This is a genomic window from Romboutsia timonensis (genome assembly GCF_900106845.1).
Classification (GTDB): Bacteria; Bacillota; Clostridia; order Peptostreptococcales; family Peptostreptococcaceae; genus Romboutsia; species Romboutsia timonensis.
Map to the genome: position 1 here is coordinate 829,928 of NZ_LT629850.1, position 52,531 is coordinate 882,458.

A 52,531-nucleotide genomic window follows, 5' to 3' on the forward strand; every position below is an offset into this window, starting at 1 on the left:
ATTAATATAGATTTTCTAACATTTGAATTTTTTAAGAATATAAAAAATCCAAATGGAATAAATAATACTATATTACCAAACACTTGATGAATAAAATAAGAAAAATCATAGTTAAGATATATATTAATAGGAACTCTGAAAGGAATTAAATTGTATACTTCAAATCCATCAAAATTAGCATCTAATTCAATAGGAAAAAGTGTCTGAGAAATTATAAAAATAAATGACAAAAATAAAGATAGATCTATAAATCTATCTTTGTAGTTAAATTTATTATTCATAAAATAGTCATAAATTATAACCATACCTAAGTAAAAAAATGTTACACCCAAGAATATAGATTCAGAAAATTCTATCATCAAAATAACACCTCATAATTTTTATATAATATCATATTAAAATACACTTTCAAAAAAGTATAATATAAATAATCTATTGCGCTAGTTAAAATTATATTCAAAATAAAGTAAATTGTTTTATATAAAAAATAATATACGGCAAAGATTAGTATTTACAAATTTTACTAAATTACAATCTTTTAATTTTAGCTACATAATTATCGATTACAATCAAGTTATTTATTAGAAATGAAATATTATGAGATAAAACCTTTATTGAAGTTCTATTTATAAATACTATGTAGTATATATTAATAATTTCAAATGATGATAATGATAATATATTAAATGAGTGTTAGAAAAGCTATAAAATAGATTTTGGTGGAAGTTATATTTAAAGTAGCATCTTTAGAGTTATTATATATTATCCATAAGTATAATGGATAGGTGATTATATTATTGATATTATTATGTTACTAATATATTAAGTCAATATAAAGTAGTATGTAAATAATGATTTTACAAATTATATATTAAATATTAGGAGGGAGAACTATGAAAAAAGTATGGAATAAACCTAATATAAGTAATTTATCATTAGAAGATACAATGGCTAAAGGCGAAATAATGTCTAATTTTACTAGAGGTGATAAAAGATGGTTTGCATGGAGATGTTGTTGTGGAGTTACAAGTGACTTTATTTATCCAACTGCAACTGATGCAGATATAGCACTAAGTCAACATGAATCAACTTGCCAACATCCTTGCCTTATATCATAATAAAATAATGTATTTTTTATAAGTATATTAAACTTTATTAATAAAAGATATGTTCAGCATATTCAATATGTGTATATATTAACTAGTACGCAGATTAAATAACATTTATAATAAAGTAGGGAGAAAATGAAAAAAAATAAAATATTAATTATTACTTATATATTAGCATTAAGCATAATATCAAGTGGATGTAACTTTATAAAGGTTAATGAAGGTATATTATATGGAAATGAAGATTCACCTATAGAAATAATTAACTATACAAGTTTTCAATGCAGTGCATGTACTACATTGCATGAAGAACTTGGAGAAAGTATAAAAAAATATATAGACTCTGGACAAATAAAATATATAGAAAAACAAATTGATATAAAACGATTTGAATATGATGATGTAATCTATAAACATATGAATGAAGAACAAATCTCAGATTTTGAAAAACTATCGGAAATATATGAAAAACAAGATAAATGGATAGTATTAAAGTCACCAGAAGAAGTAATAGAATTTCTAAATCTAGAACAAGAAGAAAATAAAAAACATGTAAAAGATCTAAAAAAGATAAATAAAGAAAAAGATAAATTAGAAATAAAAGCAGTACCTACTATGTTTATAAATGGTGAAAGAATAGAAGGAAATATACCAAAAGAAGAGTTTGAAAATAAAATAGAATCATTATTAAATAAAAAATAATCTAGTTATATAGCTAGATTATTTTTTATTTAATAAGTATACTTTAGTGTAATTAAAATTAAATATAAAGATAATATAGTATATTATCCAAAAACAGTATAATGAAAAATATAATTATTATTGGAGGATAGAATGAGCTATTTTTATAGAGTATATGGATTAAATGTTAAATCAGAAATATTGATACCAGAACTAACTATTTTAGAAGAGGATAAAAGAGATAAAATAGATGTAAATATATGCTACAAAATGATGGATGCAGATATAAGATTAATGATGCTTCAAGGTAAAAAAGCAAACTATGAAAATAAAAAAATGTGGTTTCATATAGATAATTTAGCGACTTATTGTATAACTAATGGTAATAAAATAGATATACAATTATGTGAAAATCCTGATCACCAGTTAGTAAAAGTATATATACTAGGTAGCGTACTAGGGATGGTGCTTTTACAAAAAAATATAGTAGCAATTCATGGTGGAGGAGTAGTAATAAATGATAAGGGGTATGTATTTACAGGAGATAAAGGAGCTGGTAAATCAACACTTACTACAGCACTAAGACAATGTGGATACGGTTTTATAGCAGATGATGTTTGTTCTATAAAACAAGGAGAAATAAATAAAATATATCCAGGTTTTGGATATCAAAAATTATGTGATGATACAATGATTAAATTAGGATATACACCGAATGATTATGAGCCTTTTAGAAGTGATTTTAATATAAAGTACATAGTACCTGCGTTAGATGATTTTGTAAATTATGAAGTACCTTTTGAAGGTATATTTGAACTTACTGTTTCAGATGTTGAAAGTGTAGAGATTAAAGAAATTACTGGTATTGAAAAAATACAAAGCTTAATTAAGAATATTTTTAGAATTGAGATGTTACACTACTCTGGAGGGATAAATTCTCTATATTTTAAAAAGTGTGCAGACATAGCGAAGAGTATAAAATATTATAAATTAACTAGACCTAAAGATGTATTTTCTGTAAATGAGCAAATCGAAGTTATTGAAAATATAATTTATAAAGATGAAATAGATAAGTTAGAAAAGTTGGGATAATTTTTATGCCAACTTTTTTATGTATAAGAAAACTATTATAAATTAAAAAATTGATTTTAAACTTTATAAATACATATGATTTTAAACAATAGTGATGCAGTGAACTTAATAATACTATTACAGTAATAAATAATAGGCCTCTTAAGATGTTTAGGTATAAAACACCGTAAGAGGTCTTTAATGTAATATAAATATAAAGCATTGTACTTAATATGAAAACTCATAAATAAACATATTAATTGTATATAACACCATTAATATAGAGAATAAAGTAAAAATTAATGATTTTTCTATTTTAATTATAGAATTAATCATTTGGATATTATCTAAATAATTTCTCTTATATTTCTTATCTTTATAATACTTACAATAGTACTTTTGAAACTTTGAAATAAGATATACTATTATAAAAATATAAAATACAGTAACTAATAATACAGTAGCAAGTCCTGTTAAATAAACAAAAACACGAGCTATACAAAGTATAAGCTTATGACATAAAAACATTAAAAATAATACAAGAGATCCTAGAACTACAGATGTTAATAGTGCAAGCTTAGAATCGTTATTTTTATTCATCATAATATCTCCTTTAATATTTAATACTACATTATATTAAATAAATAATATTTGTTAGAACATTATAATAACTACAAATTTAATATGAAAAATATATTTAAATTAAATATAAAAATAAATAGTATAAATATAGTTGTTAAATAAATATTTATATAACTATTGAAAATAATTGTAAAATATATTAATATAAAAGCATAGAACATGTTCGATAAAAGAGAACATAAATGGAATTTGAATTTATACATATGGAGGATATAAAGAATGGAATCACAAAGGGGATATTTTAAAACTAATATACAAGTATTAAAATTTGATAATATAAAAGACACAGACAAAATAATATTTAACCATTACATAATGAAAAAAGTAAACTATAACAATATGAATGGCAATCTACCAAAAGGCCAATTCTACATAAGCAATGGCACAGTTTCCAAGGACTTAAACATATCAATAGGAAAAGCCAAAAGGCTTATAAAAAACTTTAAAGAACTAAACATAATACAATTAGTTCAATTAGGAAACACTGATAACACACCATCAGTATACGAATACAGCAATAATATTGATCTAGGTCATGACCTAGGACACAACCTAGGCAGAGGAGATACTAAAGTTAGTAATAGCAATAATTTATGTATATTGGACGAACATATATACGATATAGGTAAGGACATAGAGAACTGCCACTCTAAAAAAGATAATATAAATAATAATAAAATACATTCTTGTGTGGTTGATTATTTAAACAAGAAAACTAATAAAAGATTTAAGAAAACTTCAGTTAAAACAAAGAGCCTTATAAACGCAAGGCTTAATGAGGGATTTGATGAAGAAGACTTTTACAAGGTAATAAATATAAAATCAAAACAATGGTTACACACTGAAATGGAAAAATACTTAAGACCAGAAACCTTGTTTAGTAACAAGTTTGAAGGATACTTAAATGAAGAAGTTGATACAAATGAAGATATAGAGGATTTAGATGATATAAAGCCATTTGATATAGAATTTGATTTTTAAATAATTTTAATTAGGGGGATTATATGGCACCATTAGAAGCTATAAACATTGAAAACTCAATACTAGGGAGTATTATACTAGATAATACCCTAGCATATAAGCTAGATGAATTAAGTAAGGATATGTTTTCAGTATCTTACAACAAAGAAATCTTTGAAATAATGAAAAGCTTATATAAAAATAATTACACCTTAGATATACCAACAATAAAAACTAAGTTAGATGAAAGAAAAGTTGATGTAATGGTTTCATACATAAGTAATTTATCATCAATTGGTGAGACTTATGCAATAGATACACATATAAACATATTAAAGGACAAGTTTAAAAGAAAATGTATAAAAAATAGCTGTATGAATTTAATAACTGAAATATTTGAAAATAAAGATATAGATTCATCTCTTTTTAAATTTGAAAATGATATAAAAAGTACAGTAGATCAGGATATAGAAGATAAAGATGATATGAGTTCTATTTGTGAAAGAATACTAGATTTTCTTGAAAATGATAAAGAAACAGGTCTTAAATTTGGAGTACCTTTGTTAGATGATGTTATAGGTGGGCTTTTTAAGGGAGAGCTTACAACTATTGCTGCAAGAAGTGGAGTTGGTAAAACTGCATTAGCACTTCAAATAATGTTAAACTGTGCAAGTCAAGGTAAAAAGGTACTATTTATAAGTAGGGAAATGAGTAATGAGCAAATAGTTATGAGAAATATAAGCAAAAAAACTGGTATAAGTGCTAAAAGTTTAAAGTACAAAAACTTAAAAGAAATAGATAGGAAAAACATTATAGATGTAATGCATGAGTTTAGCAAGGATAACCTAATATACATAAATGACAGAATAAGCACAATATCTCAATTAAAAAGAAGAATAAGACAAGTTAAGCCTGATTTGGTAATAGTGGATTATTTACAGCTTTTAACTGTAGAACAAAACTTACAAAATAGGGAAAGGGAAGTTGCAACTTTATCAAGAGAACTTAAAAATATAACTTTAGATTTTCATATACCAGTTATACAGTTAAGTCAATTAAATGATGAAATGAAGGATTTAAGACCTTGGGGAGAGCGTCCAATGAGAGATAGTAAGGCAATATTTCATGATAGCAACAATGTTGTATATATACATGAGCCAGTACTTTCTGATTTTGAGGAAGCTGTTATAAAGATTAAAAGGGACAAGAAAAGTGTACTTAAAGCAAGGGAAGAGGGAATAAAAATAGTAGATTTAATAGTTGCTAAATGTAGAGATGGAGAAACAAAATTTAGACATTATTGTTACAATGGTCTAAGGCTACATTTTCAACATATAGATTATTAGGAGGATAATATGGATTATATAAAAATGGAAGATATTCCAGAGGAGTTTGTGGGACTTGCTAATTTTATGGGGATAGATAAGTTTATTGAATTTTGTAATGAATATGGTGGTATCGCTATTTATTTTCCAAGTAAGAAGACACTTCTTAGAAATGGAAGAAATAGAGAGATTATAAAAAGATATAATGGAAAAAATATAAAAGATCTTGCAAGGGCATTTGAAATAAGTGAGGTTCAAGTTAGAAATATAATTCGCACAAGTGGGAAGTGTATAAATTAATAAAAAGGATAGCAGCTGCTATCCTTTTTTCATGTTTAAAATATTTTTAGATAGTTCATTTATACTATCTGTTAAAATTGTAAGCTTTCCTTCAATTCTAATAAGTAAGTACATACTTATAGCAATTGGAAAGCCTACATTTGCAATCAGAACTTCTAAATTACCATCCATATATTATATTAAAATACTAAGTCGTAGTTAGTAGTATCAGTTTCAACAACTTTTGCAGAAACTAAAGATGCGAAATCAGCTCCACCAGGTGCAAATATGTTTTTCTCTTTTATAAGTTCCATAGTAGTTTTTACTTCTTCTTCTGTTAAGTCTTCTCTTGGGTTATCAACTGTTAATGATACCTTTTTATCATCTGTAGTTTTGAAAGTCATAACTAATTTTCTATTTAATTCCATAATAAAATCCTCCTAATAATATTAATTTTAATAATATAAAGTATTTCAAAATTTAAAACCTTAATTTATAGTTATTTAAAAATGATATTTTGAGCAACGGATGTATCAGAAATGCTTCGCCAACACGTTGCTCAAAGTGTGAGCGAGGATATATCATTTGCGAAATGAAATGTTTCGCCGACACGTCGCTCAAGCGAAGCGAATTTTATGCTAAAGTCGTGTTGTCTATTTTAGCTATTTCTAAAACTGGATATTGTTGAAGAGATTCTATAGCACTTGCTACTTCATATACATCTTCATTTGATGCACTGTGTTTTACATTTGAGAATGTTTTGCTTTTTACTTTAGTTTTGCCTGTTGAGTCATCTTTTCCTAAATCAAATTTTAATCTAAGTCCTGCTGGATTATTTAATACTGTAACTGCCATATAAGTTACCTCCTAAATTTTATTTAAGCCATTTGTAAAGCTTATATTTATATATTACTTAGAAAGGTGTAAGCAGGGTTTTAATGTATTTTTCTAAAGTATATTTAAAAGTATTTTCCTCGAAAGTTTTTATACTAAAAACTACAATTATATTAAAGAAAGTTTTTGTTAGGTTTTATTAATAAATTTATAAAAGATGATATGGTATATAATTTAAGTTTAAAATTTTAGGAGGTTAATATGAAAATAAGAAAAGAAGATGTATATGAACATTTAGAAATGTTATATGAAATTGTGGGAGATGAAAAGTATTTAGAGATAATTAGGATGTATGGAGGAAGCAATCTGTATATACCTACTTATAAAGCTACTATTAGAAATAGCAGAAATAGGGAAATTAGAAAAAGGTATAATGGGGTTAATTTAAGTTTGCTTGCTGCTGAGTATGGTATGAGCGTTAATAATTTAAGAAATATCGTTAAAGAAGATTAAAAAGTTATACTATAGTAGTAAAACAGTATATAAATATTATCTAAAGTAAGTTAAATTAGAATAAAAAATAAACGATAAGGTAAAAAAATTATCAAGTGGAGTAAAAACAAATGATAGCAATAGATAAAGCCTTATATACGCTAGAGTAATAACAAGAAACTTAAAGCTAACACTATTAGGTAATTATATATAAGGTAATAAGGTAATATATTTTTTTGCATAAAATCACTAATATATATTTATGAGATAAAATATATAAGTTTGACTATATATTGGAGGCTAAATGTATGAAAATATTGGTTGTATCAGAATCCTTTATAATAAGGGATTCATTAAATCATATCTTAAATGAAATATTGGATACAGATGATATAATAACAGTATCCAATTTAAATAATGTATTAGATAAAGAGCTTTTAGAAATTGATTTTTCATTTATAGATGTTAATAAAAATAACATTAGTATAGTGGAAAGATTAAGCAAAATAAGGAGGAAATTTAAAAGTTCTAAAATAATGATTTTAGATAGCAAAAAAGATATAGAGTTATTTATAAAATCAGTAGACTATGGTATTGATGGATATATATTAAATATAGATGATAAAGATGAATTTATTTATATAATAAATAAAGTATTAAATGGAAAGAAATTTTATGATTCGGAATTACTACAATATACTATACATAATGAAAAAACAAATAATGAAATTGACCTTACTAACAGAGAAAAATGTGTACTAAACTATGTATGTAAAGGTCTTAGCAACAAAGATATTGCAAAAGAATTAAAAGTAACGGATTATACTATAAAAAAGCATATAAGTAATATACTTAGTAAGTTAAACCTTAGAAACAGGCAGGATATAATACTATATGCACAGGAGAATCATATAATAGATGATACTATTTAAAATAGTTAAAGCGGTGATAGTAATGATGTTTTTTATTTTAATTTTTATGGGATATATTACTAAACAGTTTAGATATAAATTTAATAATATTAATTAAAAGCAAGTAAGTTTCTTATGAAATTTACTTGCTTTTTTAGCAATTGATGAAGTTGTTGGTCATATAAATATTGCCATATGTGGTTTAAAGTATTTCGATGAAAGTCCATAAAGAAAAGGGAATTTTTATACTAAAGTAGTATAAAAAATACACCTATATTAGAATTAATGATAGTAATAATACTAATAAAACACTAATATAATAAGTTATCAGAATAATAAACTTTAAAATAATAACATAAATAAAAGGAAGTATTTAGATGTGAGGAAGTATATAGAAAAAGTGGTTAAGTCATATAAATAACTTAATATTTTATGGGGGGATAAGTATGCAAGTTATTGTAATTTCAGAATCTTTAATAATAAGAAAGGGTATAGTTGAAATTTTATCAAAAGAAAGTTGTGTAGATACTGTTAAAGAAAGTCATAGATATACAGATATATATAACGGTGAATATGATTTATTAGTTATAGATTTAAACAAAAATAACAAACAGTATTTACATGATATTGAAAAACTAAAAAAAGAAAAAAATATAAAGGTTATGGTTTTAGATTTTTATGAAGACAGAGTATTGTTTTCAAAGTGTATGAAAGCTGGAATTGATGGATACATATTAGCTAATATAGACTCAGAAGATATTGGATATGCTGTTAAGCAGTTGAGCAAAGATAAAAAATATTATGATGCAGAGCTTATAGAAAGCTATATTTCTAAAGATGAAAATGAATGTATGGAAGATTTAACAAAAAGAGAAAGAGAAATATTAATTTGTATAGCCCAAGGAAAAAGTAATATAGAAATATCAAAAGAACTTTTTATAACAGAACATACTGTAAAAAAACATACAAGTAATATATTTTCAAAGCTTAATTTAAAAGATAGAATTCAAGCTGCATTATATGCTTATAATAATGGAATTATAGGATTTTAAGCTCTGCACTATTGTGTATAGCTTAATTTCTATAATTTAAAAACCTGAATTGTATAATTAAATCAGACAAATATATAAACAAAAAAAGACACTTATGATATACTTAGTTAACCTACTAAAATCAACAAAAGGAGTACCAAAAATGTCTTTTAATCATATTAACATAAATCAGCTAACAAATCTAGAAGCAAATTACTATTTAGGCGTGAAAGCAAGAGCTTGCGCTCAAAGAATGAAAATTGGAAAAGATAAAGTTTACAGATATTACAAGCTATTTATGCAAGGACTTACTGTTCAAGAAATATATAATCAATACCTAATAAATAAATCTAGATGTGGAAGAAAGCCCATTGTATTAAGCAAAGAAAAATTAGATGATATCAATAATAAGCTAGAAAATGATTGGTCTTTAGATGCTATCGCAGGAAGAGATAAAATAGATGGAAAAGATGAAAAAATATCAACAAAAACATTATACAAATTAGCAAAACAAGGTGTAATAGATATAAATAAGTTGAGACGTAAGGGTAAAAATAACCCGAAGGGTCATAACGAAACAAGAGGTAAAATTAATACATGTAAAACAATTCATGAAAGAGATGAAAAGTATCCTAATGCTAAAACTAGTATAGAATATGGCCATTTTGAGGGAGATACTATTGTAGGAAAAGCTAGAAAATCAGCTATAGTTACTTTAGTAGAAAAGTATTCAAAATATATTGTATTACTTAAAGCAAGTAGAAAGAGTGAGGATGTTAAAGAAGCAATTTGCAAATGGCTATCATCTTTACATAAGTCGTGTATATCTACTATTACATTTGATAGAGGTAAAGAGTTTTCAAAATGGTCAGACATAGAAAAAGATAGTTCAGTTAATATTGAAATCTACTTTGGAGACCCTGGATCACCAGGTCAAAGAGGGCTAAATGAGAATTCAAATGGAATAGTTAGAAAAGATTTACCTAAGTCTACAGATTTATCTGCATATTCTCAAGAAGAATTAAATATGATTGCGTATAAATGGAATTCTATACCTAGAAAATCACTAGACTATAAAACACCAAATGAGGTTATAAAAGAAGCAACTGGATTTGAAAGCTTACTTACATTTGCTTAGTGATTCATAAGTAATTTGTCTGATTTAAATTGACAATTCAGGAAATATAAAAATATACTAGGAAGTGACAATATGAATAATATAAAAAAAATTACAGTAGCATTAATTTCAATACTAATAATAATACCATTAATGGGAATTGGGTATGTATATTTTAAGTTAAACTCTATATATGATAAAGAAGAAGCAAAACAAATAAATACAACAATTGAAGAGTCAGAAAAAAATAAAAAAAATGGAATAACTAATATACTTTTAGTTGGTGTAGATGGCAACAACATGGAAAAAGGTAATAGATCAGATGCTATGATGATTGCTACAATAGATGAAAAGAATAATGATATAAGAATAACATCATTAGCTAGAGATACTTATGTTGATATAGAAGGATATAGTACTGAAAAGTTAACACATGCATATGCTTATGAAGGAGCAAGCTTACTAATAAATACAATAAAGAATAATTTTGGAATAGATGTAGACAAATATGTAGCCGTTAGCTTTGAATCCTTTGAAAAAATAATAGATATATTAGGTGGCGTTGAAATTAATGTATCTGAAAAAGAAGTTAGCCAAATAAATGGTGTAAGTAATTCGGGTATTCAAACTTTAAATGGTTCGCAAGCACTAGCATATAGTAGAATAAGATATATAGATAGTGCTTATGAAAGAGATAACAGACAAAGAACTGTTATAGAAGCTTTATATAATAAATTTGCAAATGGTTCTAGTGATAATATTATGGAGATAGCAAATGAAGTTCTTAGATACACTAAAACTAATATGGCTCCATTAGAAATAGTATCTATTGCAAATAAAGCTATAAAGATAAAAGATACTGACTTTGATCAAGTTGAATTTCCATTTGAAGAAGCGAGAAAAGATAACAATATAAGCGAAAAAGGTTGGGTAATTGAGTGGGATAAAGATTACAATAAAGATAAACTTAATAAGTTTATATATGATTATGCTAATTACAAAAAGTCATATAATAATTAAAAAGATGTGTAAATTATTTTGAAATCTGTTATGATAGATTTATATAAGAAAAGCTTAGTGCGGGAACACTAAGCTTACCTAGAACATTTATTTTGTTTTGGGACTATCAGATAAAAATTTAGAAAATATTTAAGAATTTAGCACTTATCTTGTGAGGATGGAGTGCTTTTTTCTTTACCTTATAATTTGAATACTGTTTATATTCTTAGCCTTTAAATTTTTTATAAAACACCATAAAAGCATAGACTAAAACTTGAGTAAGTAGTAAAATTTAACAGTAAAATAAAATTTGGGGAGATGTAAAATTGAAAGAATTAATGGATTTATTTTGGACATTTTGTAGGATAGGTGGACTTACATTTGGTGGAGGATATGCAATGTTACCTATGTTACAAAAAGAAGTTGTCGAAAATCGAAAATGGGCAACAGAACAGGAACTATTAGACTACTATGCAGTAGGTCAAGCAACACCTGGAATAATAGCAGTAAATACTGCAACTTTTGTAGGATACAAAGAAAAGGGAGTAATAGGAGCTATGTTTGCAACTTTTGGAGTTGTATTTCCTTCATTAGTTATAATAATGTCTATAGCAGGATTTATAGACAATTTTTCTGATTTAAAAGTCGTTCAACATGCTTTTTCTGGAATAAGAATAGCAGTTGGTGTACTTATACTTAACGCACTTATAAAACTTGTAAAAGGCTCTGTTAAGGATATACTTGGAATAATATTATTTGTAGCTACATTTATAGCATCATCATTTTTAGATATATCTGTAGTTTATATTGTTATAGCTGCAGCGTTAATAGGAATTATAAGTGATTTTGTAAATAGAAAAAGGGGTATTAAGCAATGATTTATATAGTATTATTTTTGGAGTTTTTTAAGGTTGGATTATTTACTATAGGAGGAGGTTTAGCTTCTCTTCCGTTTTTATATGAGTTAGCAGAAAAATATACTTGGATTAATAACTCTATGATTGCTGATATGATAGCAATATCTCAATCAACACCAGGACCTATTGGTATAAATATGGCTACATATGCAGGATTTAAGGCAGGAGGAATACTTGGAGGAATTGTCGCTACATTTGCTATAGTACTACCTTCATTTATTATAATTGTCATAGTTGCAAACTTTTTAAATAAATTTAAAAATAGTAAGTTAGTAGATAGTGCATTTAAAGGTTTAAGACCTGCTGTTACTGGACTTATTGCTGTTGCTTGGTTTGAGATTATAAAAATATCTATAATAAATGTCAGTAAGTTTTTACAAACTAATAATTTATTTGATGTAGTTATAAATTTCAAGGCTTTAATAATATTTTTAGTTATATTTTTCTTAACTAAAAAGTTTGATAAGCATCCTATAGTTTTTATAGGTATAGGTGCATTAGCAGGTATAGTATTTAAATTATAATTTTAGGCTATGTTTTAAATAAGTGTTGAAAAGGGCATTTTCTAATATATAGTATACCCTTATACTAAGATAAAGGATCTAAAATTAAGAGCTCCACAATTCTTATAATCTGTGATAAATATAGTTGATTGTGTATAATATATAAAATTAAACAATGAAAAGGGGGAATTAACTTGAGTAAAAAAATTATTATTGGAGGCTCTGTATTAATTGTAATTGCTGTGTGTTTAGGGGCTATATCTTACTCTTCTAAAATAGCTAATCCATTTGTTGGGCTAAAAGGATTAGTGCAAATATCTATCAGTGGAGAAAAAGTAGAAAAAATTTCAGATAAACCACTAAGATATATAAGTAAATCCTCTGAAGATTTTACAAATCATATGGAATCAGAAGGTTATACTGTTGAGCAATTCGGTAGAGGATTTCAATTACAAAAAGGTAATGAAAGTAAACTATTAGTATCCGAAGGTTTTATGGGGATGTACGAAATATTTAGCGAATAAAAGGTGGCATATAATGCCATCTTTTTATTACTCAAACAGTATTAAATTTCAACGTTGTATTAAAACATAACCTAATTTTAAAATTAATTTTTAGTTTACATAATTAAGTATTTATACTATTTAGGAATAATATTTGTATATTTAAATATTATTTGGTATATAAACTTTTAATAAATCTAAAAAGAAGTCAAAGAGTTTGAATAATTTTTTATTATCTTCTAAAAATAACTGTAGGCTAATGATAGTGAAGATTTTTGTTAGTCATGCTAAGATCGCCCGATCTATGATAAAAGTTATCGCTATCAGGTTATTTATAGGAGGTATAAAAATGGATTTTAAAAATGATGGAATGATAGGTAATTTACCTAAAAATATAAATAAAGAAGTACCAACTCAAAATGCTGATGCAAAGATAATAACAAAGCTTGTAAAGCATGATGGTGATGTCGTTGGGTATGAGTTATCAAATGGTCAAAGGGTAAGCAAGGATGAAGGAATACAAATGGCTAAAATGGGAGAAATAGCAGGGGTTGCTGTTGCTACTAGAAAAGGAAATGAGTATTTAAGAAGTTTACCAGATGAAAATGAAAATAACAATTTAGGTAATTTACCTAGTATAACTGATTAGTAAAAAAGGTCTAAGATATATTATTATCTTAGACCTTTTTTAAATGAAGTATTTTACAGGCACGTCACTTTAGAAAATGTAAATTGTTGGAGACAAGAGTAAAGCTAATTTTAATCATTTTTCATTTGCATCATTAAAAAATGAATCAATCCCCATGGAAAATTAGGTGAATTAGCTTGAGTTACACATTCAACATTAAGAATTAAAGAAGCATCTAACACTATATACTCAGGAGTTTTACCATCTCTTACTCTATAACCCTTAATATTATTATTTTTTCTATCTATTTCAGTAACTAAAAAAGGAAATGAAATTCTGTTTACACATTTACCATTTTCAAGTTTTGTACATTGAGTTATTCTAACTACGCCATTACAAGATTTTATCATATCAAATATTGTAGGCTTTTCTTCTGGTTTATTATCAGGTTTATTTGATTTTATACATTCTACTTTTAGTATTTGGTCAGCTTTTAATACTATATCTTCATATGGTTTATCATCTTTTAATATAGTTCCTTCTATAAAATCACAAGTTTTATATAATCTTTTTATTTGTATAACATTTGTCTTAGTATTCATACACTGTCCATCAATTCTTAAAGAGCAGTAAGTAATTTTTAATATTTTGCTATTACACTGTTCAATTGCTTGATAAATATCATAAGGATTTAATGTCTTTAAATTAAAGTCAGGTCTTACATAATAGCTCAAAATAATCCCTCCCCTTGATAAAAAGCTGTCTATATTATACTATGACAAAGATTTAGAATAGTTACTTTTATTATCTATATTGACATTGGAATATAAAGGAAGTAAAATGTAATTACAGGTGTATATACAGTAGAAGAAAAGGGGGATTTTATGAACAGTAAGTTAAACACAAAAGAAGTTATTATGGCAGCATTACTATGCGCTATAGGAATTATGATACCAATGATTTCACCAATAAAGATAGTGCTTGAACCAGCATCATTTACATTGGCAAGCCATGTTGCAATATTTATAGCTATGTTTATATCAACAAAAGTGGCACTACTTGTTACAGTAGGAACAACTATAGGATTTTTTATAGGAGGTTTTCCGATAGTTGTAGTGGCAAGAGCATTAAGTCATTTAGTTTTTGTAATTGTTGGAATGAGTTTAATTAAAAATAAGGAAAGTATTACTATTAAAGGATCTTTAGGAAGTTCATTTATTATAGGGGTGATACATGGTATTTGTGAAGTTTTAGTTGTTATACCATTTTATTTTAATTCATCTTTATCTCCAGCATATTATGATAAAGGCTTTTTACAGGGAGTTATATTATTAGTAGGAGTAGGAACGGTTATACATAGTATGTTAGATTTCTCTTTATCAGTATATATATGGAACTTACTTCCGAAAGGATTTGTAAATAAAATAGGTAAAGAAGAAAAATTAGGGAAAGTGCAAAAAGTCTAGGATATCCTAGACTTTTTTTAGTGTAAATAATCTATGATATAAATCTTTGATAATTATCACCTTAAATTTTAACTAAAACATATGTATAAATTGCACGCTATTGTCATATGGATATATTTAGAATATAAAAATTAATACTTTACATATAACATAGGAGTGATAATTTGAAGATATTAATTATACATGGAAGTCCAAGAAGGGGTAACACGTGGAAAATACTAAACAAAGTTAAAGAAAAAATAAATGAAGAAATTGATGCAGATTATGAAATAATAGAACTTAGTAAAATGAAAATACCAATGTGTACGGGATGCTTTAACTGTATATTAAAAAGTGAAGAAAAATGCCCACACTATGAAAGTATAAAGTATATAAATGATAAAATTACTTGGTGCGATGCAATGATAATAACATCTCCAGTATATTCACTTCAAATATCAGGTCAACTTAAAAATTTTATAGATCATATGTCATACAACTTTCATAGACCTAAATACTTTAATAAAAAAGCGCTTATAATAACTACAACAGGAGGAGTAGGGGCTAAAGAAATTGCTAATTATATAAAGGAAGTACTTACATTTTGGGGAATAAATACTACTTATAAATTACCAATAGTATATAGAGATAATAATTTAGAAAAATATGATAAGCAAATTGATAAGGTATTAAGTAAATTTATATATACCTTAAAAAATGAAAAAATTAAACCTCCTACTTTTAAAACTGTTGCAAGTTACAATTCATTCAGGGGTATGTCTACAACACTTTATACTAAAGGAAATCCAGACTATGATTATTGGAAAAACAGTGAACTTTATAAATATCCATATCATCCAGATATAAATATAGGTAAGGTAAAGAGCGTATTTGGAAATACACTTTACAAAGTTATTTCAAAACGAATGAAAAATAATAAGAAGATGAAATATAACGAAAGAAAAATTAAAATTATTAAACGACTGCCTAAAGAAGAAGGAGTTAACTAAATTTAGGTTACTGGATTAAGTAAAATAAAAATTAAAAATTTATAGTAAAAACAAACTTAGGAAATTTACAGCTGAATGTAGATGTCCTAAGTTTATTTTTTACGTATNTTTGTATTAGGTCCTCCTATAGGTAATAAAGATAATTTATTAAATGCCATAGATGAGTTTTATAATATGGCAGACTCTTATGGATATACACCGATATTTTGTGCAGTAGATAATAGCACAATTCCACATCTACATTCTATAGGTTATCATTTTATAAAAGTAGGTGAAGATTCATCTGTTGATTTAGAAAACTTCACACTAGAAGGAAGAAAAATGAAGAGTGTTAGAAATGCAATCTCAAGAGTTGAAAAGGAAGGTTATAGTTTTGAAATAGTAAATCCACCATTTAGTGATTCTTTCTTAGATGAACTAAAAAGTATATCAGACAAATGGTTAGGTAATAGAAAAGAACTTAATTTTACAGTTGGAAAGTTTGATAAAAAGTATTTAGAATATTCTCCTATTGCTATAATAAAAAATAAAGAAGGGGAAATAAAAGGATTTTCAAATCTAATGCCAATGTATGATAATAATGAAACATTATCTATAGATTTAATGAGATTTAATGATACATGTAATGGTATTATGGACTTTATATTTGTTAATTTATTTATATATGCAAAAGAAAATGGATACAAAAAGTTTAATATGGGATTAGCACCTCTTTCTAATGTTGGTGAATCAAAACATGCATTTTTAAATGAAAGAATAGCACAACAACTATATACACATAGTAAAAAAATATATTCATTTGAAGGTTTAAAACGCTTTAAGGAAAAGTATTGTACACTATGGGAACCAAGATATTTTGCATATAGAAAGAATTCTAATATATTAGGTATAATAATAAGCTTTTTATTAATGATTTATTTACCTAACAAAGATAAAAGTATAGATAGTAATATTAGTTCTTCTAAAGATGTTTAAATTTTAGATTAACTACATAAAAAGCTACTTCTAATAAAAGAAGTAGCTTTTTATTGTTAAGAATTATTTCTTATATTGAGAAGAAGTTTTGTAAAAACAATTCTTAAATTTAAAAAGATAGTTATAAATAAGTTATTTTATAAGCATTTTAAATTATACCTAATTATGGCTTTTTCCTTTAAATACTATATATAGTATTTAAGTATAAAAATATAAAATAAAAATACAATATATTGTGTCAGGATAAAATTTAAAAGAATATAATAATATAGGATAATTTGACAAAAATGATGATAAGAGGTGTGTTTATGATAAAACTTGAAAAAAGAGATGGCACTTATGAAGTTTTTGACAAAAACAAAATAATAAATGCCATTTACAAGTCAACTATAAACAGCAAATATGGAATAGACAAAAATTTAGGGAAAAAAATAGCTGATAATATAGAAAAAATGGTTAATGAAAATAAGATAAACCTTACAGTTGAAGATATACAAGACAATGTTGAGGTTTTACTTATGGAATCTAATAGAAAAGATGTAGCTAAAAATTACATTTTATATAGAGAAAAAAGATCAGACATAAGAAAATCTAAATGGCAAATGGATGAACTTCAAAAATCTATTTGGGCTAATAAATATCAATATAACAATGAAACCTTTAATGAATGGATAGAGAGAGTATCTGGAGGAAATAAAAAAATAGCAAAATTAATAAGAGAGAGAAAATTCTTGTTTGCAGGAAGAATACTTGCAAATAGAGGATTACCTAAAGACGGCATAAAAGTAACTTATTCAAACTGCTATGTATTAAGTCCTCCACAAGATAACTTAGAAAGTATATTTGATACAGCAAAATATTTGGCAAGAACATTTAGTTATGGTGGAGGGGTAGGTATTGATATATCAAATCTAAGACCAAGAGGAGCACTAGTTCACAACTCTGCAAAAACTACTACAGGTGCTGTATCATTTATGGATCTTTACTCTATGACAACAGGGCTTATAAGTCAAAGAGGAAGACGTGGAGCTTTAATGATATCTATGGATGTAAATCACCCTGATATAGAAGAGTTTATAGATGTAAAAACTGATTTAGAAAAAATAACTAAGGCAAATATATCAGTTAGAATAAATGATGAGTTTATGAAAGCAGTTTTAAATAAATCTATGTATGAATGTAAGTTTAAAGTAAAAGCTGACGGAGAAGAAATAGTAAAAGAAGTTGATGCATATAAGCTATTTATGAAGCTTATAACTAACAACTGGGACTTTGCAGAACCTGGAATACTATTTTGGGACAACATAGAAAAAAATCACTTATTAAGTGAAGATAAAAACTTTAAATATGCTGGAGTTAACCCTTGTGCAGAAGAACCACTTCCAGCAGGTGGAAGTTGCTTACTAGGATCTATAAATTTATCAGAGTTTGTAATTGCTCCATTTACAGAACATGCTATATTTGACAAAGCTAAATTTAAATCTNTGAATATAAGTAATATCAATAACTTTGCAAATGTAAAAAATGACATTTTGAGCAACGGATGTATCCGTAGCGGGAGCAAGGATATATCGTTGGCGAAATGAGCGAAGCGAATTTTTTATTATAGATATATTTTAATATTTAATATGCAAAATATATAAAATTTCATTGATGATTCTACAAAATACTACAAATTATTACAAAAATGTGATTAAATTTTGAAATTTTCGACAAAATAGTTTATTATATGAAGTAAGACAATAAATAAATCTTTTAAGGAGGGTGAATATGGTAAACTTTATAAAAAACAATAAAATACTAGATATAGCAAAAATAGTATTTTTTGTATTAATAGCAGGAATAGTAATAAAAGAATTTGGAAGTATACTAAAATCATTTGACGTGAATTTATTTCTTAAATATGCAAATGAATTATCCTTTGTAAATGTATTAATAATATTAGCACTAGGTATAATTTCATATATACCACTTAGTTTTTATGATTTTGTGTTAAAAAGTAGAGCTAATATAAATCTACCAAACAAAAAATTATATAAACTTTCATGGATAATAAGCTCTATCTCAAGTATAGCTGGATTTGGAGGTTCTACAGCAATATTTTTAAAATCTAATCTTTATAAAGATTACATAGAAGATAAAAATTTACTTATTAAAGAAAGCTCTAGAATATTTGCATTAAATTTTACTGGTTTTTCTATGGTATGTTTAATATATGCTATTTTTAATATTGGTGGAAATTTTAAATTTAATTTAATAAATGTTCTTATTTATGGAATTGCACTATATTTACCATGTTTAATAGGATACTTAACATTTAAATATATTAAAACTAAAGATAAGCAAAATACTATAGATTCTATTAAAATAATGTCAATATCAATCTTAGAATGGATAACAACAATAATTTTAATAGTTTCAATTTTCGCAATATTAAAAACAAATCTTTCTGTATTTAAAATTTTTCCAGTATTCGTATTAGCTATAACTGCATCAGTTTTAGGTATGACTCCAGGAGGAATAGGTACATTTGATGTAACTATGATAATAGGGTTAGAAGCACTTGGGGTTCCTTCAGAAAAAGTTCTTTTAGCATTATTTTTATACAGAATAAGTTACTACATTGTACCATTATTAATAGGTTTAGGACTTTATGCACATGAACTAAATAATTTTATAAGTACAGAAGCTAAGGAATTAATAAAAGTAATTAGTTCTAAATTTTCATATTATATACTAGTTATATCAATATTTATATGTGGTATTTTGGCTATAGCATTACCTACTTATAATTATTTAAATATTAATAATAAAATAGATGTTAGTAAGATGATGTATTTTGAAGAACTTTCTAATGATTTGAGTATAATACTAGGTATAATATTATTAATTTTATCAAAATTACTATGGAATAAAAATAAATCTATATATAAATTAACGTTAACAGCTCTTACACTTTTTATGTTAACTGCTATGTATTTAAATTTTAGATATACAGAAATACTATTTTTAGTGTTAGTAATAGCAATATTAATTGCAAGTAAAAAAGAGTTTTATAGAGTTAGTTATGTTATAAAACGTAGTCAAATACTTAGGCTTATATTAGTGATGATATCATCTTATTTTATGTATCAATTGTGTTTTAGTGGAGGCAAACTTGATGTATTTGAAATATTGTTGCCTTGTGTTTGTATTGCATTATTTATTGTAACTATTATGATGACAATTGCCTATTTCAGAAATAGAAAAAGTAAAATCAATAGAATTAAATTAGAAGATTGCGAAGACGATATTATAGATATAATTAAAAGATTTGGAGGAACACCTTATACACATTATGTTTATTTAAATGATAAAAAAATATATATAAATAAAGAAAAAGATGTATTTTTCCAATTTGAAATATATGAAGATAAATTATTTGTATTAGGTCCTCCTATAGGTAATAAAGATAATTTATTAAATGCCATAGATGAGTTTTATAATATGGCAGACTCTTATGGATATACACCGATATTTTGTGCAGTAGATAATAGCACAATTCCACATCTACATTCTATAGGTTATCATTTTATAAAAGTAGGTGAAGATTCATCTGTTGATTTAGAAAACTTCACACTAGAAGGAAGAAAAATGAAGAGTGTTAGAAATGCAATCTCAAGAGTTGAAAAGGAAGGTTATAGTTTTGAAATAGTAAATCCACCATTTAGTGATTCTTTCTTAGATGAACTAAAAAGTATATCAGACAAATGGTTAGGTAATAGAAAAGAACTTAATTTTACAGTTGGAAAGTTTGATAAAAAGTATTTAGAATATTCTCCTATTGCTATAATAAAAAATAAAGAAGGGGAAATAAAAGGATTTTCAAATCTAATGCCAATGTATGATAATAATGAAACATTATCTATAGATTTAATGAGATTTAATGATACATGTAATGGTATTATGGACTTTATATTTGTTAATTTATTTATATATGCAAAAGAAAATGGATACAAAAAGTTTAATATGGGATTAGCACCTCTTTCTAATGTTGGTGAATCAAAACATGCATTTTTAAATGAAAGAATAGCACAACAACTATATACACATAGTAAAAAAATATATTCATTTGAAGGTTTAAAACGCTTTAAGGAAAAGTATTGTACACTATGGGAACCAAGATATTTTGCATATAGAAAGAATTCTAATATATTAGGTATAATAATAAGCTTTTTATTAATGATTTATTTACCTAACAAAGATAAAAGTATAGATAGTAATATTAGTTCTTCTAAAGATGTTTAAATTTTAGATTAACTACATAAAAAGCTACTTCTAATAAAAGAAGTAGCTTTTTATTGTTAAGAATTATTTCTTATATTGAGAAGAAGTTTTGTAAAAACAATTCTTAAATTTAAAAAGATAGTTATAAATAAGTTATTTTATAAGCATTTTAAATTATACCTAATTATGGCTTTTTCCTTTAAATACTATATATAGTATTTAAGTATAAAAATATAAAATAAAAATACAATATATTGTGTCAGGATAAAATTTAAAAGAATATAATAATATAGGATAATTTGACAAAAATGATGATAAGAGGTGTGTTTATGATAAAACTTGAAAAAAGAGATGGCACTTATGAAGTTTTTGACAAAAACAAAATAATAAATGCCATTTACAAGTCAACTATAAACAGCAAATATGGAATAGACAAAAATTTAGGGAAAAAAATAGCTGATAATATAGAAAAAATGGTTAATGAAAATAAGATAAACCTTACAGTTGAAGATATACAAGACAATGTTGAGGTTTTACTTATGGAATCTAATAGAAAAGATGTAGCTAAAAATTACATTTTATATAGAGAAAAAAGATCAGACATAAGAAAATCTAAATGGCAAATGGATGAACTTCAAAAATCTATTTGGGCTAATAAATATCAATATAACAATGAAACCTTTAATGAATGGATAGAGAGAGTATCTGGAGGAAATAAAAAAATAGCAAAATTAATAAGAGAGAGAAAATTCTTGTTTGCAGGAAGAATACTTGCAAATAGAGGATTACCTAAAGACGGCATAAAAGTAACTTATTCAAACTGCTATGTATTAAGTCCTCCACAAGATAACTTAGAAAGTATATTTGATACAGCAAAATATTTGGCAAGAACATTTAGTTATGGTGGAGGGGTAGGTATTGATATATCAAATCTAAGACCAAGAGGAGCACTAGTTCACAACTCTGCAAAAACTACTACAGGTGCTGTATCATTTATGGATCTTTACTCTATGACAACAGGGCTTATAAGTCAAAGAGGAAGACGTGGAGCTTTAATGATATCTATGGATGTAAATCACCCTGATATAGAAGAGTTTATAGATGTAAAAACTGATTTAGAAAAAATAACTAAGGCAAATATATCAGTTAGAATAAATGATGAGTTTATGAAAGCAGTTTTAAATAAATCTATGTATGAATGTAAGTTTAAAGTAAAAGCTGACGGAGAAGAAATAGTAAAAGAAGTTGATGCATATAAGCTATTTATGAAGCTTATAACTAACAACTGGGACTTTGCAGAACCTGGAATACTATTTTGGGACAACATAGAAAAAAATCACTTATTAAGTGAAGATAAAAACTTTAAATATGCTGGAGTTAACCCTTGTGCAGAAGAACCACTTCCAGCAGGTGGAAGTTGCTTACTAGGATCTATAAATTTATCAGAGTTTGTAATTGCTCCATTTACAGAACATGCTATATTTGACAAAGCTAAATTTAAATCTTGTGTTAGAGATTGTGTAGTTGGACTAAATGAAGTATTAGAAGAAGGATTAGACCTTCACCCACTAAAAGAACAAAGAGAAAGTGTATCAAAATACAGACAAATAGGTCTTGGCGTTATGGGTATTGCAGATATGCTTATAAAGCTTAATATAAGATATGGGTCAGATGAAGCTATTAAATTATGTGAAGAACTATCAAATATAATGTTAAATGAAGCAGTAAAACAATCAGCACTTCTAGCTAAGGAATATGGACCTTATGAAAAATATAATGAAAAGGCTTTATTTAAATCAAGTTTCTTTATAAAGAATGTAAAAGAAGATGTAAAAGATTTAGTAAAAAAATATGGACTTAGAAATTCACAACTTCTTACAATACCACCAACAGGGTCAATATCAACAATGCTTGGGGTAAGTGGTGGAATCGAGCCGATGTTTAATTTATCTTACTTTAGAAAAACAGAAAGCTTACACAATGAAGATGTATACTATAAAGTATATACTCCTATAGTAAAAGAGTATATGGATATAAATGAAATAACTAATGAAGAAGATTTAGGCGATATATTTGTAACTGCTATGAACTTAAAACCAGAAGAAAGAATAAAAATGCAAAAGGCATGGCAAATAAATATAGATGCATCAATATCATCAACAATAAATCTTCCATATGAAGCAACCGTTGAAGATGTTTACAATATATATGTAAGTGCATGGAAAAATAATTTAAAAGGAATAACAATATATCGTGATGGATGCAAAAGAAGTGGAGTACTTTTAAATGAAAAACCTAAAGAAAATAAAAAAGATAATTCATATGAAGAAATAGAGAAAGAAGAAAAAATAAATGAAGAAGAAACAGAAAAATTTGTATGTCCAGAGTGTGGCAATGAATCTATAATACCTACTGGTGGATGTGGAATATGTCTACAATGTGGATATAGTAAATGTAATTAAAGGAAGGAATATATTTATTAAATTTACAAATACTATTGATGATAAACTTAAACAGGAGGAAAGCTATGAAAGCAAATAAAATGGTAGTTGCAGCATTATCATTAGCATTATCCTTATCAATGGTAGCTTGTAATAAAAAAGAAAATACACCAGCAAATGGTGCTAAAACAACAACAGAACAAAATACTGCAGATACTACAAATAATGCAAACAATGATTATGTAGAAAAATACTCAAGATTTTATGGAGATACTTTAGGTAATTTAGGTAATTACAGAATGTATGAAACACCAGAAGCTACAACTGAGTACTACAAAACTAATCAATACCCAGGAAATGAAAAATACGTAGAAGAATTAAAAGCAGCATACAAAGATTCAAGAGATAAAATACAAACATTTGTTGATGATTTAAAAAATGATGCAAAAACAGATGATAAAGAAATTTCAGATATGAATCAAAAGTTAATAGCTGAAGGTGAAAAAACTATATCAAATATAGATGCTAGATTAAAGAATTTAGACAACTTACCTAAGGATATATATAGTAAATCACAAGATGACTTTATAAGAGCAGTTGATGAAGCTACAAAAGTAAAAGATGATACAACAAATGACTTTAACAACTTATTAGATGAAATGAATAAAGCTTTAGGAATAAATCCAAATGCAATGCAAAATCCAGGTACAATGAGCAATACAAATAAAAATACAAATACAGATACTAAAAAATAAATATATATAAGCCTATAAAAATAATATTTTTGTAGGCTTTTTTACTAAATTTAAATAATAAAAAATTTTATGATTAATTAATAACTGCATTAAATAACCTTAATGCAAAATATAGAAAACTAAACTTTTAATAATATCATAATCATAAGATTTAATTCATATTAATACATTTATAGTATAATTTAAAAACATAAACTTGATAGGGGGAAAATCAATTTATGAAAAAATTAAAGATAACAGAAACATCATTAAGGGATGGACATCAGTCATTAATAGCAACAAGGCTAAAAACCAATGAGATAATACCAATACTTGAAACTATGGACCAAGTAGGATATTATGCAATGGAAGTTTGGGGTGGAGCTACATTTGATGCATGTATACGCTTTTTAAATGAAGACCCATGGGAAAGATTAAGACTTATAAGAAAGCATGTTAAAAATACTAAGCTTCAAATGCTTTTAAGAGGTCAAAACTTATTAGGGTATAGAAACTATGCAGATGATACTGTAGAAAAGTTTATTGAATTATCTATAAAAAATGGTATCGATATAATAAGAGTATTTGATGCATTAAATGATGTTAGAAATTTAGAAGCTTCAATTAAAGCTATAAAAAAATACAATGGTCACTGCCAATGTGCAATATCATATACTACAAGTCCAATACATACACCAGAGTATTACTTAGAATTAATAAAAACTATGGAATCTATGGGTGCAGACTCTATATGTATAAAAGATATGGCAGGGGTTTTAACTCCATATAAAGCTTATGATTTAGTAAAACGTATAAAAGAAATGACAGACATTCCTATAGACCTTCATACTCACTGTACAGGTGGAATTGCAGATATGATATATATGAAGGCTGTTGAAGCAGGTGTTGATATAATAGATACAGCAATATCACCATTTAGTGGTGGAACAAGTCAACCACCAACAGAATCACTTTCCTTAACATTTTCTGAAATGGAAAGAAATCCAGGTCTTGATATGGAAAAATTACTACAAGTCGCAGAATATTTCAAACCAATAAGAGATAAATATATGTCTGATAAAATATTAAATCCAAAAGTACTATTAACAGAACCACAAACCTTAAAATACCAAGTACCAGGAGGTATGCTATCTAATCTTTTATCACAATTAAAACAGCAAAATGCAGAAGATAAATATGAAGATGTTTTAAAAGAAGTTCCAAGAGTTAGAAAAGACTTAGGATATCCTCCACTTGTTACACCAATGAGTCAAATGGTTGGGACTCAAGCTTTATTTAATGTGTTAACAGGTGAAAGATATAAATTAGTTCCAAAAGAAATAAAAGACTATGTAAGAGGTAACTACGGTAAATCACCAGCTCCTATAAGTGATGAATTTAGAAAAAAAATAATAGGAGATGAAGAGGTAATAACTGTAAGACCTGCAGATTTAATAGAGCCTGAATTTGAAAAAATGAAAAAAGAAGCAGGGGGCTTAGCTAAAACTGATGAAGATGTATTAGCTGTTGCACTATTTCCACAAGTTGCTCCTAAGTTTTTAGAAAATAAATATAATAAAAAGCCTGTAGAAGAAGATAATAAGATTAAATTTATAAATGTAACTATGTAGAAAATAGGTGATAATATGGGTGAAAATTTAAATTTAATGCAAGCTTTATATGTAACAATATCAAGTATGGCAATGGTGTTTTTAATATTATTAGTAATTTCAGGGATACTTAGTTTATTTAAATATATATTTAAAAATGAAAATAATATAAAAAAATCTAATGCTAACAACACATGTAGAGATTTTGTTAATAACAATTCAGTAGAAGATAATTTTGAAATTGATGAAGAAGAAAAAATAGTAGTAGCATTAGCAGCATCTATAATGGCAGGAGATGGTATACCAAATCCTAATCTTCATATAAAAAGAATAACAAGAATATCATAGTGAATTTAAAATATATAAATAAAAACTAAGATAATAGATATCTTAAAAATTAAAATATAGGGGGATTTTAAAATGAGTTCTAAAACATATCATATAAAATTAAATGGAAAAGTATATGAAGTAGAAATAGAAGAAGTAAAAGAAGGCCAACATGTAGCAGCTACATCTACACCAAAAGAACAGCCACAACAAGAAGTTAAAAATTCACAACCAGTAAGTAATGGAGAGTCTATAACTGCTCCAATGCCTGGAACAATAACAAATATATTAGTAAAAGAGGGAGATAATGTTAAAAAAGGTCAAGTATTAGCTATACTTGAAGCTATGAAGATGGAAAATGAAATAGTAGCACCACATGATGGAGCAGTAAAAGCTATATCTGTAGATAAAGGTCAAAATGTAAATCCAGGTGAGACATTACTTAAAATGGCTTAGTCTATAGGTAAAGGGGGATTTTACTATGGGAGCGATGATAAATAGTTTCATATTAGAATCAGGTTTTGCTAATATGGGCATTAAAAGTATAATAATGATATTAATAGCTTGTGTATTTTTATACTTAGCTATAAAAAAAGGATACGAACCATATTTATTAATACCAATTTCAGTTGGTATGTTACTTGCAAATATGCCTGGAGCGGATTTAATGAAACCACCAACAGATGGTGAATTAGGAGGACTTTTCTATTATTTATATCAAGGTGTTAAGTTGAGTATTTTCCCACCATTAATATTTTTATGTATAGGTGCAAGTACAGACTTTGGTCCAATGATTGCAAATCCTAAAACAATGTTACTTGGAGCAGCTGCTCAATTTGGAATATTCTTTGCATTTTTAGGAGCGATATTACTTGGATTTAACGGACTTGAAGCTGCATCAACAGGTATAATAGGTGGTGCTGATGGTCCAACTGCAATACAACTTACATCAAAACTAGCACCACATATGTTAGGAACTATAGCACTTGCAGCTTATTCATATATGGCATTAGTTCCAGTTATACAACCACCAATAATAAAAGCTTTAACAACTAAAGAAGAAAGAGCTATAAAAATGGAACAATTAAGACCAGTTTCTAAAACTGAGAAAATAGTGTTCCCTATAGTTGCTATGATAATAGTAATAGGACTATTACCTACAGCAGCACCACTTATAGGAATGCTTATGTTTGGTAACCTATTAAAAGAAAGTGGAGTAGTTCCAAAATTAGTTGAAACAGCACAAAATTCATTAATGTATATAATAACAATACTATTAGGTCTTACAGTAGGTGCTACTGCTAATGCAGAAACTTTCTTAACAGTTGAAACACTAGGAGTTACAGCTATGGGACTTGTAGCATTTGCTGTAGGTACTGGTTCAGGAGTATTATTTGGAAAACTTATGTGTAAATTAACCGGTGGAAAGATAAATCCAATGATAGGAGCAGCTGGAGTTTCTGCAGTTCCTATGGCAGCAAGAGTTGTTCAAAAGGTTGGTCAAGAGGAAAATCCATCAAACTTTTTACTTATGCATGCAATGGGGCCTAATGTATCTGGTGTTATAGGTTCGGCTGTAGTTGCAGGAATACTTTTAAAATTCTTTATGTAGAAGATAAAAGCTATCCCATTAGGGTAGCTTTTTTTATGATATTTTAGGATATAATAAGATATATAGCATTTATTAGAGGTGATAATTTGGACAAGAATTTTTTTAAAAATGATGGACTTTATGTGGCTAAAAACATACTTGGAAAGTTTTTAATAAGAAAATATGATAATATGCAAGTTGTAACTAAAATAGTTGAAACAGAAGGGTATATGGGAATAAAAGATAAGGCAGCACATGTATATAATGAGAAAAAAACTGACAGAACAAAGCCGTTATACTTAGAAGGTGGTCATATATATGTATATTTAATATACGGTATGTATCATTGCTTAAATTTATCAGCCAATGTTGAAAATATACCAGAATGTGTATTAATAAGGGCAGTAGAGCCTATAATAGGACTTGATAAAATAGCATTTAATAGATATAAAAAAGATTATGATGAATTAACTAACTACCAAAAGAAGAATATAACAAATGGTCCTGGAAAGCTTTGTATGGCACTAGAAATAGATAGAAGTTTTAATAGTCAGTATATATTAGATAGTGATCTTTATATAAGTGATTTTTACATAGATGAAAATGGAGAAAAAGTATTTGCTGATAATGATTTTGAAGTAGTGGAATCTAAAAGGATAAATATAGATTATGCTGAGGAAGCTAAAGATTATTTGTGGAGATATTATATAAAAGGTAATAAATATGTGTCTGTAAAATAAATAAAAAGACTTTATATGTTACAGAACTTGTAAACTGATATATAGTATGATTATAAAAATATACATTTATAATTGATATATATTGGGAAAATTTAAATTAGAAGGCTAAGTATGGAGAATAATGTAGAAGGATTTACAAAGAGATTTGATAAAAAAGAGACATATTTTACTTTGTGGTAAATGATGATAAAGGAAGTTATTTAACAGTAAAAGGATTATTAGGATAAGAAACAGATAAAAAACTTGGGAAGATGCAGAAAGATACATACAATCTTTCAATGTAGATGAAATTACATATTGTAAGCTTATTACATTAGATGAGTTTGAAGAACATTTTAAGAAATTACGGGCTATATACTTACAAAGTCTTAAAAGTTTAAGTAAAGAAAGAGATGTTTTATGTGAAATAGAAAAATACATAGAAAATAATAAGATAGAATCATATCATAAGTTTGAAGAAGTAAATCAAGAATTTGAACAAATAGAGTTAGAAGTTAATAAATATGGATGCAAAAAATATATATAGATATAAAGGAAAGAGCAGTTAATAGAAGGTTTGAAAAAGAATTATTTAAGTAATTTGAATCAAATTTTAGAATAACTTTAATAATAGATGAGTTAACTCAAGAACAGAAAATAGGAATAGTAAATAAAAATGAAAGTTTTATATTGTCATATCAGGAATAGATAATATAGATTTTAAATAAGATACAATAGTATATAAAATATTATCCCTTATTTAATTATAACTATACTTAAAATTTAAGTATAGTTATAATTAAGATATACAGCTTATTCATCGTAATCAATTTCAAGTTGTTCCGGAATATTGAACGCTCTATTGAAAAGTATATTAAAGTCTTTCCAATCTTTTGATGCTTGCATCAAGGTTATTACTTTTAATAAATGATTTTTTAGGTGATCATTACCTATATCCTCTGTCAAAAACTGGTGATGCTTATGTTTTCTTTGACCGGGTTTTATAGTTGGATTGACTTTTTGAAGTTCTTCTTTTACTCCAGGAGGTAGTAAATCATAAACATACTTATTTGTATATGTACCTACAATACCTGGTCTTTTTGCATTTGGTCTAGGGTAGGTCCAATTTTTTAATCTAAACATTTGTTTATAAAATTCATCAGGGAATCTTTTAGTCCAAGGTAATAACTCTTTAGAAATATACATAGATAATATTTTTTGAAGTTCATCACGATCTCTATCATATTGATATCCTGTAGCTTCATCAACTAATGCTACAATACCTATTTTAGATAAACTTCTTACTAAAATTTCACTTGCTATAGCTAAACCTTGTTGCTGAGAAGTCAATTTATTATCAATTCTTGCTTGTAAATATACATCACATATAAGAGGAATTATTTCAGCTGGATAACCTTCTACAATTCTTCCATTTTTAGTCTTATATTTTATTGTATTTATAAGCATATCTTCTAATTCATTTGTAATATATTCAGATAGATTTTTGGCATCAATAAAACTTGGTAGATTAGGTTTAGATGGAACTCGTATCTCATCTTTTTTTCTACCACGCTTTGTACGTCCAAAAGCTTTAAACACAGTACTTTTATTTATTATTCTTGAACCATTTTCTAATACTGCACAATTCAGTTCTTTTTCACCTATTTTTATAATACCAAAATGTGTTGCTTTTAATATATTATTTTCATTTAATTCCAAGTTAACACCATCCTTTATTTTATTTTGATAAGTAAAATATTACTTAATATTTCTTCATTAGATGAATTAGATGTAATAAGACTCATTATTTCTATTTTGAAATTTATATATAAATAATTTAATTTTTTTATCATATTATACGCTGTATTTTTATTAACATTAAGAATACTAGATAAATATCTATAGCTAATATTTTCTTTAAATAGAAACAAATAAAGAGCAAGTAACCATTTTCTATAATCTAATCTTGTTTTATGCATAATTGTATTTGTTGTAATAGAGGACTTGTTATTACAAATATTGCAATGAAATAGATTTTTATAAGTACTTATTTTATTAGAATAACAATAAGGACATATTAATAAATTTTTAAATTTAAGATTATATAAAAAAGTTTTGTAAGAATCTTCTGTTGGAAATATTTCATAAATATTAAAATCTTTTATCATAAAATTATTATATCATATTAAAAAAATTAATAACTGTATTTAAATAGGTCAATTAGTATTAATATATAATATAAAATTAGGTTAAAATTATTTATTGATATAATATAAAAAATTTAATTGTGGATATGATTCTTGAGAATCGTCTCCACAATTGAAATCCACTAAAACCATATTGATAAAATAATCAATATGGTTTTTATTGTTTGTGTTAGATTTAATATTATGAAACTTTATTATTCATCTTGCAATTTATATTATATAAAAATTTATTTAATGAAAAGTTTATATATTGTACAATAACTTAAATTGATCAATTTTAAGTAAATAATTCTTTTACGATAATAGATAGTAAGTGATGTTACAATATAAAACAAAAATAGATATTAATATATAAATACTTTTATAAAGTGATATAATTAGATTAAGATAATATATATTTATATAAGGAGGATAATTTTGAATATAGGATTTTTATTTGGAGCAGGAGCTGAAATGGGTTATGGTTTACCTTCAGGGGGGAAGTTTGCATTAGAAATATTTAGACAAGATACGACTGAAATAAAGGCATTGTTTAAAGAACAAAGAGAACATATAGATGGATCTACGTACTATGCAGCTAATTGGTTACCAGATGATTATAAAACCAAGAGTGTAACTTCTTTTGGGAAAACTGTTTTTGAAACAATAATAAAAGATACTATTGAGCATAATAGAGGCAAAATAATAGCTAAAATGAACGATTTTGACTCTATAGCTAAATATGAAGAAGTTAAATTAAAGGAGAGTTATAGTAAGACATATTCTCAAATAGTAGAAGAAATATTAGGTACTAAATTAAAAAATTGTAATATGAAACAAGAAATATCATTTATTGAATATTTTAATGAGGGTAATAAAATATTTGAAAGTAATTATTTCTCTTCTTTATTAAAATTATATAAAAAGCCAGATATATTTGATAGTAATACAAAAAGTGAAATAAGAAAAATTATTTTAGCAATATTTCAATTGCAAATAGGAGCATTAAGTGAAAATTTAACTAGAAAAATAAATGATGGGATATTTAAAGATAAAGATGATGCAATAGACTTACTGGATGATATAGGAGATATTATTCAACTTAACTCACAATCTACTGGCCTATCTGGATTAGAGTATGTTATGGATAATAAAAAAATTGATTTAAAATCAGACTCAGATTTAATTTTAAATTTTGCTAGAAATGTAATTGAGTCCATATATGCATCTGTTTTAGATTATAAATCATTAATTGACTCTAATTGGCATTACTTATATTGTCCTAAAGATGAATGGGCAAAGTTTTGTAAAATTAATATATTTTTACTATCAGTGAGAAAATACATAGTTGAGCAGCTTGGTGATACTGATAATATAAAATCAGATGGATATTATCATGATTTAATTAAAGCAATTGACATGAAAAAATTAGAGACGACAACAATTGCGACAACAAATTATAATGTGTTCATTCATGACGTGATAAAAAGAGATATATGCTACTTAAATGGGTCAACAGGTATGTGGTACGATCCGTATCTTAATAGAATAGGTAGCAAAGAGGAGTTATCAGTTAAAGAAGAACATTTTCTTGTTCCTCTAATTTTTACACAAAGTGGAACAAAGCCAATGACTTCGATAGAGATGTCTAAACAGTATGTAAAAATGTATGATGACTTTAAAGATTCAGATAAAATATGCATTATTGGTTTTGGATTTAATCCAGATGATGAACATATTAATGGTATACTAAGAACTTTAATTGACATAGATAATAAAAAAGTTGTTGTAGTTGATATAAATAATGGAACAGATATTGGTGATTTTAAAGAAAGTATCGCAAATAAGCTGAAAATTTTTAACGAGGATAATTTGGAAGTTATTTTAGTAGATTATGATAGAAGTGTAAAAGGAACAAATTGGATTGATATATTAATAAGTGAATAATAAAAATATAAAAATGGTCTAATTTACTGAAGTTTATTAGGAACTATACTATAGTTTATATTTATTACTAGCATAACCTATAATATAATAGTGGGTATGATTTTAGTGAATCGTATCCACCATTAAAATCCACCAATACTCATATCCATTAGATATGAGTATTTTACTATATAAAATAAAAAAGTAATATTAGTAAACATATGATAAAATAAATAACATAACACACTACAGAAAACTATTTTAACTAGCACAATAGGCTAGCTAACGAATTTATATAAGACAAGAAGGGTGGAGAAAGATGTTAAATAAATATAAAAATAAAAAATACTGACTTAGTATTAAGCAATATAGGATTTGGAACAGTAAACGCTGGACTTGTATGGGATAATGAAGATGCATTTAAAATATTAGAAAGATATATTAACCTAGGTGGAAATGTTATAGACTGTGCAAGAATTTACTCTGATTGGGTTGAACCAGAAATAGGTCGTGCAGAAAGAGTTATAGGTGATTGGATAAAGCATAGAGGTAAAAGATATGATTTAGTTATAATGACTAAAGGTGGTCATCCTAAAATGGATACCATGAATATAAGTAGAATGAGTAAAGAGGATATGGAGTATGATTTAAACTTAAGCTTAAAAGCATTAAGAATAGATTATATAGACATATATTTTTATCATAGAGATGACTTGAGTCAACCTGTAAGTGACTTAATAGAGGTTATGGAATACTTTGTTAAACAAGGTAAAATAAGATATTATGGATGCTCAAATTGGACAACTGAAAGAATGATAGAAGCAGATAATTATTGCAAGGAAAAGGGATATAGAGGATTTGTGGCTAATCAAATGTTATTTAATATTGCATCTGACAATATGAAACCATTCCCTGATGAAACTATGGTAACTATGGATAAAGAAATGATGAAGTATCATAAAAATTCTAATAATTTAGCTATGCCATACTTCGGATTATGTAGCGGTTTTTTCCAAAAGCTTGAAACTAAAGGAAAAGAGGCTGTTATAGATAGCCCATACTTTACTGAAGGCAACATTAAAAGAGGAGTAAAGATAAAAGCTTTAGAAGAAAAATATAATTGCACAACATCTCAAATTCTTTTAGGATATATTCTAAATCAAGATTTTGAAACACTACCGTTAGCTGGTGCAAGTAAAATAGAACAATTAGAAGATTTTATGAAAACAATACATATTAATTTTAATAAAGGTGATTTTAAGTTTTAATTAACTTGCTGTTAAGATAAAATATTTTTTTTATAAAGCATTTATTTATAACTTTATTCAAGTTTAATATTTCTCTCCATCATTGAAATCTACAAAAGAAGGTATTAGTTAAATAAAATGGATCCTATATGGTGGACACGAGAAAAAGCGTGTCTGTCTATACGGGATCTTTTTTTGTACAATATTAACTAAGAGGTGATTATAAGATGAGTAAAAAAATATTTACAGAACAAGAAATATTAGAATTATCTAAAAATAAATATGTAAAAAATGTAACTGCTAAAGGTATAACTTATACTAATGAGTTTAAATTGCAGTTTATTGCTGAATATGAGAATGGGAAAACTTCAAGAGCTATTTTTGAAGATGCAGGATTTGATGTTAATATAATTGGAATTAAACGTATAGATTCTGCTAGTCTAAGATGGAGAAAAGCATATAACGATAAAGGTATTTTAGGTTTAGAAGATACTAGGACTTTAAATTCAGGAAGAACACTTAATAGAGAATTAACTATTGAAGAGATTATCGCTAAGAAAGATGCTGAAATAGAGTATCTTAAAGCGGAGCTTGAATTGATAAAAAAGTTAGAGCTGCAAGAAAGGCAGGTGATAAATAAGAAAATACCTGCATCTAAAATATTTAGACTAATACAAAATTTAATTCAAAGTTTCAATCTTAAAAACATGACGAGACATTTATGTAAAATTGCTAATGTCTCTACTTCAGGTTACTATAATTTTTTAAATAATTTTAAGACTAGAAGTATAAAGGAAAATAAAGATCTTATATCTAAAGAAATTATCTTAAAAGCATTTAACTATCGTGGATATAAGAAAGGATCTAGGTCTATAAAAATGGTATTAGAAAATAAATTCAATATTATAATGAATAGAAAGAAAATCCAAAGAATTATGAGAAAATATAATATTACTTGTCCTATACGTAAAGCTAATCCATATAAGCGTATTGCTAAGGCTACAAAGGAGCATAGAGTAGCTCCTAATAGACTAAATAGAGAATTTAAGCAAAACATACCTGGTAAGGTAATGTTAACTGATATTACATATATGCCGTACGGCAATAATAAGATGGCATATTTATCTACAATAAAAGATTCATCAACAAATGAAATATTAGCCTATAATCTTTCTAATAACTTAGCTATAGATATTGTAACTGAAACTATAAATAAATTAGTTAAACTAAAGTCATTTAAATTACATAAAGATGCATTTATTCATTCTGACCAAGGCTCTCATTATACAAGTCCAATCTTTCAAAAATTGCTTAAAAAATATAACTTGGGTCAATCTATGTCTCGTAGAGGCAATTGTTGGGATAATGCTCCGCAAGAATCATTCTTCGGACATATGAAGGATGAAATTGATTATAAAAGCTGTGAAACAATAGAAGAACTTAAAATATTGATAGATGATTACATGGATTATTACAATAATGAACGTTGCCAGTGGAATTTAAAAAAGCTGACTCCTGTGCAATACAGGAATCAGCTTTTAGTAACTTCTTAAGAACCCTTTTTTTCTAGTGTACTTGACAAAGGGTCCATTTTATGCCTAATCTCTTTTTTTAGATTTTAAAATACATTCTTAATATTCCTAATATAAGAAGGTGAACAGGATAAAACCAATAATTTATAATTTTATTTTGATTACCACGTTTTCCGTTATATGTAAGAACAAGACCAAACCCTAGTATAGACCAAAGTGTTTTAATTAAAGTAAGGTATCCAAGAGCACAACCTATAACAAGATCATTATAGAAAATATAAAATAAGTAGACGATTATTATTGAGTAATGCTCGTAGTCTAATCCAAATTGCATAGATATAAATGATGAAATAAGAATTAATACTACTGATGAGAAATACCATAAAATACTAGGTTTATTTTTTAATTTACTTTTTAGTATGTCTATAATCCATATTGTTATAAGAGATAATGCTAAAGTAAATAAAACATTGTTTGCTCTTGTATTAAAAAATGTGCGGGAGAAAAACATATCAAATGGTATTTCTGATATAACTGCAAATATTAATAAGTTTGCAAGATATTTTTTTCGACTTTTTGTTTTGAAAAATCCTTCAACAATGAAAAATGCGAATAAAGGAAATGCAATTCTTCCAATAACATCAAAAAAATCACTTATTTCTAAAAGTAATCCTCCATCTAAAATAGGATATATTAAAGCTTTGTTTACATGGTCAATTAACATAGATAAGAAGGCGATATATTTTAATTGTGCACCAGATAGCAATTTTATATTATCTAGTCCCTTCTTTTCAAGTTTTATTGTTTTTATCATAAATTTAATCCTTTCTAAATCTTTTGTTTTTTACAGTATAATATACACAAATACTTATATCAATAATTTTTTATTAGGAAAAAAATGGTTAAAAATATTGTGTTTAATTATAGCTAATATCTACTAAATTTATGGTGAAATTTAGAATATAAAGAATACGTTATAGATTAAAAAATAAATTTATCAAAAAATGTATAATTTAATTGCTAAAAAATGATATAAATGGTAGAATAATGTATAAATTAAATAGGTAAACCTAGGGAAATCTAGGGACACAAAGCTATAGGGACTAAGGTTATTAACTATGTCAGCCAGTTGCCAAAGGGTACATTACAATACTTTTTGTTTTAAACTTAGTATTAATGTCAAGTGTATACTTTTACACGAAACATTAAATTATTAGGCTAGATTTAAGTTACTCTTTTTGAGTAACTTTTTTTATTAATGTACTTCTGAGGAGATTATAAATCATTCGGGAGGAGAAAAATGCATAAAAAAAGAATAGCAGCCTTAACATTGGCAGCAATAATTTTTAACTTTTCATCAAACACTGTAGGAGTTTTGGCTCATGAAGTAGAACAAATTAAGCCGAAACAAGGTATATCAAGTAAAAAGGATGTACAATCAAATCAAGCTAAAGTTAGTAAATTTGATTTACTTAACAACAAAAATTTAGAAAAATACAATAAAGTTTTTAAATTAGACAAATCTAAAATAATCGCAATAAACAACAATGGTGGTAATTATCCAGCATCAGAGCTATATAAAGCTATTGATAATAATTTTAGCACTCATTGGGAAACAGGAAGATACAATAGAGAAGACTTTGAAAATGAAGTGACACTTACATTAGATGAGGTTACAAGTTTAGATAGAATAGTATATGGAGCAAGACAAGATGGAGCAAAAGGTAAAGGTTTTGCTGAGAAATTTGAAATATATGCTTCACTAACAGATGACCAAGATGACTTTACTTTAGTAAGCCAAGGTGGATACTCAGGTTCTACTGGAGATATCGTAGAAATAAAATTTGAAGAAACTAAATTTAAAAGAATAAAATTTAAATTTAAAAAAGCTAATCAAAATTGGGCATCAGCTTCAGAATTTATGCTTTATAAAAAAGATACACTATCTGAAACTATAAATGATTTATTTACAGATGGTACTATGACTAAATTAAAAGATAAATACAACAGTATAGATGTAATAGATAAATTGGAAGATGAAGTAAATAAACATCCACTAAAAGATGATTTAGAATATGCAATAAATCTAGCAAAAGAGATATTACAAGGAGACAAAGATTATTCAGATAGAATTTTTACGTTGACACAATATGGAGATACTCATGCAAAAGCAAGAAATACATTAGGAATGTCTAGATTTGGAACAGATTTACAATCTACTGGTATAGTAGCGAAACCAGGAGAAGTATTCAAAATTTATGTTGAGGCTCAAGAAGGTGCACCCCTTCCTAAAATAGCATTTACCCAACAAGAAGGACATTATAATAATTGGAAAAGAGAGTATCAATTAAAAAGAGGGCTTAATGTTATAACAGTTCCTGAAATTTATAATAATTCATGGACAAACAAACCTGTAAAAGGTGGTGCTGTTTATTTAATAAATAAATACACATCAAGTGAGCAAGGAAAAGCTCCAATAGTTCGTATTGAAGGTGGAGAAGAATTTCCTTTATTTAATGTAGGAGATGATAAAGAAGCTTTTTTAGAAAAACTAAAAGCTTATAAAGTAAAATTAGAAAAAGACCCTGAAAATACAGTTGATATATATGAATTTAATACAAAAAGATTTATGTATACAGGAACAACAAAAGCTGCATATCAAGTATATGTAAATGAAGGTGTTGATGTTGATGAAAGTGTTGATGTTTGGAATAAACAAATACAAGATGCTTTTGATTTTGCTGGATTAAAAGATGATAAAAGTGATCCGACAAATGATTCTACAAATGTTAGAACAACAGTAAGATTAATGCAACCATATGGAGCTGCATATGCTGCGGGAGACCATGTTGGTATTCAAAGACATATCCAGGAAATAGCATTAAGAACAGACCAAGATAGTATTAATAGTATACTTTGGGGGATGATTCACGAAGTTGGTCACCAAATGGATATATCATCTAGAGAACTTGGTGAAATAACAAATAACATGTTTTCAAATAATGCATATATGAAAAATAATGCAGGTGATAGAGTTCCATATAATGAGTTATACAATTTATTAGCTCCAGATGATTCATCACAAAATTTTGATGATATTAGTTATAGCCAAAGATTAGGGATGTTTTGGCAACTACAATTAAAGAAAGATACATATTGGCCAGAACTAGAATCGCTTTATAGAAAAAGAAAGCCAAGTGTTAGAAATGAGCAGGAAAAAAGAGATACAATAGCATTGTATTCATCAGAAATTTTAAATATGGATTTAACTAAATATTTTGAAAAATACGGATTTAAAATATCTGATAGTTGCAAAGAAAAATTAAAACAATTCTCTAATGATTGTGAAAAAATCTGGTACTTAAATGGAAATGCATTAAGTTATAAAGGGAATGGATTTGAAAATAAAAATACAGGTTTAGATGTTTCTTTATCAAAAACTGATGCAGGTATAAGGCTTAATATGGATATAAACCAAGATATGAAAAATGACTTACTTGGATTTGAAATTATCAAAAATGGAAAAGTAATTGCATTTACTACATCAGGTACTTATACAGATACTAAAGCTAAAGACACAAATGAAAACATCGAATATGAAGTTGTTCCATATGCATTAAACTTATCAACGGGAGATAAAGTTCAGCTAAACTCATTAAAACCAAGTATAAGTGTTCAACAAAAGAAATTGACATTGAAATTAAATGAAAAATTTGATGCTAAAAGTTATGCAAAAGCATTTACAAATGAAGGCGAAGATATAACAGAGTCATTAAAAGTTGAGAGCAATGTTGATACTACGAGAGGTGGAAATTACGAAGTAAAATATATAATAACTGAAAACAATACAAATATAGAAAAAATAATGAAAGTTGAAGTGGTAAGTGATTACGATTATTTATCAGATTTTGAATGGAAATCAGCTACAACTTCATGGGGAACACCAAGAAGAAATTCTAATATACAAGGTAGAATAAATTCAACAACTAAAAAATTTGAAAAAGGTTTTGGAATTCATGCAAATGGAAAAATAACTTATGATTTATCTGATAAAGAATATGATAAATTTGAGGCGTTAGTAGGTATTGATTCTTCAGCTATACAACCAAATAATAATTCAAGTGTAACATTTAAGATAATAGCAGATGGAAAAACATTAGCAACTACAAATGTTATAGGATATTATGATAATTTAGCTTATATAAGTGTACCAATATCGGGTGTTAAAGAATTAATAATAGAAGCAAATGATGGTGAAAATGGAAATACAGCAGACCACTGTATAATAGTTAATCCTAAATTAACTACAAACAATGGTAAACCAAAGATAACTGCAAATGAAAAGTTCTTAAAACTTGGTGACACATTAGATGAGATGAAAGATATTAAAGCATATGACCAAGAAGATGGAGATTTAACAAAAAATATTACAATTGAATCAAACAACTTTGTTCCAAATAAAATTGGTAGATATGAAATTGTATACAAAGTAAAAGATTCAAATGATAATGTTGAAATACAAAAAGGATATGTAACAGTATCGGAAGATTATGTAGTTAAAAAATCTAAATTTGGTAAATTTAATAATTTATCATCGTATAATGATGAATTTAAATTACCTATAGCATCTGTAACAAATAACGCAGGTCATTATGGAAATAGTAAAATAACTAATGCAATAGATGGAAATATAAATACTCATTGGGAAACTGGTAATCAAAATAGCGACACATTTAAAAATGAAGTTATATTTGACTTGGGAGAAGTTCAAGAAATAAGTAAAATGGCATATGGTGCAAGAAGAGATGCGTATAATAAAGGTTTTGCAACAAAATTTGAAATATATGTATCTGAAAATGAATCAGGGGATGATTTTTATTTAGCAGGAAGTGGATCATATTCTGGATCACCTAATGACATTGTACAGTTCGACATGAGCAAAGTAAGTGCAAGAAGAGTAAAACTTAAATTTGTAGAAGCTCGTGAAAATTGGGCAAGTTTAAGTGAAGTATCATTCTATAAAGAAGATAAACTAGCTGATAAAATGTCAACTTTATTCAAAGATGAAAATAAAACAGATGTATCAGAAAATTACAATACTTTAGAAAAGGTAGAAGAATTAAGAAAAGAAGTTGAAAATCATCCAGCATATGAATTATTTAAAGTTGAATTAGATAATGCTGAAAAGATAATAAAAGCAAAATACCCAACTATAAAAGTTGAAGATGTAACATATGTTAAGAGAAAAAGTGATTTTAACTTAAAAGATGGCGTTACAGCTAATGACCAAGAAGATGGTAATATAACATCAAAAGTTACTATATTAGATGATGGTGGTTTCTCTTCAGATAAAGTAGGTGAATACACTGTAGTATATAAAGTAATTGATAAAGATTTAAACTCAGTTACAAAAGAAAGAAAAATAATAGTTTATGGAAAAAGTGAATATTTATCAGATATGAACTGGATATCAGCACAATCAGGATGGAGAAGTGTTATAAAAGATAAAGCAGTTGGTACAAATGATAAGATAAAACTTAATATTGATGGAAGTGTTAAAACTTTTGATAAAGGTTTTGGTGCAGCAACAAATGCAGAAATAGTATATGACTTAGAAGGTCAATATGATTATTTCACTACATATGTGGGAACTGATAAAAACTTTGATATGGATAGCACAACTATAAAATTTAGAATTCTTGCTGATGGAAAAGAAGTATATAAATCAGATGTGATTAGAAAAGATACACCAGCAGAATTTGTTAGTTTAGATATTAAGGGAGTTAAAAGACTTGTCTTAATAGCAGATGATGTGGATGGAAATTTAGTAGGTGATTTTGCATCTTGGGCTGATACTAAATTATATCAAAATTATTCAAAACCTGTAATAAAGGGTGATGATGTAATAGTATTTAATACAAAAGAAAAAGTTGACTTACTTCAAGGTATAGTTGCAACAGATTATGAAGATGGAGATATAACTTCAAAAGTTAAAGTAAATACGGATTATAGTTATGGCAAATTTGGTGTATTTGATGTTGTATATTCTGTAACAGATAGTGATAATTTAACAACTAAGTTCACTAGAAAAGTAGCAATTACAGAAGAAGAAACTTATATATCTGACTTAAAGTGGAAATCTGCAACTATAGGTTCGGGAGCCATAGGTATAGATAAATCAGTAAGACAACAAGCAATAAAGATTTTAAATGAAGATGGTTATTATGAAACTTTCACAAAAGGTATAGGAACTCATGCTTATTCAGAAATAGTTTATAATTCAAGTGGATATGATATATTTGATACTTGGGTTGGTATGGACCAATATGTATCAGAAAGAGATGATGCAAGTGTTCAATTTAAAATATTTGTTGATGGAAAATTAAAAGCTCAAACAGGTGTTATGAAAGCTAATACACCAAAAGAACGTTTAGTAGTAGATGTTAGAAATTCTAGTGAAATAAAATTAGTAGTAGATGTGGCAACTAACGGAAATAATTGGGACCATGCCAATTGGGCAGATGCAAGATTTAGAAATGTGCCACAATTTAGTACAGTTCAATTGGAAAAAGCTCTAAAAGAAGCAAAAAAATTAGATTTAAATAATTACACTGAACAATCTATAGAAGTTTTAGAAAATGCCATAAAATTTGGTGAAGATGCTTTAAATTCAACTAATCAAGAAGTAATAGATAGTGCAGTTGAAAGTTTAAACTCTGCTATAGATTCACTAGTAGAATTAAACTTAAATAAAGTAGTAAATATAAAAGATGAATATTTAAAACAAAGTATACAAAAAGAGCTTAATACATCAGGTGAAATAACAATTGGTCAAATGAGACAACTTGTTTCACTAAAAGTATCAAATGCTGAAAGTTTAGAAGGATTACAATATGCTATAAACTTAGAATCTTTAGATATATCATATAATGAAATAAGGGATTTATCACCACTAAAAAATCTTAAAAAATTAACTGATTTAAAGGCAAATCCTCTAGGAGGCTTAATTTCTGGGCGTGTTTATGCTGAAGATAATAAAGCAAAAGTAAGTTTAGATGTTATAAATAGAAATGGTGAAAAATTACTGCCAACATCTGTAGTAGTAAAACATAATAAAACCCATGAATACACTACTTTAGATATAAATGATTGTATGGACAAAAATGGAGTAGTAACAATAGATACAACAGGTTTTGATTCATATATATATACAATTTATTTAGTATATGAAGATAAGGTTGACAACTATACGTCACAATTTATGTTTATGCTTGATAATATATAATATTTATATAAAAGGGCTATCGCAATTGGTGATTAGCCCTTTTGATTAAAACTAATTAGGAGAAGGGTATGTTTAAGAAAAAAATAGCATTATTAAGTTTAGTATCAATTATTNCAAGTGGATATGATATATTTGATACTTGGGTTGGTATGGACCAATATGTATCAGAAAGAGATGATGCAAGTGTTCAATTTAAAATATTTGTTGATGGAAAATTAAAAGCTCAAACAGGTGTTATGAAAGCTAATACACCAAAAGAACGTTTAGTAGTAGATGTTAGAAATTCTAGTGAAATAAAATTAGTAGTAGATGTGGCAACTAACGGAAATAATTGGGACCATGCCAATTGGGCAGATGCAAGATTTAGAAATGTGCCACAATTTAGTACAGTTCAATTGGAAAAAGCTCTAAAAGAAGCAAAAAAATTAGATTTAAATAATTACACTGAACAATCTATAGAAGTTTTAGAAAATGCCATAAAATTTGGTGAAGATGCTTTAAATTCAACTAATCAAGAAGTAATAGATAGTGCAGTTGAAAGTTTAAACTCTGCTATAGATTCACTAGTAGAATTAAACTTAAATAAAGTAGTAAATATAAAAGATGAATATTTAAAACAAAGTATACAAAAAGAGCTTAATACATCAGGTGAAATAACAATTGGTCAAATGAGACAACTTGTTTCACTAAAAGTATCAAATGCTGAAAGTTTAGAAGGATTACAATATGCTATAAACTTAGAATCTTTAGATATATCATATAATGAAATAAGGGATTTATCACCACTAAAAAATCTTAAAAAATTAACTGATTTAAAGGCAAATCCTCTAGGAGGCTTAATTTCTGGGCGTGTTTATGCTGAAGATAATAAAGCAAAAGTAAGTTTAGATGTTATAAATAGAAATGGTGAAAAATTACTGCCAACATCTGTAGTAGTAAAACATAATAAAACCCATGAATACACTACTTTAGATATAAATGATTGTATGGACAAAAATGGAGTAGTAACAATAGATACAACAGGTTTTGATTCATATATATATACAATTTATTTAGTATATGAAGATAAGGTTGACAACTATACGTCACAATTTATGTTTATGCTTGATAATATATAATATTTATATAAAAGGGCTATCGCAATTGGTGATTAGCCCTTTTGATTAAAACTAATTAGGAGAAGGGTATGTTTAAGAAAAAAATAGCATTATTAAGTTTAGTATCAATTATTTCAAATTTTTCATTGTTTACAACAAATGTTTTAGCATATGAAATAAAAGAAAATTCAAAAAAAATTGCATCAACTGAAGTAATTAAAAAAGATAGTTCGAAAAATAAAAAAACAAGTAAAGCTAAAAAAGTTATTACTGTAGCTCAAAATGGAAATACTCATACAAAGGCAAGAGATAATTTAAAAATGACTTATTTTGGTACAGATTATCAATCTACAGGAATAGTTGCAAAGCCAGGAGAAGAATTTGTTGTGTATGTGCAAGCTGAGGAAAATGTACCACTACCAACAATTGCATTTAGTCAACATGAAGGATTTTATTCAAATTGGGTGAGATGGTATCAATTAAAGCCAGGTAAAAATGTTATAACAGTACCAGAAATTTATAGCAACTCATGGGAAAAGAAAACAGCAAAAGGTGGAGCTGTATATCTGCTAAATAGATATACAAAAGAAGAACAAGGCAAAGCTCCAGTTGTAACTATTGAAGGTGGAGAAACTTTTCCTTTATATAATGAAGGTGACGATAAAGAACAATTCTTAAAAGAATTAAAAGAATATAAGAAAAAATTAGATGAAGACCCAGAAAATACAGTAGATTTATTTGAGTTTAATACAAATAGAATACTTTACACAGGAACAACATCATCAGCATATAAAGTATATGTAGAAGAAGGGGTGGATATAGAGAAAAGTACAAATAATTTAAATAGCCAAATTCAAGAAGCTTTTGATTTTTCGGGATTAAAAGATGATATATCAGACCCATCAAATGACTCTACAAATATAAAAACAACAATAAGACTTATGCAACCATATGGATTAGCATATGCTTATGTTGATCATGTGGGTATACAAAGAGATTATGAAACATCGATGCTTAAAACAGATAAATCAAGTCTTGGGTCTGTACTATGGGCGACTGTTCATGAAGTTGGTCACCAAATGGACATAGATGCTAGAGCATGGCCAGAGATAACAAATAATATGTGGGCAAACAATGCTCATATAAAACAAGGTTTTGATGATAGAGTTAATTATACTTACATATATAAATATTTAGCTCCAGAAAAATCTCTAAGAGGATTTGAAGAAATGGACTACTTCCAAAAGTTAGGGATGTTTTGGCAATTACAATTAAAAAAAGATACTTATTGGGCTGAATTAGAATCTTTATATAGAAAAAGAAAACCTAGTCCAAATAATTATCAACAGAAAAAAGATATACTTGCAACTTATTCTTCAGAAGTATTAAATATTAATTTAACTTATTACTTTGAAAAATACGGATTTGATTTATCAGATGAATGTAAAGAAAAATTAAAAAAATATCCAACATCAAATGAAAAATTATGGTATTTAAATAGTAGTGTAATGAATTATGAAGGGCAAGGATTTGATAACGTAGATACAAACTTAGATGTAACATTATCAAAATCAAAATCTAATATAAAGCTAACTATGAATATAAATAAATCTATTAAAAATGATTTACTTGGTTATGAAATAATAAAAGATGGAAAAGTAATTGGGTTTACAACAGAAAGCTCTTATACAGATAATGAAGCAAATGATAATAGTAAATATGAAGTAGTTCCTTATGCAAAAAATTTAACAACGGGAAGAAATGTTGAAATAAGTTCATCAACACCAAATATAAGTTTACAACAAGAAAAAGTAACTTTAAAAATTGGAGAAGATTTTAATGCCAAAGATTATGTAAAAGGCTTTACTTATTTTGGTGATGATATTACTTCAAAAATAGAAGTTGATAGTAATGTAAATACTAACGAATGTGGAACTTATACAGTAAAATATACATTAACTAATGAAAATACTACTAAACAAAAAAGTATGGAAGTTGAAGTGGTAAGTGATTATGACTACTTATCAGATCTTTCATGGGAAAGTATAAAAACAGATTGGGGAACTCCAAGAAAAAACGGAAATATTCAAGGTATGACTCATGGGCAAGTCACTAAGTTTAAAAAGGGTATAGGAATACATGCTAATGGAAAAATAACGTATGACTTATCTGACAAAGATTATGATAAATTTGAGGCTTTAGTTGGTATAGATACATCTATAGGTCAAAATGAACATTCAAGTTTAAAATTTAAAATATTAGCAGATGGAAAAACTATCGCATCTACAAATATGATGAATTATGAAGATAATTTAGCTTATATAAATGTGGATGTAGCTGGAGTTAAAGAATTAGTAATTGAAGTTAATGATGGTGGCAATGGAAATACATGTGATCACAGTATAATAGTTAATCCTAAGTTAACAACAAATAATGGTAAGCCTAAATTTAAAGGTGATGATAAAATAGCATTTAATATAAATGACAAAATAGACTTACTTAAAGGAATAAGTGTAACAGATGCTGAAGATGGTGACTTAACCTCAAATATAAAAATGGAAACAGATTATATTGAAGGAAGTACAGGAATATTTAATGTAAATTGCTCTGTAATAGATAAAGATAAAAATAAATCAACATTTACAAGAACAGTAGTAGTTTCTGAAAAAGAGACATATTTATCTGACTTAAACTGGGAATACGGAACGATTGGTTCAGGATATATAGGAAAAGATAAATCTGTAAGAGAAGAAACTATACAACTTTTAAATGAAAATGGAACATATGAAAAATTTAAAAAAGGTATAGGAACTCATGCTTATTCAGAAATAGTTTATGACTCAAGCGGATATGATGTATTTGATACTTGGGTTGGACTTGATAAATTTGTATCAAATCAAAATGCATCGAGTGTTATATTTAAAGTTTATGTAGATGGCGAACTTAAAGCACAAACAGATGTGATGAAATCAAATTCACCAAAAGAACGCTTAATAGTAGATGTTAGAAATTCTAAGAAAGTAAAATTGGTAGTGGAAGAAGCTGACAACGGAGATACTTGGGACCATGCTGATTGGGCAGATGCTAAATTTAGAACATTTTCAAAATTTGATTCAACAGAATTAGAAAATACTTTAGTTGAAATAAAAGATAAAAATCTTAAACTAAGTATACAGCAAGAACTTGGTTTACCAGGAGAGATAAGATTAGGAGATATGAAAGATCTTGTTTCATTAAGTGTTAAAAATGTTAAAAGTTTAGACGGACTACAATATGCTATTAATTTGAAGTCATTAAATATAGAAAATAATGAAATTAAAGATTTATCACCATTAAAGAACCTAAAGAAACTTACAAATTTAAAAGCCAATCCTCAAATGATATACGAAGATTTGGTCTTAGCAAAAGATAAAAATGTATCTGTTGATTATAACATCTTAAATAGAAACGGAGACAAATTAACTCCAACATCTATATCTATAAAGGATAACAGAACTTGGGAATATACAAATTTAAATGTTAAAGACTGTATAGATGAAGATGGAAAAATATCATTTAGTACAGAAAACTTTTACTCAGGAATACATACTGTTTATCTTACATATGAAGATAAAGTTGATAACTATACAACAAATATTACATTTATAGTTGATACTAGAGAAAGATAATTGAAGTAAAGATTTTATTTAAAAACATAGAGAACAATTCTTTTATAGGAATTTGTATAACTCTATGTTTTTTATTATAAACAAAATAAATTTCATTTTATAAAGATAGATATTTAATTTCATATGGGTTTCATATTAAAATATTAGTATTTTTATAGATAAAATATTGATATTAAGGGGATTGATTATGAAAAGGAGTAAATTAGTAAAAAAATTAACTGTAGTAGCACTAACAATGGTGGCAATAGCTTCATTAGCAGTAGGATGTACAAGTTCAAAGGAAGGGAGTACAAATACAGCAAACTCGAATAGTAAGTTATTTAAAGAAATGAAAACAGAAGACATTAATGGAAATAAGGTAGATAGTTCTATATTCTCAAAATATAAACTTACAGTAGTTAATGTATGGAATACAGGTTGTACTCCATGTGTTGGCGAAATACCAACTTTAGACAAGCTAAATAAAGAATATGAGAAAAAAGGTGTTTCAATAAAAGGTCTATTATTAGAATCAGGAGTTGGATTAAATGATGAAGAGAAAAAAACAGTTGAAGATATATTAAAGAAAGCAAAATCAACTTATCAACAACTGACTGTATCAGAAGATATGTTACAAGATAAAACTTTAATTTTACAATCTTTCCCTACAACATTCTTTGTAGATAAAGATGGAAATATAGTTGATAGCATAGAAGGCTCTAATGATTATGATGGATGGAAGGCAAAAATAGATGAAGTTTTAGAAAAGGTGATGACTAATGAATAAATTTATGAAAAACAAAGTTGGAATAACTTTAATGGCTATAGGGCTATTATCTATGTCTGTTGGAGTTTTCAGACAAGAACATAAAACTGTAGCTAAAAAGTCTAATATTATATGTCTTGAATGCATTGGAATTGGTTAGGTGATTTATATGGATTTAGTAAAAAAGATAAAATCTAACTTAAGATTGACTGTTCAAATTGTATTTACAGCCTTAACTAATGGATATTTTTTAGGCTTTGCAAAGGGAAAGATATATCAAGGGGATAGTAAGCAACTATGTGTACCTGGGCTGAATTGTTATTCATGCCCAGGAGCTGTAGGTTCTTGTCCGATAGGATCTTTACAAGCTGTATTAGGAAGTAGAAATTTTAAATTTTCATTTTATATAATTGGTTTTCTTATGATGATTGGTGCTTTTATAGGAAGATTTGTATGTGGGTGGTTATGTCCGTTTGGATTAGTACAAGACTTACTTTATAAAATTCCTGGAATTAAAAAAATCAAAAAAGTGATTTTTGACAAGCAATTGAGATATCTTAAATATATTATATTAGTAGTATTTGTAATTATAATGCCATTAACGTTAACTAATTATGCAGGAGATGGAAATCCATGGTTTTGTAAATTAATATGTCCTTCTGGAACATTTTTTGCGGGTATTCCTCTTGTATCAATGAATAGTTCACTTAGAAGAATAATAGGTCCATTATTTACTTGGAAAGTATTTATATTAGTTTCAACTGTTATTTTATCAATAAAAATATACAGGCCATTTTGTAAATATTTATGTCCTTTAGGTGGTATATATGGATTATTCAATAATTACTCACTTTATAAATATGAAGTGGACTATGACAAATGCACAAAATGTGGTTTATGTGAGAAAAAGTGCGATATGAATGTGGCTGCATATAAAACACCCAATAGTGCTGAATGTATAAGATGTGGAAAATGTATAGAAGTATGTCCTAAAAAAGCTATAAGTACTACATTTTCTAAATCACAAAAACCTAATTGTAATTCAAATTGTAAATTAAATTGTTCTGGATGCAAATAAAAATATTTAATATAATTGATAAATTATAGCATACTAAGAAAAAATATAAAAATAAAGAGGTCGCTAAAAGTGAGTATAAATATATTAATTATAGAAGATGAAGTAGATATAAGAGAAGGCATAAGTGAGTATTTATCAGAAGTTGGGTATGAAGTTAAGGTAGCATCTGATGGACAAGAAGGGATTGATTTATTTAGGCAAAATAAATTTGATTTAGTGTTATTAGATATAATGCTTCCAAAAATAAATGGTTTTGGAGTCTTAAGTCAAATAAGAGAAACTAGTAATGTACCTGTAATTATGTTAACTGCAATGAATGATGATTATAGTCAGATTATGAGTTTTAATGAAAAAGCTGATGATTACATAACTAAACCTTTTTCTGTAGTAATACTTCACAAAAGAATAGAAGCATTATTGAGAAGAATTCCAGGCAAAGAAAATACAAATAAATGGCTTTATAAAGATGTAGAGGTAGATTTTTTAGGATTTTCAGCAAAAAAACAAGGAAAAACTGTTGATCTGAAACCTAAGGAAATTAAATTATTAGAATTGTTGCTAAAATATAAAAATCAAGTACTAACTAGAAGTCAAATGCTAGATAATTTATGGGATGTTGAGGAAACCCCACTTGATCGGGTGATTGATGTATATATTAAAAATATTAGAAAAAAATTAGGTATAGACTGTATTATAACTGTAAAAGGTATCGGCTATAAGTTTGAGGAAAAGCTATGAAGAAGCTAAAGTTATTTCAAAAAACTTATTTATTTACTATGGCACTGATGGGAGTAATGATTATTATCTCCCATACTTTGTTATACATGCTTTTACCTACTTTTTACATTAATAAAAAACAACAAGATTTAAGCGACATTAGTACTCAATTAATACAACAATTAGAGTCAAATAATAAAGATATGAGCAGTAAAATAGCCAAAGATTTTTCTAATAAATATGGCATTAATATAGCTTTGAATATAAAAAATAAAAATTATGTATTTGAAGGAATTAAGCAATATGATATTTATATAAAACCAGAATCCTTAGACAGTGAATCACTAATAATCAATAACAATGTTGAATTTAAAGATAGTGAAAATTCTTCTGAATCAATAGAAAATAAAGAAGGTTATTTTAAAGTTAAAAATTCTTCTTTATTCTATAAAAAAAATATTAAGACTTTAGATGGAACAAGTGGTTCAGTAAAAATTGTGATGGATTTACAATCTTTTAAAGAAGCTAGAAGTGTTGTGTTCATGCTACTACCATATTCTATAGGCATAAGTTTAATTATTTCTCTTTTTGCATCGTATATATATGCAAAAAAAATTACGAAGCCAATAAAAGAAATATGTAATGTGACAAAAGATATGAAAATTTTAAAAGAAGATGCTTACTGTGACATAAATACGGGAGATGAAATAGAACTTTTATCTCATAATATAAATAGTTTATATAATACACTATTAGATACAATTGATTCTTTAAAAACAGAAATTGAAAATGTAAGTAAATCAGAAAAAAGTAAGGTTGATTTTTTAAGAAGTGCATCTCATGAACTAAAAACTCCTCTTATGAGTATTCATATAATGTTGGAAAATATGATTTTAAATATAGGGAAGTATAAAAATCATGATATATATTTGCCTAAATGTAAAGAGTCTGTACTTGATCTTAGCAATATGGTACAAGAAATACTTGATACATCTAGATTGAACACATGGAATAATAATAAAGAATATGAAGTTGTAAATTTAAAAAATTTATTAGAAAATATGATTGAACCTTATAAAATTATAGCGAAATCAAAACATATTAATATGAATATAGATTACTCTAACTCGTTAATTATAAATACTGATAAAATTTTATTAAATAAAGTTTTATCAAATATTATATCAAATGCAGTAAATTACACAGATGAGGGTAAATATATAAATATATATTTTGAAAATAATTCATTAATTATAGAAAATGAATGTGAGCCGATTTCAAAAAATCACTTAGAACACATATTTGATGCTTTTTATAGAGCTGAATTTGATAGAAATAAAAATAGTGGTGGAAATGGATTAGGTCTTTATATTGTCAAACAGATATTAAATTCATTAGATATAAATTATTCATTTGATTCTATGGAAAATGGTATGAAATTTAAAATAACTTTTAAGAATGAGGAGCTTATATAAAGTTATGAAAATCTCAAATTATGGAATATATATATTATATAATAAAACTATTTAATTCGACATATAACTATAAAAAACGACGAAAAATAATAAAAAATAGTACAAAAAATAATAGATTATGAGAATAATGATGAAATTATAGTCCAGATAGATTGTAAAGGACAATATGTAGAAGATGTTGATTTTAATAAATATAGAGATTTAAAAAATGTAACGTATCTTAATTTAAGGGACAATTTCATAAAAAATAGAAATAACCAATAGCCATTGGTTATTTTAAAATGTATCCTATAGAGTAGACAGCTAATAAAAAGGTCTACTCTATAGGGTATTTTTGTATATAATTAAATAAATAATAATTAGATCGGAGAAAATTTTAATGAGTAAAAAATTATTTACAGAAGAGGAAATAATAATATTAAAACAAAACAAATACGTTAAGAAAGTAACTTCAA

47 protein-coding genes, 1 pseudogene and 1 riboswitch (1 of these 49 only partly in view) are annotated in these 52,531 nt (G+C 26.4%); of the genes and pseudogenes, 38 read left to right on the forward strand and 10 right to left on the reverse strand.

Annotation, left to right across the window (positions count from 1 at the left end):
- Positions 1-359, reverse strand: the 5' portion of a protein-coding gene (locus tag BN7997_RS06545) for a VanZ family protein (RefSeq protein ID WP_071120039.1). It extends 157 nt beyond the left edge of the window; only the first 359 of its 516 coding nucleotides appear in the window; the start codon lies at positions 357-359; its stop codon lies beyond the left edge, outside the window.
- Between the two features lie 169 nt (positions 360-528).
- A pseudogene (locus BN7997_RS16430) lies at positions 529-633 on the reverse strand (IS982 family transposase); the annotation flags it as partial.
- A 260-nt stretch (positions 634-893) separates the two neighbouring features.
- Between BN7997_RS16430 and BN7997_RS06550 the strand changes: the two are divergent.
- From BN7997_RS06550 to BN7997_RS06560, 3 genes are all read left to right on the forward strand, one after another.
- Positions 894-1,118, forward strand: a complete 225-nt coding sequence (locus BN7997_RS06550) for a hypothetical protein (protein WP_071120040.1) — start codon at positions 894-896, stop codon at positions 1,116-1,118.
- 126 nt (positions 1,119-1,244) lie between these two features.
- Complete coding sequence (locus BN7997_RS06555) at positions 1,245-1,811, forward strand: thioredoxin domain-containing protein (protein WP_071120041.1); 567 nt, start codon at positions 1,245-1,247, stop codon at positions 1,809-1,811.
- A 132-nt stretch (positions 1,812-1,943) separates the two neighbouring features.
- A complete protein-coding gene (locus BN7997_RS06560; RefSeq protein WP_071120042.1) occupies positions 1,944-2,882 on the forward strand; it encodes a phosphoenolpyruvate carboxykinase (ATP) in 939 nt (312 codons plus the stop codon).
- A 207-nt stretch (positions 2,883-3,089) separates the two neighbouring features.
- Here the strand turns inward: BN7997_RS06560 and BN7997_RS06565 are convergent, their stop codons facing one another.
- Complete coding sequence (locus BN7997_RS06565; RefSeq protein ID WP_071120043.1) at positions 3,090-3,461, reverse strand: hypothetical protein; 372 nt, start codon at positions 3,459-3,461, stop codon at positions 3,090-3,092.
- Positions 3,462-3,722: 261 nt separating this feature from the next.
- Here BN7997_RS06565 and BN7997_RS06570 point away from each other — a divergent pair, with 261 nt between their 5' ends.
- From BN7997_RS06570 to BN7997_RS06580, 3 genes are read left to right on the forward strand one after another with little or no spacing between them, the layout of a single operon-like run.
- A complete protein-coding gene (locus tag BN7997_RS06570) occupies positions 3,723-4,484 on the forward strand; it encodes a conserved phage C-terminal domain-containing protein (protein WP_071120044.1) in 762 nt (253 codons plus the stop codon).
- A 23-nt stretch (positions 4,485-4,507) separates the two neighbouring features.
- Positions 4,508-5,809 (forward strand): replicative DNA helicase, encoded by a 1,302-nt coding sequence (locus BN7997_RS06575; RefSeq protein ID WP_071120045.1) that lies wholly within the window; start codon positions 4,508-4,510, stop codon positions 5,807-5,809.
- A 9-nt stretch (positions 5,810-5,818) separates the two neighbouring features.
- Positions 5,819-6,088 (forward strand): Mor transcription activator family protein, encoded by a 270-nt coding sequence (locus BN7997_RS06580; RefSeq protein WP_071120046.1) that lies wholly within the window; start codon positions 5,819-5,821, stop codon positions 6,086-6,088.
- Between the two features lie 18 nt (positions 6,089-6,106).
- Here BN7997_RS06580 and BN7997_RS06585 read toward each other — a convergent pair whose 3' ends face one another.
- The 3 genes from BN7997_RS06585 to BN7997_RS06595 form a co-directional block, all read right to left on the reverse strand.
- Positions 6,107-6,259 (reverse strand): YvrJ family protein, encoded by a 153-nt coding sequence (locus BN7997_RS06585; RefSeq protein WP_071120047.1) that lies wholly within the window; start codon positions 6,257-6,259, stop codon positions 6,107-6,109.
- 8 nt (positions 6,260-6,267) lie between these two features.
- Positions 6,268-6,495, reverse strand: a complete 228-nt coding sequence (locus BN7997_RS06590; RefSeq protein WP_071120048.1) for a DUF2922 domain-containing protein — start codon at positions 6,493-6,495, stop codon at positions 6,268-6,270.
- 205 nt (positions 6,496-6,700) lie between these two features.
- Complete coding sequence (locus BN7997_RS06595; protein ID WP_071120049.1) at positions 6,701-6,922, reverse strand: DUF1659 domain-containing protein; 222 nt, start codon at positions 6,920-6,922, stop codon at positions 6,701-6,703.
- A 240-nt stretch (positions 6,923-7,162) separates the two neighbouring features.
- On the opposite strand from BN7997_RS06595, the gene BN7997_RS06600 reads away from it, so the two are divergent.
- The 9 genes from BN7997_RS06600 (at position 7,163) to BN7997_RS06640 (ending at position 14,023) form a co-directional block, all read left to right on the forward strand.
- Complete coding sequence (locus BN7997_RS06600) at positions 7,163-7,414, forward strand: Mor transcription activator family protein (RefSeq protein ID WP_071120050.1); 252 nt, start codon at positions 7,163-7,165, stop codon at positions 7,412-7,414.
- A gap of 287 nt (positions 7,415-7,701) precedes the next feature.
- Complete coding sequence (locus BN7997_RS06605) at positions 7,702-8,325, forward strand: response regulator transcription factor (protein WP_071120051.1); 624 nt, start codon at positions 7,702-7,704, stop codon at positions 8,323-8,325.
- Between the two features lie 425 nt (positions 8,326-8,750).
- Entirely contained in the window at positions 8,751-9,356 is a 606-nt protein-coding gene (locus BN7997_RS16200) for a response regulator transcription factor (RefSeq protein WP_071120052.1), read from the forward strand.
- A gap of 142 nt (positions 9,357-9,498) precedes the next feature.
- A complete protein-coding gene (locus tag BN7997_RS06615) occupies positions 9,499-10,473 on the forward strand; it encodes an IS30 family transposase (protein ID WP_071119190.1) in 975 nt (324 codons plus the stop codon).
- Positions 10,474-10,545: 72 nt separating this feature from the next.
- A complete protein-coding gene (locus tag BN7997_RS06620) occupies positions 10,546-11,472 on the forward strand; it encodes an LCP family protein (RefSeq protein WP_071120053.1) in 927 nt (308 codons plus the stop codon).
- Between the two features lie 305 nt (positions 11,473-11,777).
- Positions 11,778-12,329 (forward strand): chromate transporter, encoded by a 552-nt coding sequence (locus BN7997_RS06625; RefSeq protein WP_071120054.1) that lies wholly within the window; start codon positions 11,778-11,780, stop codon positions 12,327-12,329.
- Complete coding sequence (locus BN7997_RS06630; protein WP_071120055.1) at positions 12,326-12,892, forward strand: chromate transporter; 567 nt, start codon at positions 12,326-12,328, stop codon at positions 12,890-12,892. The genes BN7997_RS06625 and BN7997_RS06630 overlap by 4 nt, the downstream gene beginning before the upstream one ends.
- A gap of 173 nt (positions 12,893-13,065) precedes the next feature.
- Entirely contained in the window at positions 13,066-13,395 is a 330-nt protein-coding gene (locus BN7997_RS06635; protein WP_071120056.1) for a hypothetical protein, read from the forward strand.
- Between the two features lie 328 nt (positions 13,396-13,723).
- Entirely contained in the window at positions 13,724-14,023 is a 300-nt protein-coding gene (locus tag BN7997_RS06640; protein ID WP_071120057.1) for a DUF3892 domain-containing protein, read from the forward strand.
- Between the two features lie 110 nt (positions 14,024-14,133).
- Here BN7997_RS06640 and BN7997_RS06645 read toward each other — a convergent pair whose 3' ends face one another.
- Positions 14,134-14,736 (reverse strand): hypothetical protein, encoded by a 603-nt coding sequence (locus BN7997_RS06645; protein WP_071120058.1) that lies wholly within the window; start codon positions 14,734-14,736, stop codon positions 14,134-14,136.
- Positions 14,737-14,886: 150 nt separating this feature from the next.
- Between BN7997_RS06645 and BN7997_RS06650 the strand changes: the two genes are divergently transcribed.
- The 12 genes from BN7997_RS06650 to BN7997_RS06705 all read left to right on the forward strand — a co-directional run bounded on the left by BN7997_RS06650 (position 14,887) and on the right by BN7997_RS06705 (position 29,141).
- The gene (locus BN7997_RS06650; RefSeq protein ID WP_071120059.1) at positions 14,887-15,468 is read left to right on the forward strand and encodes a hypothetical protein; all 582 of its coding nucleotides are present in this window, start codon (positions 14,887-14,889) and stop codon (positions 15,466-15,468) included.
- Between the two features lie 164 nt (positions 15,469-15,632).
- A complete protein-coding gene (locus BN7997_RS06655; RefSeq protein WP_071120060.1) occupies positions 15,633-16,457 on the forward strand; it encodes a flavodoxin family protein in 825 nt (274 codons plus the stop codon).
- Positions 16,458-16,562: 105 nt separating this feature from the next.
- Positions 16,563-17,432, forward strand: a complete 870-nt coding sequence (locus tag BN7997_RS06660) for a phosphatidylglycerol lysyltransferase domain-containing protein (RefSeq protein WP_083335028.1) — start codon at positions 16,563-16,565, stop codon at positions 17,430-17,432.
- A 308-nt stretch (positions 17,433-17,740) separates the two neighbouring features.
- Positions 17,741-19,018 (forward strand): ATP cone domain-containing protein, encoded by a 1,278-nt coding sequence (locus BN7997_RS06665; protein ID WP_083335029.1) that lies wholly within the window; start codon positions 17,741-17,743, stop codon positions 19,016-19,018.
- Positions 19,019-19,202: 184 nt separating this feature from the next.
- Complete coding sequence (mprF, locus tag BN7997_RS06670; RefSeq protein ID WP_071120062.1) at positions 19,203-21,719, forward strand: bifunctional lysylphosphatidylglycerol flippase/synthetase MprF; 2,517 nt, start codon at positions 19,203-19,205, stop codon at positions 21,717-21,719.
- A 308-nt stretch (positions 21,720-22,027) separates the two neighbouring features.
- Positions 22,028-24,160 carry an adenosylcobalamin-dependent ribonucleoside-diphosphate reductase gene (locus BN7997_RS06675; RefSeq protein WP_071120063.1) on the forward strand — a complete coding sequence of 711 codons (2,133 nt, stop codon included), beginning with the start codon at positions 22,028-22,030 and terminating at the stop codon, positions 24,158-24,160.
- A gap of 65 nt (positions 24,161-24,225) precedes the next feature.
- Positions 24,226-24,894 carry a hypothetical protein gene (locus BN7997_RS06680; RefSeq protein ID WP_071120064.1) on the forward strand — a complete coding sequence of 223 codons (669 nt, stop codon included), beginning with the start codon at positions 24,226-24,228 and terminating at the stop codon, positions 24,892-24,894.
- 218 nt (positions 24,895-25,112) lie between these two features.
- Positions 25,113-26,504 carry an oxaloacetate decarboxylase subunit alpha gene (locus tag BN7997_RS06685; RefSeq protein WP_071120065.1) on the forward strand — a complete coding sequence of 464 codons (1,392 nt, stop codon included), beginning with the start codon at positions 25,113-25,115 and terminating at the stop codon, positions 26,502-26,504.
- A 15-nt stretch (positions 26,505-26,519) separates the two neighbouring features.
- Positions 26,520-26,831 (forward strand): OadG family protein, encoded by a 312-nt coding sequence (locus BN7997_RS06690; RefSeq protein WP_071120066.1) that lies wholly within the window; start codon positions 26,520-26,522, stop codon positions 26,829-26,831.
- A 72-nt stretch (positions 26,832-26,903) separates the two neighbouring features.
- A complete protein-coding gene (locus BN7997_RS06695; protein WP_071120067.1) occupies positions 26,904-27,266 on the forward strand; it encodes a biotin/lipoyl-containing protein in 363 nt (120 codons plus the stop codon).
- Between the two features lie 25 nt (positions 27,267-27,291).
- Positions 27,292-28,422 (forward strand): sodium ion-translocating decarboxylase subunit beta, encoded by a 1,131-nt coding sequence (locus BN7997_RS06700; RefSeq protein WP_195906802.1) that lies wholly within the window; start codon positions 27,292-27,294, stop codon positions 28,420-28,422.
- A gap of 86 nt (positions 28,423-28,508) precedes the next feature.
- Positions 28,509-29,141, forward strand: coding sequence for a DNA-3-methyladenine glycosylase (locus BN7997_RS06705; protein WP_071120068.1), 633 nt, complete (start codon positions 28,509-28,511; stop codon positions 29,139-29,141).
- A 792-nt stretch (positions 29,142-29,933) separates the two neighbouring features.
- Here the strand turns inward: BN7997_RS06705 and BN7997_RS06710 are convergent.
- The gene (locus BN7997_RS06710) at positions 29,934-30,839 is read right to left on the reverse strand and encodes a P63C domain-containing protein (RefSeq protein ID WP_071120069.1); all 906 of its coding nucleotides are present in this window, start codon (positions 30,837-30,839) and stop codon (positions 29,934-29,936) included.
- A gap of 14 nt (positions 30,840-30,853) precedes the next feature.
- Entirely contained in the window at positions 30,854-31,099 is a 246-nt protein-coding gene (locus BN7997_RS15995; protein ID WP_242873393.1) for a hypothetical protein, read from the reverse strand.
- Positions 31,100-31,744: 645 nt separating this feature from the next.
- On the opposite strand from BN7997_RS15995, the gene BN7997_RS06720 reads away from it, so the two are divergent.
- From BN7997_RS06720 to BN7997_RS06730, 3 genes are all read left to right on the forward strand, one after another.
- On the forward strand, positions 31,745-33,253 hold the full coding sequence (locus BN7997_RS06720) for a hypothetical protein (protein WP_242873394.1): 1,509 nt from the start codon (positions 31,745-31,747) through the stop codon (positions 33,251-33,253).
- A 347-nt stretch (positions 33,254-33,600) separates the two neighbouring features.
- The gene (locus BN7997_RS06725; protein WP_278335263.1) at positions 33,601-34,500 is read left to right on the forward strand and encodes an aldo/keto reductase; all 900 of its coding nucleotides are present in this window, start codon (positions 33,601-33,603) and stop codon (positions 34,498-34,500) included.
- 206 nt (positions 34,501-34,706) lie between these two features.
- Positions 34,707-36,032 (forward strand): IS3 family transposase, encoded by a 1,326-nt coding sequence (locus BN7997_RS06730; protein WP_071120072.1) that lies wholly within the window; start codon positions 34,707-34,709, stop codon positions 36,030-36,032.
- Between the two features lie 58 nt (positions 36,033-36,090).
- Here the strand turns inward: BN7997_RS06730 and BN7997_RS06735 are convergent, their stop codons facing one another.
- Entirely contained in the window at positions 36,091-36,825 is a 735-nt protein-coding gene (locus BN7997_RS06735; RefSeq protein WP_071120073.1) for a TraX family protein, read from the reverse strand.
- A 239-nt stretch (positions 36,826-37,064) separates the two neighbouring features.
- Positions 37,065-37,148, forward strand: a riboswitch (cyclic di-GMP riboswitch).
- A gap of 163 nt (positions 37,149-37,311) precedes the next feature.
- Between BN7997_RS06735 and BN7997_RS06740 the strand changes: the two genes are divergently transcribed.
- The 8 genes from BN7997_RS06740 (at position 37,312) to BN7997_RS06770 (ending at position 52,076) form a co-directional block, all read left to right on the forward strand.
- Positions 37,312-43,296, forward strand: coding sequence for an NPCBM/NEW2 domain-containing protein (locus tag BN7997_RS06740; protein WP_071120074.1), 5,985 nt, complete (start codon positions 37,312-37,314; stop codon positions 43,294-43,296).
- A 68-nt stretch (positions 43,297-43,364) separates the two neighbouring features.
- A complete protein-coding gene (locus BN7997_RS06745) occupies positions 43,365-44,414 on the forward strand; it encodes an NPCBM/NEW2 domain-containing protein (RefSeq protein WP_071120075.1) in 1,050 nt (349 codons plus the stop codon).
- A gap of 68 nt (positions 44,415-44,482) precedes the next feature.
- Positions 44,483-48,061 (forward strand): NPCBM/NEW2 domain-containing protein, encoded by a 3,579-nt coding sequence (locus BN7997_RS06750; RefSeq protein ID WP_071120076.1) that lies wholly within the window; start codon positions 44,483-44,485, stop codon positions 48,059-48,061.
- 187 nt (positions 48,062-48,248) lie between these two features.
- Positions 48,249-48,827: a TlpA family protein disulfide reductase gene (locus BN7997_RS06755; RefSeq protein ID WP_052232946.1), complete on the forward strand. Its 579-nt coding sequence runs from the start codon at positions 48,249-48,251 to the stop codon at positions 48,825-48,827.
- On the forward strand, positions 48,820-48,966 hold the full coding sequence (locus BN7997_RS15750; RefSeq protein WP_195906803.1) for a CD1871A family CXXC motif-containing protein: 147 nt from the start codon (positions 48,820-48,822) through the stop codon (positions 48,964-48,966). The genes BN7997_RS06755 and BN7997_RS15750 overlap by 8 nt, the downstream gene beginning before the upstream one ends.
- Before the next feature lie 9 nt (positions 48,967-48,975).
- A complete protein-coding gene (locus BN7997_RS06760) occupies positions 48,976-49,884 on the forward strand; it encodes a 4Fe-4S binding protein (protein WP_039679277.1) in 909 nt (302 codons plus the stop codon).
- Between the two features lie 69 nt (positions 49,885-49,953).
- Positions 49,954-50,622: a response regulator transcription factor gene (locus BN7997_RS06765; protein WP_071120077.1), complete on the forward strand. Its 669-nt coding sequence runs from the start codon at positions 49,954-49,956 to the stop codon at positions 50,620-50,622.
- A complete protein-coding gene (locus BN7997_RS06770; protein ID WP_039679279.1) occupies positions 50,619-52,076 on the forward strand; it encodes a HAMP domain-containing sensor histidine kinase in 1,458 nt (485 codons plus the stop codon). The genes BN7997_RS06765 and BN7997_RS06770 overlap by 4 nt, the downstream gene beginning before the upstream one ends.
- Positions 52,077-52,531 lie beyond the last annotated feature (455 nt).

Excerpts from the sequence above, each read along its gene's own strand:
- BN7997_RS06580 (WP_071120046.1), top strand. The coding sequence starts at position 5,819 with ATGGATTATATAAAAATGGAAGATATTCCAGAGGAGTTTGTGGGACTT.
- BN7997_RS15750 (WP_195906803.1), top strand. The coding sequence starts at position 48,820 with ATGAATAAATTTATGAAAAACAAAGTTGGAATAACTTTAATGGCTATA.
- BN7997_RS06685 (WP_071120065.1), top strand. The coding sequence starts at position 25,113 with ATGAAAAAATTAAAGATAACAGAAACATCATTAAGGGATGGACATCAG.
- BN7997_RS06615 (WP_071119190.1), top strand. The coding sequence starts at position 9,499 with ATGTCTTTTAATCATATTAACATAAATCAGCTAACAAATCTAGAAGCA.
- BN7997_RS06630 (WP_071120055.1), top strand. The coding sequence starts at position 12,326 with ATGATTTATATAGTATTATTTTTGGAGTTTTTTAAGGTTGGATTATTT.
- BN7997_RS06585 (WP_071120047.1), bottom strand. The coding sequence starts at position 6,259 with ATGGATGGTAATTTAGAAGTTCTGATTGCAAATGTAGGCTTTCCAATT.
- BN7997_RS06650 (WP_071120059.1), top strand. The coding sequence starts at position 14,887 with ATGAACAGTAAGTTAAACACAAAAGAAGTTATTATGGCAGCATTACTA.
- BN7997_RS06605 (WP_071120051.1), top strand. The coding sequence starts at position 7,702 with ATGAAAATATTGGTTGTATCAGAATCCTTTATAATAAGGGATTCATTA.
- BN7997_RS06690 (WP_071120066.1), top strand. The coding sequence starts at position 26,520 with ATGGGTGAAAATTTAAATTTAATGCAAGCTTTATATGTAACAATATCA.
- BN7997_RS06700 (WP_195906802.1), top strand. The coding sequence starts at position 27,292 with ATGGGAGCGATGATAAATAGTTTCATATTAGAATCAGGTTTTGCTAAT.
- BN7997_RS06675 (WP_071120063.1), top strand. The coding sequence starts at position 22,028 with ATGATAAAACTTGAAAAAAGAGATGGCACTTATGAAGTTTTTGACAAA.
- BN7997_RS06695 (WP_071120067.1), top strand. The coding sequence starts at position 26,904 with ATGAGTTCTAAAACATATCATATAAAATTAAATGGAAAAGTATATGAA.
- BN7997_RS06740 (WP_071120074.1), top strand. The coding sequence starts at position 37,312 with ATGCATAAAAAAAGAATAGCAGCCTTAACATTGGCAGCAATAATTTTT.
- BN7997_RS06600 (WP_071120050.1), top strand. The coding sequence starts at position 7,163 with ATGAAAATAAGAAAAGAAGATGTATATGAACATTTAGAAATGTTATAT.
- BN7997_RS06755 (WP_052232946.1), top strand. The coding sequence starts at position 48,249 with ATGAAAAGGAGTAAATTAGTAAAAAAATTAACTGTAGTAGCACTAACA.
- BN7997_RS06565 (WP_071120043.1), bottom strand. The coding sequence starts at position 3,461 with ATGAATAAAAATAACGATTCTAAGCTTGCACTATTAACATCTGTAGTT.
- BN7997_RS06750 (WP_071120076.1), top strand. The coding sequence starts at position 44,483 with ATGTTTAAGAAAAAAATAGCATTATTAAGTTTAGTATCAATTATTTCA.
- BN7997_RS06590 (WP_071120048.1), bottom strand. The coding sequence starts at position 6,495 with ATGGAATTAAATAGAAAATTAGTTATGACTTTCAAAACTACAGATGAT.
- BN7997_RS06770 (WP_039679279.1), top strand. The coding sequence starts at position 50,619 with ATGAAGAAGCTAAAGTTATTTCAAAAAACTTATTTATTTACTATGGCA.
- BN7997_RS06550 (WP_071120040.1), top strand. The coding sequence starts at position 894 with ATGAAAAAAGTATGGAATAAACCTAATATAAGTAATTTATCATTAGAA.
- BN7997_RS06735 (WP_071120073.1), bottom strand. The coding sequence starts at position 36,825 with ATGATAAAAACAATAAAACTTGAAAAGAAGGGACTAGATAATATAAAA.
- mprF (WP_071120062.1), top strand. The coding sequence starts at position 19,203 with ATGGTAAACTTTATAAAAAACAATAAAATACTAGATATAGCAAAAATA.
- BN7997_RS06640 (WP_071120057.1), top strand. The coding sequence starts at position 13,724 with ATGGATTTTAAAAATGATGGAATGATAGGTAATTTACCTAAAAATATA.
- BN7997_RS06555 (WP_071120041.1), top strand. The coding sequence starts at position 1,245 with ATGAAAAAAAATAAAATATTAATTATTACTTATATATTAGCATTAAGC.
- BN7997_RS15995 (WP_242873393.1), bottom strand. The coding sequence starts at position 31,099 with ATGCATAAAACAAGATTAGATTATAGAAAATGGTTACTTGCTCTTTAT.
- BN7997_RS06680 (WP_071120064.1), top strand. The coding sequence starts at position 24,226 with ATGAAAGCAAATAAAATGGTAGTTGCAGCATTATCATTAGCATTATCC.
- BN7997_RS06760 (WP_039679277.1), top strand. The coding sequence starts at position 48,976 with ATGGATTTAGTAAAAAAGATAAAATCTAACTTAAGATTGACTGTTCAA.
- BN7997_RS06570 (WP_071120044.1), top strand. The coding sequence starts at position 3,723 with ATGGAATCACAAAGGGGATATTTTAAAACTAATATACAAGTATTAAAA.
- BN7997_RS06620 (WP_071120053.1), top strand. The coding sequence starts at position 10,546 with ATGAATAATATAAAAAAAATTACAGTAGCATTAATTTCAATACTAATA.
- BN7997_RS16200 (WP_071120052.1), top strand. The coding sequence starts at position 8,751 with ATGCAAGTTATTGTAATTTCAGAATCTTTAATAATAAGAAAGGGTATA.
- BN7997_RS06575 (WP_071120045.1), top strand. The coding sequence starts at position 4,508 with ATGGCACCATTAGAAGCTATAAACATTGAAAACTCAATACTAGGGAGT.
- BN7997_RS06595 (WP_071120049.1), bottom strand. The coding sequence starts at position 6,922 with ATGGCAGTTACAGTATTAAATAATCCAGCAGGACTTAGATTAAAATTT.
- BN7997_RS06730 (WP_071120072.1), top strand. The coding sequence starts at position 34,707 with ATGAGTAAAAAAATATTTACAGAACAAGAAATATTAGAATTATCTAAA.
- BN7997_RS06560 (WP_071120042.1), top strand. The coding sequence starts at position 1,944 with ATGAGCTATTTTTATAGAGTATATGGATTAAATGTTAAATCAGAAATA.